The 41996-nt window shown below is 71.0% G+C and carries 41 protein-coding genes and 2 pseudogenes; 12 read left to right on the plus strand and 31 right to left on the minus strand.

Annotation, left to right across the window (positions count from 1 at the left end; genetic code table 11):
• The 5 genes from VH112_06965 to rpsO all read right to left on the minus strand — a co-directional run.
• Nucleotides 1-443: helix-turn-helix domain-containing protein (locus VH112_06965; GenBank protein ID HEX4539972.1), on the minus strand; the 443-nt coding region annotated here is incomplete at its 3' end.
• Nucleotides 444-501: 58 nt separating this feature from the next.
• Nucleotides 502-1305, minus strand: a complete 804-nt coding sequence (dapB, locus tag VH112_06970) for a 4-hydroxy-tetrahydrodipicolinate reductase (protein ID HEX4539973.1) — start codon at nt 1303-1305, stop codon at nt 502-504.
• A 10-nt stretch (nt 1306-1315) separates the two neighbouring features.
• Nucleotides 1316-2629, minus strand: a complete 1314-nt coding sequence (locus tag VH112_06975; protein ID HEX4539974.1) for a pitrilysin family protein — start codon at nt 2627-2629, stop codon at nt 1316-1318.
• Nucleotides 2568-5105 (minus strand): polyribonucleotide nucleotidyltransferase, encoded by a 2538-nt coding sequence (locus VH112_06980; protein HEX4539975.1) that lies wholly within the window; start codon nt 5103-5105, stop codon nt 2568-2570. The genes VH112_06975 and VH112_06980 overlap by 62 nt, the downstream gene beginning before the upstream one ends.
• A 203-nt stretch (nt 5106-5308) precedes the next feature.
• On the minus strand, nt 5309-5566 hold the full coding sequence (rpsO, locus tag VH112_06985; GenBank protein ID HEX4539976.1) for a 30S ribosomal protein S15: 258 nt from the start codon (nt 5564-5566) through the stop codon (nt 5309-5311).
• Between the two features lie 106 nt (nt 5567-5672).
• Here rpsO and arfB point away from each other — a divergent pair, with 106 nt between their 5' ends.
• Nucleotides 5673-6089, plus strand: a complete 417-nt coding sequence (arfB, locus tag VH112_06990; GenBank protein HEX4539977.1) for an alternative ribosome rescue aminoacyl-tRNA hydrolase ArfB — start codon at nt 5673-5675, stop codon at nt 6087-6089.
• On the opposite strand, the gene VH112_06995 is transcribed toward arfB, so the two are convergent.
• The 5 genes from VH112_06995 to infB are packed head-to-tail and all read right to left on the minus strand — an operon-like array spanning nt 6052 to nt 10520.
• Nucleotides 6052-7053 (minus strand): bifunctional riboflavin kinase/FAD synthetase, encoded by a 1002-nt coding sequence (locus tag VH112_06995; protein ID HEX4539978.1) that lies wholly within the window; start codon nt 7051-7053, stop codon nt 6052-6054. The two genes, arfB and VH112_06995, sit on opposite strands and share 38 nt — an antisense overlap.
• 11 nt (nt 7054-7064) lie before the next feature.
• On the minus strand, nt 7065-8009 hold the full coding sequence (truB, locus tag VH112_07000) for a tRNA pseudouridine(55) synthase TruB (GenBank protein HEX4539979.1): 945 nt from the start codon (nt 8007-8009) through the stop codon (nt 7065-7067).
• On the minus strand, nt 7996-8385 hold the full coding sequence (locus VH112_07005; GenBank protein HEX4539980.1) for a ribosome-binding factor A: 390 nt from the start codon (nt 8383-8385) through the stop codon (nt 7996-7998). The genes truB and VH112_07005 overlap by 14 nt, the downstream gene beginning before the upstream one ends.
• A 12-nt stretch (nt 8386-8397) precedes the next feature.
• Nucleotides 8398-8766, minus strand: coding sequence for a DUF503 domain-containing protein (locus VH112_07010; protein HEX4539981.1), 369 nt, complete (start codon nt 8764-8766; stop codon nt 8398-8400).
• On the minus strand, nt 8679-10520 hold the full coding sequence (gene infB, locus VH112_07015; protein HEX4539982.1) for a translation initiation factor IF-2: 1842 nt from the start codon (nt 10518-10520) through the stop codon (nt 8679-8681). Before infB ends, VH112_07010 begins: the two co-directional genes overlap by 88 nt.
• Before the next feature lie 227 nt (nt 10521-10747).
• Between infB and VH112_07020 the strand changes: the two genes are divergently transcribed.
• The gene (locus tag VH112_07020; protein ID HEX4539983.1) at nt 10748-10873 is read left to right on the plus strand and encodes a hypothetical protein; all 126 of its coding nucleotides are present in this window, start codon (nt 10748-10750) and stop codon (nt 10871-10873) included.
• A 559-nt stretch (nt 10874-11432) separates the two neighbouring features.
• Here the strand turns inward: VH112_07020 and VH112_07025 are convergent.
• The 4 genes and pseudogenes from VH112_07025 to rimP form a co-directional block, all read right to left on the minus strand.
• A pseudogene (locus tag VH112_07025) lies at nt 11433-11735 on the minus strand (translation initiation factor IF-2 N-terminal domain-containing protein).
• Nucleotides 11668-11946 carry a YlxR family protein gene (locus VH112_07030; GenBank protein HEX4539984.1) on the minus strand — a complete coding sequence of 93 codons (279 nt, stop codon included), beginning with the start codon at nt 11944-11946 and terminating at the stop codon, nt 11668-11670. The pseudogene VH112_07025 and the gene VH112_07030 overlap by 68 nt, the downstream one beginning before the upstream one ends.
• Nucleotides 11943-13220: a transcription termination factor NusA gene (nusA, locus tag VH112_07035; protein ID HEX4539985.1), complete on the minus strand. Its 1278-nt coding sequence runs from the start codon at nt 13218-13220 to the stop codon at nt 11943-11945. The genes VH112_07030 and nusA overlap by 4 nt, the downstream gene beginning before the upstream one ends.
• Complete coding sequence (rimP, locus tag VH112_07040; GenBank protein HEX4539986.1) at nt 13217-13762, minus strand: ribosome maturation factor RimP; 546 nt, start codon at nt 13760-13762, stop codon at nt 13217-13219. The genes nusA and rimP overlap by 4 nt, the downstream gene beginning before the upstream one ends.
• A gap of 268 nt (nt 13763-14030) precedes the next feature.
• On the opposite strand from rimP, the gene proS reads away from it, so the two are divergent.
• Nucleotides 14031-15407 (plus strand): proline--tRNA ligase, encoded by a 1377-nt coding sequence (proS, locus tag VH112_07045; GenBank protein HEX4539987.1) that lies wholly within the window; start codon nt 14031-14033, stop codon nt 15405-15407.
• Between the two features lie 21 nt (nt 15408-15428).
• On the opposite strand, the gene VH112_07050 is transcribed toward proS, so the two are convergent.
• The 11 genes and pseudogenes from VH112_07050 to VH112_07100 all read right to left on the minus strand — a co-directional run bounded on the left by VH112_07050 (nt 15429) and on the right by VH112_07100 (nt 26537).
• A complete protein-coding gene (locus VH112_07050) occupies nt 15429-16655 on the minus strand; it encodes a GNAT family N-acetyltransferase (GenBank protein ID HEX4539988.1) in 1227 nt (408 codons plus the stop codon).
• A gap of 9 nt (nt 16656-16664) precedes the next feature.
• A complete protein-coding gene (gene ispG / locus VH112_07055) occupies nt 16665-17909 on the minus strand; it encodes a flavodoxin-dependent (E)-4-hydroxy-3-methylbut-2-enyl-diphosphate synthase (GenBank protein HEX4539989.1) in 1245 nt (414 codons plus the stop codon).
• Between the two features lie 7 nt (nt 17910-17916).
• Nucleotides 17917-19194, minus strand: a complete 1278-nt coding sequence (locus tag VH112_07060) for a M50 family metallopeptidase (protein ID HEX4539990.1) — start codon at nt 19192-19194, stop codon at nt 17917-17919.
• A gap of 110 nt (nt 19195-19304) precedes the next feature.
• On the minus strand, nt 19305-20468 hold the full coding sequence (dxr, locus tag VH112_07065) for a 1-deoxy-D-xylulose-5-phosphate reductoisomerase (GenBank protein ID HEX4539991.1): 1164 nt from the start codon (nt 20466-20468) through the stop codon (nt 19305-19307).
• Between the two features lie 7 nt (nt 20469-20475).
• A complete protein-coding gene (locus tag VH112_07070; protein HEX4539992.1) occupies nt 20476-21675 on the minus strand; it encodes a phosphatidate cytidylyltransferase in 1200 nt (399 codons plus the stop codon).
• Nucleotides 21676-21743: 68 nt separating this feature from the next.
• Complete coding sequence (frr, locus tag VH112_07075) at nt 21744-22313, minus strand: ribosome recycling factor (protein HEX4539993.1); 570 nt, start codon at nt 22311-22313, stop codon at nt 21744-21746.
• Entirely contained in the window at nt 22313-23014 is a 702-nt protein-coding gene (gene pyrH, locus VH112_07080; protein HEX4539994.1) for a UMP kinase, read from the minus strand. The genes frr and pyrH overlap by 1 nt, the downstream gene beginning before the upstream one ends.
• A 45-nt stretch (nt 23015-23059) precedes the next feature.
• Nucleotides 23060-23851, minus strand: a complete 792-nt coding sequence (gene tsf / locus VH112_07085; GenBank protein ID HEX4539995.1) for a translation elongation factor Ts — start codon at nt 23849-23851, stop codon at nt 23060-23062.
• A gap of 2 nt (nt 23852-23853) precedes the next feature.
• A complete protein-coding gene (gene rpsB / locus VH112_07090) occupies nt 23854-24873 on the minus strand; it encodes a 30S ribosomal protein S2 (protein ID HEX4539996.1) in 1020 nt (339 codons plus the stop codon).
• 168 nt (nt 24874-25041) lie between these two features.
• Nucleotides 25042-25872, minus strand: a pseudogene (locus tag VH112_07095) (tyrosine-type recombinase/integrase).
• 137 nt (nt 25873-26009) lie between these two features.
• Entirely contained in the window at nt 26010-26537 is a 528-nt protein-coding gene (locus tag VH112_07100; GenBank protein ID HEX4539997.1) for a DUF2505 family protein, read from the minus strand.
• A gap of 75 nt (nt 26538-26612) precedes the next feature.
• Here VH112_07100 and VH112_07105 point away from each other — a divergent pair, with 75 nt between their 5' ends.
• From VH112_07105 to VH112_07115, 3 genes are read left to right on the plus strand one after another with little or no spacing between them, the layout of a single operon-like run.
• Nucleotides 26613-27389 carry a VC0807 family protein gene (locus VH112_07105; protein HEX4539998.1) on the plus strand — a complete coding sequence of 259 codons (777 nt, stop codon included), beginning with the start codon at nt 26613-26615 and terminating at the stop codon, nt 27387-27389.
• Between the two features lie 53 nt (nt 27390-27442).
• Complete coding sequence (locus tag VH112_07110) at nt 27443-28063, plus strand: glycerol-3-phosphate acyltransferase (protein HEX4539999.1); 621 nt, start codon at nt 27443-27445, stop codon at nt 28061-28063.
• Nucleotides 28064-28123: 60 nt separating this feature from the next.
• Nucleotides 28124-28945 carry a DegV family protein gene (locus tag VH112_07115; protein ID HEX4540000.1) on the plus strand — a complete coding sequence of 274 codons (822 nt, stop codon included), beginning with the start codon at nt 28124-28126 and terminating at the stop codon, nt 28943-28945.
• A 25-nt stretch (nt 28946-28970) separates the two neighbouring features.
• Here VH112_07115 and VH112_07120 read toward each other — a convergent pair whose 3' ends face one another.
• Both VH112_07120 and VH112_07125 read right to left on the minus strand, forming a co-directional pair.
• A complete protein-coding gene (locus tag VH112_07120) occupies nt 28971-29888 on the minus strand; it encodes an alpha/beta fold hydrolase (GenBank protein HEX4540001.1) in 918 nt (305 codons plus the stop codon).
• A gap of 62 nt (nt 29889-29950) precedes the next feature.
• On the minus strand, nt 29951-31339 hold the full coding sequence (locus VH112_07125; protein ID HEX4540002.1) for an MFS transporter: 1389 nt from the start codon (nt 31337-31339) through the stop codon (nt 29951-29953).
• 199 nt (nt 31340-31538) lie between these two features.
• Here VH112_07125 and VH112_07130 point away from each other — a divergent pair, with 199 nt between their 5' ends.
• Complete coding sequence (locus VH112_07130; protein ID HEX4540003.1) at nt 31539-33275, plus strand: hypothetical protein; 1737 nt, start codon at nt 31539-31541, stop codon at nt 33273-33275.
• A gap of 81 nt (nt 33276-33356) precedes the next feature.
• Here the strand turns inward: VH112_07130 and VH112_07135 are convergent, their stop codons facing one another.
• Both VH112_07135 and VH112_07140 read right to left on the minus strand, forming a co-directional pair.
• On the minus strand, nt 33357-33848 hold the full coding sequence (locus VH112_07135; GenBank protein HEX4540004.1) for a TIGR00725 family protein: 492 nt from the start codon (nt 33846-33848) through the stop codon (nt 33357-33359).
• A gap of 1 nt (nt 33849) precedes the next feature.
• The gene (locus VH112_07140) at nt 33850-35091 is read right to left on the minus strand and encodes a cytochrome P450 (protein ID HEX4540005.1); all 1242 of its coding nucleotides are present in this window, start codon (nt 35089-35091) and stop codon (nt 33850-33852) included.
• Nucleotides 35092-35140: 49 nt separating this feature from the next.
• Between VH112_07140 and VH112_07145 the strand changes: the two genes are divergently transcribed.
• The gene (locus VH112_07145; protein ID HEX4540006.1) at nt 35141-35932 is read left to right on the plus strand and encodes an MBL fold metallo-hydrolase; all 792 of its coding nucleotides are present in this window, start codon (nt 35141-35143) and stop codon (nt 35930-35932) included.
• 36 nt (nt 35933-35968) lie between these two features.
• Here VH112_07145 and VH112_07150 read toward each other — a convergent pair whose 3' ends face one another.
• Entirely contained in the window at nt 35969-37588 is a 1620-nt protein-coding gene (locus tag VH112_07150; protein HEX4540007.1) for an NAD(P)/FAD-dependent oxidoreductase, read from the minus strand.
• A gap of 157 nt (nt 37589-37745) precedes the next feature.
• On the opposite strand from VH112_07150, the gene VH112_07155 reads away from it, so the two are divergent.
• The 4 genes from VH112_07155 to VH112_07170 are packed head-to-tail and all read left to right on the plus strand — an operon-like array spanning nt 37746 to nt 41660.
• Nucleotides 37746-39290: an MFS transporter gene (locus VH112_07155; protein HEX4540008.1), complete on the plus strand. Its 1545-nt coding sequence runs from the start codon at nt 37746-37748 to the stop codon at nt 39288-39290.
• Nucleotides 39291-39292: 2 nt separating this feature from the next.
• On the plus strand, nt 39293-39919 hold the full coding sequence (locus VH112_07160) for a TetR/AcrR family transcriptional regulator (GenBank protein HEX4540009.1): 627 nt from the start codon (nt 39293-39295) through the stop codon (nt 39917-39919).
• The gene (locus tag VH112_07165; GenBank protein HEX4540010.1) at nt 39916-40833 is read left to right on the plus strand and encodes an alpha/beta hydrolase; all 918 of its coding nucleotides are present in this window, start codon (nt 39916-39918) and stop codon (nt 40831-40833) included. The genes VH112_07160 and VH112_07165 overlap by 4 nt, the downstream gene beginning before the upstream one ends.
• Nucleotides 40830-41660, plus strand: coding sequence for an aminotransferase class IV (locus tag VH112_07170; protein HEX4540011.1), 831 nt, complete (start codon nt 40830-40832; stop codon nt 41658-41660). Before VH112_07165 ends, VH112_07170 begins: the two co-directional genes overlap by 4 nt.
• Here the strand turns inward: VH112_07170 and VH112_07175 are convergent.
• Nucleotides 41661-41996 (minus strand): XdhC family protein (locus tag VH112_07175; GenBank protein ID HEX4540012.1); only part of this gene is annotated, 336 nt, incomplete at its 5' end.

A 41996-nucleotide genomic window follows, 5' to 3' on the forward strand; every position in this document is an offset into this window, starting at 1 on the left:
GCTGTCTCCTCCGGGTCGAGCCCGGCCGCCCGGGACTGCTCCTCCATGTGCGGCATGAGAAAGGCCCGGATGTAGGCGAGGATCCGGGTGCTCTCGACGGTCAGCTGGGGCAGGAGGCGGTCGGGCTCGGTCTGGAGGATCTTCTGGAGGACCTCGTGCTCCTCGACGGCCCGATGGGCGAAGAACAGCGCCTCCTCGAGCAGCTCGTCAAGCCCCTCGGTAGTGCCCACTGCGGCGGCCAGCCGGTCGAAGAACCGTGCCGCCTCCCAGGCGATCACCTCGGCCACGAGCTGATCCCGCCCGCCGGGGAAGTAGCGGTAGATCGTCGCTCGCGCCAGGCCCGAGGCCCGGGCCGCGTCCTCCACGGTGGTCTTGGCCAGCCCGTACCGGGCCACGCAGGCGTAGGTCGCCTCCAGGATCCGCAGACGCGCATCGCCGGCCACGACAAACCCTATCGGGGGGCATCTGGCGCCGACGGCTCCCGACCCCGAGTCAGCGCTCTCAGAGGCCGAGCAGTGAATCGAGGCCGAGCGTCAGGCCGGGCCGCTCGGCCACCGACTTGACGGCCAGCAGCACGCCCGGCATGAACGAGGTGCGGTCGTAGGAGTCGTGGCGGATCGTGAGGGTCTGGCCCGCCGTGCCCAGGATGACCGCGTGGTGGGCGACGAGCCCGCGCAGGCGAACCGAGTGCATGCGGATGCCGCCGGGACCCGTCGCGCCCCGGCTGCCCTTCACCACCTCGGTCCTGGTCGGGTCCTCGCCCCAGCCGCCAGCGCCGGACGCGTCCCGCGACTTCGACATCCCTTCCGCGATACGCAGCGACGTCCCGGAGGGGGCGTCCAGCTTGGCGTCGTGGTGCAGCTCCACGATCTCGGCCGTCTCGACGTAGGGGGCGGCCAGCTCGGCGAAGCGGATCATCAGGGCAGCGCCGATGGCGAAGTTGGCCGACAGCACACAGTTGGACGAGCCCGAGAACAGACGGTCGAGCTCGGCCATGTCGTCGGCGGTGAAACCCGTCGTCCCCACGACGGCGTGCACCCCCTTGGCTGCGCACCAGTGGAGGTTCTCGCGGGCCGCGCCGACCTCGGTGAAGTCCACCGCCACCTGCGTCTCGGCCCGAACGAGCGCCTCGGCGTCGCCTTCCACCTGCACGTCGGAACCCTCGACCCCGGTCACCTGATAGATGTCGATGCCCGCCAGGCGGGGGTCGACGGCTGCGACCAGCTCGAGGTCCGGATCGTCGGCGACCGCCCGGCACACCGTCGAGCCCATGCGTCCCCCAGCGCCGAACACGCCGACTCGCATGCCCTGCACCCTAACCAACCGCGCCAGCGAGGTCCGCCGCACCGAAAGGGCCGAGCACGACCACCGTGCGTGGTGCACCGAGCACCCGGCGAGCAGCGGCGGCGACCTGATCGACGGTGACGGCGTCGATCCGGGCCAGGAGCTCGTCCACCGTCAGGACCTCGTGATGGAGGAGCAGGCTGCGCCCGATCCGGCTCATGCGGGCGGCGGAGTCCTCGAGCGCCAGCAGGGTCTCGGCCCGGAGGTGGCCTCGGGCGAGGTCCAGCTCGTGGGCGGTGATCCCGTCCGCCACCAGTCGATCGAGCTCCCCGTTGACCAGCTCGAGCACGTCGCGGGCCCGGCTCGGCGTGGTACCCACGTACACCGCGAGCGACCCCGTGTCCTCGTAGGAGACGCGATCGGAGTACACGGAGTAGGCGAGCCCGCGCCGCTCCCGGATCTCCTGGAACAGGCGGCTCGACGCGCCGCCGCCGAGTGCATGATCGAGGGCGGCCAGCGCCCAGCGGTCGGGGTCGTGGCGGTCGGGCGCCCGCGCCCCGACGACCAGGTGCGCCTGCTCGGTCGACCGGGGAACGACGACCGACGGCTCGCGCTGCCCGTTTGGTGGCGTCCGTCGCGGTGGAGTGCCGCCGGCGACGCCCGCGAAGCGCGCCTCGATGCCTGCCGCCACCTGGTCGTGGTCGAGGGCCCCGGCGGCGGCTACGACCATGTTGGCCGGCCGGTAGTGCTCGTCGAAGAACCGCCGGACGTCTCCAGTCGCCATACCCTCGATGCTCTCCTGGCTCCCGAGCACCTCCCGCCCCAGCGGATGGTCCGGGAACAGGGCGGCCGCGAAGCGGTCGTAGACCAGGTCGGCCGGCTCGTCGCCGTGCATCAGGATCTCCTCGAGGATCACCTGGCGCTCGGCCTCGAGCTCGTCAGGGCGCAGCGCTGGTGACCACATGATGTCGCACAGCACGTCGAGACCCAGATCGAGGTGCTCGGCCAGCAGGCGCACGTAGAACGCCGTGTACTCCTTGGTCGTGAAGGCGTTCATGTCGCCACCCACGGCGTCCACCGCCTCGGCGATGGCGCGCGCCGTCCGCGTGGGTGTGCCCTTGAACAGCAGATGCTCCAGGAAATGGGACGCCCCGACCTGGCCCGGGCGCTCGTCGCGCGAGCCTGTCCCGACCCAGAAGCCGGTGGTCACCGAGCGGACATCGGGCATGGCCTCGGTGACGAGACGCAGCCCGCAGGCGAGCTGGCTGGTGCGGATCAACCGGTCAGCGCCGACCGCCGCGGCGCCGCCGAGGGCCCCCACCGCCGCCGCCGCCGCCACTGCCACCACCGCGGCCGCCCTCGGGGCGACGTGACCCACCACCGGAGCCGCTGCCCTCCGGGCCGAGCTGGCCCATCTCGGACTCGAGCTCGCGCTCGAAGGCGTCCTCGTCGAAGGAGACGTAGCTGCCGCGGCTGTCGGCCGTCGCCACACCGCTGGCGGGGCTGTCGGCGGTGGCGCCCCGGTCACCGGGGCGCCCCCGACCACCCGAGGTGTCATCCCTCCGGCGCCGCCCCTCAGGGGCGTCGCCCGAAGCCGCGCCGCCTCGGGTGTCGACGTTCCCGCCGGAGCGCTGGCCGTCGCCCTCTCCGGGCCCGTTACCCGCCAGCGAGAGCGAGATCTTGCCCTGCGGGTCGATGTCGTCGACCCGCACGTCGAGGGACTGGCCGAGCTCGACCACGTCCTCGACCCGCTCGACCCGACGACCCTGACCCAGCTTGGAGATGTGCACCAGTCCGTCTCGTCCGGGGAGGATGTTGACGAAGGCGCCGAACTTGGTGATGTTGACGACCTTCCCGGGGTACACGGCACCGACCTCGGCCTTCGGTGGATCGAGGATCAGCCCCAACCGCTTGCGGGCCTCCTCGACAGCTCGGCCGTCCTTGGCCCCGATGGTGACCGTGCCGACCGTGCCGTCGTCGTCCACGTTGATGTCGGCACCCGTCTCTTGCTGGATGGCGTTGATGACCTTGCCCTTGGGCCCGATGACCTCGCCGATCTTGTCGAGGGGGATCTCGATGCTCACGATCTTGGGCGCGTGCTCGTTCACACTCGCCCGCGGCTGGGAGATGGCTTCCGCCATCACCTCGAGGATCGTCAGCCTGGCCTCGTGCGCCTGTTGCAGAGCCTCGGCGAGCACGTCGGCCGGCAGCCCGTCGATCTTGGTGTCGAGCTGGAGGGCAGTGACCGCGTCGGCCGAGCCCGCCACCTTGAAGTCCATGTCGCCGAAGGCGTCCTCGGCTCCGAGGATGTCGGTCAGGGTGGTGTAGCGCCCCTCCGCGTGCACCAGGCCCATGGCGATCCCGGCCACGGGCGCCTTGATGGGCACGCCGGCGTCCATTAGGGAGAGCGTCGAGCCACAGACCGAGGCCATCGAGGTCGACCCGTTCGAGCTCAGCACCTCGGACACCAGCCGCAACGTGTACGGGAACTCCTCGGCCGAAGGGACGACCGGGAGCAGGGCCCGCTCGGCCAGGAGGCCGTGGCCGATCTCCCGACGCTTGGGACCCCGCATGAAGCCCGTCTCGCCCGTCGAGTAGGGCGGGAAGTTGTAGTGGTGCATGTAGCGCTTCGACTCGTCGATCCCGATGGTGTCGAGCAGCTGGTTCATCCGGGGCATGCCCAGGGTGGTCACGTTGAGCACCTGGGTCTCGCCCCGCTGGAACAACCCCGAGCCATGAGCGGTCGGTAGCACGCCGACCTCGGCACTGAGGGGCCGGATGTCGCTGGGGCCCCGTCCGTCGATGCGCACGCCGTCCTCCACGATGCGCCGACGAACGAGCTGCTTGGTCAGCGCCCGGACCGCGGCCTTCACCTCACGCTCACGCCCGCTGAGCTCCTCCTCGAGCGCGGCGGCGATCGATGCCCCCGCCTCGTCGAGCGCGGCGTTGCGCTCGGCCTTGCTGACGATCGTCGTGGCCCCGGTGAGGCTCTCGGATCCCACGTCGAGGACCCGCGTCCAGACGTCGTCGCCGTAGTCGAGCTGAGGCTGGTAGGGGATGGTCGGCTTCCTCCCCGCCTCGGCGACGAGCCGGCGCTGGAGCTGGATCGACTCCCGGATCCAGGTCTTGGCCGACTCCAGGCCGGCGGCGATGACCTCCTCGGTGACCTTCGGAGCCCCGGCCTCGTAGTAGCTCCACGCCTTCTCGGTGCCCCCGGCCTCGACCATCATGATGGCGACGTCGCTGTCGGGCTCGTCGCCGAGGGCCCGCCCCGCCACGACCAGCTCGAAGGTCGAGGCGTCACCCTCCTGGTAGGTGGCGTGCGGGATCCAGCTCCCGTCCTGGGACCAGGCGATACGGACGGCCCCGATGGGGCCGTCGAAGGGGATGCCGGACACCATCAACGCGGCCGAGGCGGCGTTGATGGCCAGCACGTCGTGGGGGTTCTCCTGGTCGGCACCGAGGATCGTGCCCACCACGTGGACCTCGTTCCGGAAGCCGGCGGGGAACGACGGCCGCAGGGGCCGGTCGATGAGCCGGCCGGTAAGGATGGCCTGGTCGGTGGCCCGGCCTTCGCGCCGGAAGAACGAGCCGGGGATCTTGCCAGCGGCGTACATGCGTTCTTCGATGTCGACGGTCAGGGGAAAGAAATCGATGCCCTCGCGCACCGTCCTGGCCGCGGTGGCGGTGACCAGCACCACCGTGTCGCCGAGTCGGGCGACCACGGCTCCGTCGGCCTGACCGGCCAGCTTGCCGGTCTCGAGGGTGAGAGTTCGATCGGTCCCGCTGATGGGAGCCGATACTGAGATGGCGTCCGCCATGACACTCCTTGTCTGTCAGGCGGCGGCCGGGCCAGTTCCCAGTGGTCGGGCACCTGACCTTTTCTCCCTGCCGGGTGGCCGGCCACTGGCAGCTGACAGCCGGCGCCGCCTGCTGCGTGTTGTCGGGCGGGCTCTTCCCGCCACGTTGTTTGGTATGTGCGTCGGGCGGCCCTACGGCCGCCCGGTGTTGTCGTATCCGGTGCTCAGCGACGTAGCCCGAGCCGGGCGATGATCCCCCGGTACCGTTCGACGTCATTGGCCATGACGTAATCGAGCAGCCGACGACGGCGGCCGATGAGCTTCATCAGCCCCCGCCGAGTGTGGTGGTCACCCTTGTGCACCCTGAGGTGGCCGGTGAGGTGGTTGATGCGCTCGGTGAGGAGCGCGATCTGCACCTCGGGTGACCCGGTGTCGGTGTCGTGGAGTCGGTGCTCGGTGATCGTGGCCGACTTGTCGGGCATGCTTCGAAGATCCTCGGATGTCGCAAAGAGCCGCCAGGGCGCGAATGCCCCGGCCAGACCGACTGTAGCAGGGCTCCACCCCTTGGGCCGGTTAGGGTCAGGGCCGGTGGAGGAGGGCTACCTCCGGGTCACTCGCTCCTGCTCGATCCCGCTCGGCGAGCTCGAGTGGCGCTTCAGTGGTGCCGGCGGCCCCGGTGGCCAGCACGCCAACACCGCCAACACCAGGGCGGAGGTCCGGTTCGACGTCGCCTCTTCGCCGTCGCTGGGCCCGCGACAGCGGGCCCGCCTGCTCGAGCGCCTGGGCCCCGTCGTGCGCGTGGTTGCCTCCGACGAGCGCTCGCAGGCCCGCAACCGCCAGCTGGCCCTGGAGCGCCTGGCCACACGGTTGGCGGCGGCCCTCCGGGTCGAGCGCCGGCGTGTGCCCACGGCGCCGAGCTCGGCCTCCAAGCGACGACGGCTCGATCACAAGCGCCGCCGGGGCGAGCTCAAGCGCCAGCGCCGCCCTCCGCCCCCAGAGAGCTGAGCGTCCAGCCTGCGAGCGCGGCGCGGGTGGCCTCGACGTCCTTGGCCATCTGGGCGGCCAACGCCTCGGGCGAGTCGAAGCGCTCCTCGCCCCGGAGGCGGGTCACGAAGCGCACCTTCACCCGCTCCTCGTACAGATCGTCCGAGAACTCCAGCAGGTACGCCTCGAGGAGCGACGAGTCGGCGTGCTCGTAGAACGTGGGACGCCGCCCCAAGGAGATGGCCGCGGCATGAACGGAGCCGTCGGCGCGCTCGACGTGCCCGGCGTAGATCCCGTCGGCGGGCAACAGGATCTCCTGGGGCACGGCGACGTTGGCGGTCGGATAGCCGAGCACCGCCCCGCCTCGCCCGTCACCGTGCCGCACCACGCCGCGAACCTCGTGGGGCCGGCCGAGGAGGCGGGCCGCGTCCGTCACCCGGCCCTCGCGCAACAGGCTGCGGATACGGGTCGACGACACGGGCTCTCCGGGGCCCGATGAGCCGTCGCCGGTCTCGTCGACCAGTCTGAGACCGATCACCTCGAAGCCCCGCTCCGCCCCCATCTGGGAAAGGAGCGCCACGTTGCCCCGCCGCCCGTAGCCGAAATGGAAGTCCTGGCCGACGACGATGACCCGCGTCCGCAGGCATCCCACCAACACCTCCTCGACGAAGTCCTCGGCGGACTCGCGTGACCGCTTCTCGTCGAAGGTGATCACGACCACGTGGTCGACGCCGGTGTCGGCCAGCAGCTCGATCTTCTGGTCAAGGTCGGTGAGCACCTTCGGGGCGGAGTCGGGACGCACGACCGACGCCGGGTGCCGGTCGAAGGTCACCACTGCGGTGGACAGGCCCAGACGCTGGGCCCGCTCTCGCACCTCGGCGATCACCCGCCGATGTCCGAGGTGGACCCCGTCGTAGGCGCCGATGGTGACGGCGCTGCCCTGCTCCGGGCGCGGACACTGCCCCAGGTCGGCGATGACCTCCATCGGCCTCGAGGCTACTGGCTCGTAACCAGCACGACGGCGGGCTTCAACCGGGCGTCGTCCCCCTGCTCGTAGACGGCCAGCAGTCGCCCGCCCTCGTCCACGACGGCCCACGGCCCCTCGCCCACGGGGCCCACGTCGGCCCGCTCCATCCGGACGCCGTGCCCCACGGCCTCGGCCACTGCGTCGTCGACCCGCAGCCGCGGGTAGTCCCGCATTGCCTCCGCGGGGCTGAGCACCGAGGCGACCGCGGAGTCGGGCGAGAGCTCGTCAAGACGACCAGCCTCGGACAGGGTGAAAGAGCCGATGGCCTGCCGCCGCAGCCGTCGGAGGTGGGCGCCGCCACCCAGAGCGGACCCGAGGTCGGCGGCCAGCGCCCGCACGTAGGTGCCCGACGAGCAGTCCACCTCGATGGCGAAGACACCGGGCTCGTCGGTGGGCTCGACGTCGAAGCGGGAGACCGTTACCGGTCGAGCGGTGCGTTCGACCTCGATGCCCTCGCGGGCCAGCTGGTAGAGCCGCCGTCCCGCCACCTTGCGGGCCGACACCATCGGAGGCGTCTGCATGATCTCTCCCGTCAGGTGTCGCGCCGCCTCCCGGGCCTGGCCGACGGTGACGCCGCGCATGTCGTACCGCTCCACGACGTCTCCCTGGTCGTCGAGGGTGGTCGTCGCCGAGCCCAGGACGACCTCTCCGGTGTAGGACTTGGACAGCGCGCCCAGGAAACGCGTCAGGCGGGTGACGCGGCCGAGCGCCACCAGCAGGATGCCGGTGGCGGCGGGGTCGAGGGTCCCGGCGTGGCCGACGCGACGCTGACCGACGATCCGCCGACAGCGGGCCACGACGTCATGGGAGGTCCAGCCCGGATCCTTGTCGACCACGAGCAGGCCGTCAGCCGGCCCGGGAGGCCGGCTCGGGGTGGCAGCCGGCCCGGGAGCCTGCTGGTCAGCCTCCGGCATCGGCTCCCGCGCCGGGCCGGTCCAGGCGGCGGAGGATCTCCTCCACCCGCTCGCCCTCGGCCACCCCGGGGTCGGCACTGAAGGTCAGCTGGGGTGTGCGCTTGAGCCTGACCTGGCGGCCGATGGCCGCCTGGAGCCGGAACCGCTGCTGCTCGAGACCCTCGCGGGCCGTATCGCCGAGCGAGCTCAGGAACACGGTGGCGTGGCGCAGGTCGGGCTCGCTGACCACTGCGGTGACCGTGACGAGCAACAGCCGCTCGTCGTGGTCGGACAGGCGCTCGATCTCGCCCGCCACCACCTCCCGCAGGACCTCGTTCACCCTGGCCGTCCGGGGATATCGCGGACGGTTCCGCTTGCTGCCTCTACGATCGACCACCCTCACCACCTCCTATCCCCGGTCCAACCAGTGGCGCTCGGCACCCAGCACCTCGACGTCGGGGTTGGACCAGATGAAGCGCTCCACCTGGTCGAGCACATCGCTCACGTGGCCGACACTCCCTGCCACCGCCGCCAGGCCCAGCACCGTCCGCTGCCAACGGTCCTGATGGGCCACCTCCGCCGCGGCCACCGAGTACCGCTGGCGGGCACCCTCGAGGATCGGCTTGACGACAGCCCGCTTGGTCTTGAGCGAGCGGCTGTAGGGCAGGTGGAGGTCGACCTCCAGAACGCCTACGTGCGTGGAATCTCCCGCTCTTCGAACGTCTCGATGATGTCGCCCTCCTTCAGGTCCTGGAAGTCGGACAGGCCGATGCCGCACTCGAAGCCCGCCTGGACTTCTCGGACATCGTCCTTGAAGCGCCGCAGCGACGAGATCGCGCCCTTCCAGATGACAACGCCCTCGCGCAGGAACCGAACCTTGGAACCGCGGGTGATGACGCCGTTGCGGACGTAACAGCCGGCCACGGCACCCACACGCGGTACCCGGAAGACCGCCCGCACCTCGGCGTCTCCGGTGACGACCTCCTCGAACTCGGGAGCCAGCATCCCGACGATGGCGGCCTCGATCTCCTCCAACACCTTGTAGATGATCTCGTAGGTGCGGATCTCGACGTTCTGAGTCTCGGCCATCTCCCTGGCCCGACGATCGGGTCGCACGTTGAAGCCGATGATCGTGGCGTTCGACGCCGCTCCCAATTGGACGTCGTTCTCGGTGATGCCGCCGACGGCGCGGTGCACGAAGCTCAGCCTGACCTCGTCGCGCTCCAGCTTCCGCAAGCTCTCGGTCAGCGCCTCCAGCGAGCCCTGGACATCCGCCTTGAGAATGAGGTTGAGCGTCGCCGTCTCGCCCCGCTGGATCTGCTCGAAGACGTCCTCGAGCTTGGCTCCCGGCGACGCCGAGGGCGTGGGCGTGTACCCGGCGAAACGGATGCGCTGCTCGCGGGCCTCGCCGATGGTGCGGGCGGTGCCCTGGTCGGACGTCACCCGCAGGTCGTCGCCAGCGTTGGGCACCTCGGAGAAACCGAGGACCTCGACGGGGGTTGAGGGGGTGGCCTCCTTGATGTTGTCCCCGCGGTCGTCCACCAGCGCCTTCACCCGTCCCCAGGCGGCGCCCGCGACCATGGGATCGCCGACCCGCAGAGTGCCCTTCTGGACGACGGCCGTGGCCACCGGGCCCCGACCGACATCGAGATTGGCCTCCAGGACCACCCCGCGCGCCCGCCCCTCCGGGTTCGCCGTGAGCTCCTGGACCTCGGCCAGGACAAGGAGCTGCTCGAGCAGCTCGTCGATGCCGACGTTCTGCAGGGCGGACAGCTCGACCATGATCGTGTCGCCACCCCAGCGCTCGGGCACCAAGCCCTGGTCCGACAACTGCTGCATGACCCGGTTGGGATCGGCGTCCTCACGGTCGATCTTGTTGATGGCGACCATGATGGGCACCTCGGCGGCCCGAGCGTGGCTGAGCGCCTCGATCGTCTGCGGCATCACGCCGTCGTCGGCCGCGACGACCAGGACCACGATGTCGGTGACCTCGGCCCCGCGGGCTCGCATGGCCGTGAACGCCTCGTGGCCCGGCGTGTCGATGAAGGTGATGAGGCGCCCGTCCTTGTCTGCCTGGTAGGCGCCGATGTGCTGGGTGATGCCGCCGGCCTCGCCGGCCACCACGTTGGTCTCACGGATGCGGTCCAGGAGCTTGGTCTTGCCGTGGTCGACGTGGCCCATCACGGTGATGACCGGTGGCCGCTGACGCTGGAGCGCAGGATCTTCTTCCTCGTCGGCCTCGAAGTACTTGGCCTGGAGGGCGGCCTCCTGCTCCTCGCCGGCGTCGACGAGGCGCACGGTGGCGCCAATCTCGGCCGCGAACAGCTCGATCATGTCGTCGCTCAGCGACTGCGTGGCCGTGACCATCTCCCCCTGCAGCAGAAGGAAGCGCACGACGTCGCCGGCCGAGCGGTTGACCTTGGGCCCGATGTCCTGAGCGGTGGAGCCCCGCTCGACGACCACCTCGTCCTCGGGCACGGGAGCGTTGGACGGCGTGTAGGTCGTCAGCTGGGTCGGCTCCAGCTCCTCCATGTTGCGCCGGCGACGACGAGGCCGCCGCTGCGGGGGCCGGCCACGTCCGCCCGGACCACCTCGTCCGGCGGGGGGCGGCGGCATCCCCGGGCCGCGCCCCAATCCACCACCTGGGCGACCTCCGCCGTAGCCGCCGCCTCCGGGACGGGGGCCTCCGTATCCGCCGGGGCGCCCCGTGCCGGTCCCGGCAGGGCGGCTGCCCCCTCCGGGACGGCCGGCGCCAGCCGGTGGCCGAGGTCCGGCGGGCGCGCCTCGTCCGCCCACGCCTGGCGGGGGCGGGATCGGGCGGCCGGTGGACGATCGAGGAGGCCCTCCGGGCGGCGGAGGGATGGGACGACCGGTGCTGGGGCTGACCGGCGGACGACCGCCTCCCGCCGTCGGCGGAGCCGGTCGGCCGCCTGGGCCGCCTGGAGACCGGCGTGGCGCGGGCTCGCCCGAGGGCGGTGCCGAGGGCGGACGGCTGGCGCCCCCCCGGGCACTCGGCCCAGGCTCGCTCTGACGAGGTCGCCCGGCCGAGGGCGCGTCGAGGGAGGGTCCGGTGGGTCGGCGGTCCGTCGGTCCTCTCGGGATGTCCCGGTCCGGCGCTCCGGCCGCCTCGGTCGGGCCCGTGCCGGCCTCGGCGGCCCCCGCTGGGGCGCTCGCCGCTGGCTCGCGGGTCTCGCTCGGCGGCCTCGGGGCCGGCGCGGCGGCGGCCGGGACGCCGACATCGGGGACTCCGGCAGCAGGCGGACGAACGGGCTCGGCGGGCTCGGGTCGGGGCCGCGGGGGCGTGACTCGGGCCGGGCGACCGACGGCGTCCTCGGACCGCGTGGAGCGGCTGCCGGGCCCGGCGGTCGGCGGGGCGGCCCGCGGCGGCGCGGGCGCCTCCTCGGGGGCCACGGCCCGCCGGAGGCCCTCGCGGTCGGCCTTGCGCCGGACGCGGTCAGCCTGGGCATCCTCGATGCTCGAGGAATGGCTCTTGACCCCGATCCCCAGCGACTCGCAGAGGTCGAGCGCCTCCTTGTTCGTCAAGCCGAGCTCTCGAGCGAGCTCGTAGACTCGGATTTTCTTCGCCAACTGCTGGTTCAGTCCTCTCTTGACTCGTAACTGCCCGAGGGTGCTTATCCTCCCACACGCCCCGGCTATCCCGGGTCTCTCCCCCGGCTGACTAGTCCTCCACCCCGTCCGTTCCGCTGGGAGCGGCGGCCAACGCCTGTTGCAACCGCTCCACCGCAAGCCGCTGGACCGGCGCCCGCAGGGCCCGCGAGAACCCGTCCCGACGCTGGGCCAGATCCACGCACCGGCTCGTCTCGGCGCACACCCACGCTCCCCGACCCGGCAGGTGCCGACCTATGGCCAGCTCCCCCGCACCGGTGCGAACGACCCGTACCAGTGCCTCTGGAGACGCTGTCCGGCGGCACCCGACACAGGTCCTGCGGGGCGTTATGCGGGAGCCTCCTCTTCGTCGACCGCCTTGCGGGCGGCCACCTCACCCCCCTTGACCTCCTCTCCGGCTGGGGCTGCCCCGGGCGGGGCAGGATCCGCAGGGGCGGACTCGCTCGACTCGGCCGACGGGGCCGAGTCGGTGGGGTCGGCGGCGGGAGGGGACTCCCCGAGGGACCACGCCTCGGCCGAGACCGCCTCGCCGCCCTCGGCGGGCTGCCAGACCAGTTCGCCTGCCTCGTTCTGCACCCACTCGCCCTCGGCCCACTCCTCGCCGCCGTAGCCAGCCTCCTCCTCCGCCAGCTGGGTCTCGCTCTTGATGTCGACCCGCCAACCGGTCAGGCGGGCCGCGAGGCGGGCGTTCTGGCCCTCCTTGCCGATGGCCAGGGAGAGCTGGAAGTCGTGGACGATCACCGTCGCCGTGCCCGTCTGGTCGTCGAGGCGAACCTCCTTCACCTTCGCCGGCTGGAGCGCCCGCAGCACGAACTCGGCCGGATCCTCGGAGAAGGGCACGATGTCGACCTTCTCGCCTCGCAGCTCGTTGGTCACCATCCGCACGCGGGCGCCGCGGGCCCCGACGCAGGCCCCCACCGGGTCGACGTTGGCGTCGTTCGACCACACGGCGATCTTGGTGCGGTGCCCCGGCTCGCGGGCCGCCGCCTTGATCTCCACGACCCCGCTGCTGATCTCGGGGACCTCCAGCTCGAAGAGGCGCTTGATGAGACCCGGGTGGGTGCGGCTCACCACGATCTGCGGGCCCTTCGTCGTCTTGCGTACCTCGACGATGTAGGCCTTGAGGCGGGCGCCGTGGTCGTAGCGCTCGTACGGCACCTGCTCGGCCTGTGGCAGCAGGGCCTCCACCTTCCCCAGGTCGAGGAGGGTGTAGCGATTGTCGCTCTGCTGGATGATGCCGGTGACGATGTCGCCCTCGCGCCCCGCGTACTCCTCGTACTTGAGGTCCCGCTCCGCCTCCCGGATCCGCTGGAGGATCACCTGCTTGGCCGTTTGGGCCGCGATGCGCCCAAAGTCGTCGGGTGTGTCGTCCCACTCCCGCAGGACGTTGCCGTCCTCGTCCAGCTCCTGACCGTAGACCCGGATCTCGCCCGACTGCGGGTCGACGGTCACCACGGCCTCCTCGGCCGCGCCGGGCATGCGCTTGTACGCCGAGACGAGCGCGTTGGCCAGGGCGTCGAGCAACGTGTCGACACCTATGCCCTTGTCGCGGGCGATCTGCTGGAGTGCCTCCAGGAACTCGAAGTTGCTCGTGCTCTTGCTCATGACGTCGTGGCCTTCTTGGTCTTGGGTGGCGAGGGGCGATGCGGGCCCCGACGGGCACCACGCCCGCCGCCACGGCCCTGATCGGTCGGTCCCCACTGGAAGGTGGTCCGGGCCCGCTCGATGTCGGCGTAGGCGAGCCGGCGTCCGTCGTCGGGAAGGCCGGCGCCCGTGATCACCACGCCGGAGCCGTCGGCGTGGGCCAGCCGGCCGGCGACTCGTCGCTCCCCGTCGGTCCCGGGTCTCGTCTTCACGCTCACCTCGGTCCCGACGAAACGCAGGAACTGCTCGGGCGTGCGTAGCGGCCGCTCGACCCCCGGGCTGGTGACCTCGAGGGTGTAGCGCCCCCCGGGAACTGGATCATCGCGGTCGAGCGCGACCGAAAGGGCCCGGTTGATCTCGCTCAGGGCTTCAAGGTCGATGCCACCCGGTCGGTCCACCGTCACCCGGACGAGCCCGGCACCGACCTGGATGTCCACGAGCTCGAGGCCCGAGGTGGACAGAACCGACTCGATCAGCTCGTGAGCTCGTCTTGCCTGACCCATCTCGTACCTCCTCTCGTCTCGTCACGACCGCCCTTGCTGATGCAAGAGGCGTGGGCACCGCCCACGCCTCCCTGCTCGACCTGTACAACTGAACAGCTGCCTTGCTGAACGGCTTTCCTCGAACTGAACGGCTATCCGAGTAGTATAGCAATGCCGGCCGATTTCGGACCTGGTCGATCGCGTCCAATTGCCGCCCCCGAAGCCTCGAACTGGCCGCTGCGGCGCAGGCGTCTCCAATAGCCGCAGGCGTCTCCAATAGCATCGCCTGGTGGCCCGTGCCCCCATTCTCACGCCTCGAGCGGACGACTTCCCCCGGTGGTACCAGGACGTCGTCGCCAAGGCCGAGCTCGCCGACAACGGCCCCGTGCGGGGCACCATGGTCATCCGGCCCTACGGCTACGCCATCTGGGAGCGCATGCAGGAGGAGCTCGACACCCGGATAAAGGCGGCCGGCGCCAAAAACGTCTACTTCCCGCTGCTCATTCCCGAGTCCTTCGTGCACCGGGAGGCCGAGCACGTCGAGGGGTTCAGCCCCGAGCTGGCCGTCGTCACCCACGGGGGCGGCAGGAAGCTGGAGGAGCCGGCGGTCATCCGTCCGTCGAGCGAGACGATCATCGCCGGCTACTTCGCCAAGTGGCTCCAGAGCTATCGGGATCTCCCGCTCCTCGTGAACCAGTGGGCCAACGTGGTGCGTTGGGAGCTGCGGCCCCGGCTGTTCCTGCGCACCACGGAGTTCCTGTGGCAGGAGGGCCACACCGTGCACGAGACCGAGGACGAGGCCCGACGCTACGCACTGCGGATCCTGGACGATGTCTACCGCGACGTCATGGTCCGGGTCCTGGCCATCCCCGTGCTGACCGGTCGCAAGACCGACCGGGAGCGCTTCGCGGGCGCCACCACCACCTGGACCTGCGAGGCCATGATGACCGACGGGAAGGCGCTGCAGATGGGCACCAGCCACGAGCTCGGACAGAACTTCTCGCGTGCGTTCGGGATCGAGTTCCAGTCGCGGACCGGAGAGTCGACGTACGGCTGGCAGACGTCGTGGGGCGTCTCGACGCGCATGGTCGGCGGCCTGGTCATGGCCCACGGCGACGACAACGGCCTGCGCCTGCCGCCCCGCCTGGCCCCGATCCAGGTGGTCGTGGTGCTGGTCCGGGACGAGGACGGGACCGGGCCCGCGGCCGAGGCGCTGGCCGCCGAGCTGGCGGCTGCCGGACATCGCGTCGAGCTCGACGCTGCGACCGACACCTCCTACGGACGCCGCGTCACCGACTGGGAGCTGAAGGGCGTGCCCGTGCGCATCGAGGTCGGACCCCGGGAGCTGGCGGCCGGGAAGGTGTCCCTCATCCGCCGGGACAACGGTGATCGGACCGCCGTGGCCCTCGACCAGGCGGTGGCCTCGGTGGGCGAGGCCCTGGACGCCGCCCAGGGCGACCTGCTGGCCGAGGCCGAGTCCCGGCGCGACGACCGGACCGTAGAAGTCTCGACGGTCGCGGAGGCCAGGGAGGCGGCAAAGGACGGCTTCGCCCGGTTGCCCTGGCGCAACGTGGGAGTCGAAGGAGAAGCAGAGCTGGCCGGCGCCGGCGTGTCCGTCCGCTGCCTGCTGGCCGACGACGTGGCGGTCGTGGGCCGGGCGTACTGAGCGCCGGCCTGCCCTCCCCGGTCAGAACTCGGTCGCGCAGAAGGGAGGCGGGTCGCACCCGAAGATGGCGTCCGCCCGCGCCGCAGCGCCCGGCACCCGCTCCGCCACCCGGCCCGCCCGCGCCAGCTCGGAGAAGGTCAGCCCACCGAGCAGCGCGGATCCCAGCTCGCCGGCCCCGAGAAGGAGGTCCGCGCCGTCTCCGGTGACCGACCGCGCCTCGGCCCCCGAAGGACCCGCCTCCAGGCGCCACGCCCCGTCGTTCCACGGGCAGAAGGCGTCGTCGACCTCCAGGACGATCGAGCCCTCCACCGGGTAGCGCCGAGCTTCGAGCGACGCGGGCAGATCGACGAGGCGCACCCACAGGTGGTCCTGCATCCCGGCCAGGCGGAGGCGGCGAGAGTCCCGCAGCATCCAGCGCACCGGCTCGTCCAGCCGGCGACCACGGAGGTGGGCGCTACGGGTGAGGTCGATGTCGCACACGAACGCCCACAGGTCGGCGTAGGCCGCCCCGCCCGCCGCGCACAGCTCCTCCACCCGGACCGTCCCAGCATCGAGCTCCCCGCCCTCCCCGCGGCGGTCGAACCGGTACGACACATAGCCGTCGAGCTCGCCCCCCGGACCGGCACGAACGGCGTGGAACAGCGGCCCGGCACCGCTGCGACGGCCCTCGAGGTCGTGGAAGAAGCTGTCCCACCATGGCTGCGCCCGGCCGACCTCGCCCGGCTGTCGACGACGGACGTTGTCGTACATCGTCGGGAAGGCGCCGGCGGCGACTTCCCTCGAGACCAGCCGGATGGTGCCCTCGGGCCCTCGGGCCAGCCCGGTCGGCCGCTCGATCTCGTAGGCGGCAACGAACGTCGCCGGTCCGTACCCGAAGCGACCGTAGATGCCACCCTCGCTGGCCGTGAGCACAGCCAGGGCCTCGCCCCGATCGCGCACGTCGTCGAGCTGGCGGCGCATCATCGCCCGCAGGAGCCCGAGCCGCCGATGTGTCGGTTGGACGCCGACGTACGACACGCCTGCGGCGCCGGCGATGCCGAGACCCGGCATCGTCAGCTCGAAGCTGTGGGCACCGGCGGTGGCGACGATGTCGTCCCCGTCGAACACCGCCAGGCTCCGGTCCACCTCGATCGCCGCCGCCTCGATGTCGACCGCCTCGTCGTCCAGCTGGACGCCGAAAGCCCCCTCCGCGCACCGCAGGAAGGTCGGGATCTCCTCCTCGGTGACCGGCCGCAGGTCGAAGTCCACCGCCCCTGTCTAGTGCGCGTCCTCCTCGTGCGAGAGCTGTTTGCGGATGAGGTCCACCTTGGTCTCGCTGTGGTTGACGTCGGCGCCCCGGTCGTCCAGGAGGGCCCGGCGGTCGGCCTCGGCCTCCGCCTCGGCGCTGGCGTCGGCCGCCGCCAGCCGCGCCTCGATCCCCTCGGCCGCCAGGTGCTCGGCCTCGGCGACGAGCGCGGCGACCATCTCGTCCTCGGGCACGACGCGGACGATCTTGCCCTTGATGAACAGGTGGCCCCGTCGGCGGCCGGCGGCGATGCCGAGATCGGCCTCCCTGGCCTCGCCGGGTCCGTTGACGACGCAGCCCATCACCGCCACCTGGATCGGGAGGTTGCGGTCCACCATCGCATCCTGGACCGTCTTGGCCACACCGATCACGTCGATCTCGGCCCGGCCGCACGACGGACAGGCGATCAGGTCCAGGCCCTTGCGCTCCCTGAGCCCGAGCGCCTCTAGCAGCTGGCGACCGGCCCGAGCCTCCTCGACCGGATCAGCCGTCAGCGAGTACCGGATGGTGTCGCCGATCCCCTCGGCGAGGAGCGTGGCGATGCCGGCGGTGGCCTTCAGCAGGCCGGCAGGCGGGGGCCCCGCCTCCGTCACACCGAGGTGCAGCGGGTGGTCGACCGTGTCGGCCAGCTGACGGTAGGCCTCGATCATGAGGGGAACGTTCGACGCCTTGACGGAGATCTTCACGTCATGGAAGTCGACCTCGTCGAAGTACGCCAGCTCCATGAGGGCGGACTCGACCAGGGCCTCGGGCGTGGCGCCGCCGTGCTTCTTGTAGAGCTGGGGATGCAGCGACCCCGCGTTCACGCCGATGCGGATCGGCACGCCCCGGTCCTTGGCCTCGTTGGCCACCAGCTTGATCTCCTCCGGCTTGCGGAGGTTGCCCGGGTTGAGCCGGAGGCAGTGCACGCCCGCCTCCAGCGCCGCCAGGGCCATCTCGTAGTGGAAGTGGACGTCGGCCACGATCGGCACCGGCGAGCGGGGCACGATACGGGCCAACCCCTCGGCCGCCTCCGCCTCGTTGCACGTGCACCGCACGATGTCCGCCCCACCCCCCGCCAGGGCGTAGATCTGCGAGAGCGTGCCCTCCACATCGGCGGTCTTGGTGATCGTCATCGACTGCACGCTGATGGGTGCGCCGCCTCCGACGGCGACATCGCCCACCGTGATCCTGCGGGTGGGCCGGCGGGCGCCGGCGATGACAGCGGGTCGAGTCATCGGATCCTCACTGGAATGGGTTCGCGAGCGGATGGGTGACGTCCATGTACAGGGCCGTCACCCCGAGCACGACCAAGACGAGGAAGACCAGGTAGGTGGCAGGCAGAAGCTTGGCCACGTCCACGTGGTAGCGGCGTCCCCGCCGCGAGCGGGCCTGCTCGTACACGGCGATGGCGACGTGGCCGCCGTCCAGGGGCAGCATGGGGAAGAGGTTGAACAAACCGACGAACACGTTGATGCTGAAGAGCAGGGTCAGGACGTCGCGAAGGCCGGCGTGGGAGGCCTGCGACGCCAGGCGGACGATCCCGATCGGTGATTCCAGCCGCGGGCTGTTGGACGACGACGACGCCTGCTGGTTCTGGTTCCCCGTGGGACTTGTCACCTGGTGGGTGTAGTTGCTGATGCCGTGGGGGGAGAACACGCTCCCGAGCGCCTTGAGCGTCTCCCAGGAGAACGTGCCGACCTCGGTGGTCGACCGGCCCACGGCGACGATCGGGTTGACCGTCTGAACCGGCGAGCTCAGCTGGACACCGATGATCCCGTAGGGGGTGGAGGACGGTTGTGGCGCTGGCTGGCCCTGCACCTTGACGGTGCGCTCGTCGATCGGCGTCACCCTGATCGTCTGCGTCTCGCCGTGCCGCTTGACCACCACGGTCACGGGCTGGCCGGCGTGGGACTGGATGTACGACTGCAGCTGGTCGGGCGAGGAAAGAGCCTTGCCGTCGACGGAGACGAACACGTCGCCAGGCTGGAGGCCGGCCTGCTTGGCCGGGCTGCCGGTTCCTTCGATCGTGGTGAAACCGCCGACCGCGACCTTCTTGCCGTCAGGCACGCCCACGAACGAGAAGAGCACCCACAGGATGAGAAAGGCCAGGATGAAGTGCACAGCCGAGCCGGCCACGGCCACCGAGAGCCGCCGCCCGAAGGGCTGTTGGCGGTAGGTCCGGGGCTCGTCGGCGGGGTCGACCTCCTCGAGATTGCTCATCCCGATGATCTTCACGTAGCCACCCGCGGGAATGGCCTTGACCCCGTACTCCGTCTCGCCCCGGTGGATCGACCAGAGGCGGGGGCCGAAGCCGAGGAAGTACTCGGTCACCTTCATGTGGCCCCACTTGGCCGTGGCGAAATGGCCGAGCTCGTGGAGCATGATCATGATCACGATGGCGAGCACGACGGTGAGGGTGCCCGTGGTGCCGGTCAGCACCGCAGCCGCCACGCCCGCGCCCACCACGAGCAGTAGGCGCACCACCGCCCGGCGCTGCTCGGCTGGGTCGGTCAAGGGCACCGGGGGTCGACGCCGGTTCCCGGCCGGCCCGGACGGGGCCCCCGGGGGCGGTCCCGGAGGCGGCCCTGGCGGCGGTCCCGGCTCCGGGGATGGCGAGTCGAGGTCGTCGCTCACGCCGCGTGACACCTGCGCTGCACGGCGAGGGCCGCGGCCCGGCGCGCCTGTTGATCGACCTCGAGCACGTCGTCCACGTTATGCAGGTCCACCGGCGTATAGGCCTGCAGGGCGTCCTCCACCACCTCGGCGATGCCGAGCCATGACAACGTGCCCTCGAGGAACGCCGAGACCGCCACCTCGTTGGCGGCGTTCAGCCAAGCCGGCGCCGCCCCTCCCATCCGGCCGGCCTCGTAGGCGAGGCCCAGGCAGGCGAACGCGTCCACGTCGGGCTGCTCGAAGTCGAGCTTGTCGAGGCGGGTCCAGTCGATCACGCCGAAGGGCTCACGCAGTCGCGCCGGATAGTGAAGGGCGTAGCCGATCGGCAGCCGCATGTCCGGACGTGACAGCTGGGCGACCGTGGCCCCGTCACAGAACTCCACCATCGAGTGCACCACCGACTGCGGGTGCACGATCACCTCGATGCGCTCGTACCCGATGCCAAACAGCGCATGGGCCTCGATCACTTCCAGACCCTTGTTCATGAGAGTCGACGAGTCGACAGTGATCTTCGGTCCCATGCTCCAGGTCGGATGGGCGAGCGCCTCGTCGAGGGTCACCGAGGACAGATCGGCGCGCTTGCGACCCCGGAACGGTCCCCCGCTGGCGGTGAGCACGATCCGGGCGAGCTCGCTGACCGCGCCCGAGCCGGCTCGCAAGCACTGATGGAGCGCACAGTGCTCGGAGTCGACGGGCAGGATCTCGGCTCCGGGTGTTGCCCGGGCTCGCTCGACGACAGGGGCCGCGGCGATGAGCGACTCCTTGTTGGCCAGGGCGAGGCGTCGACCGGCCTCGAGCGCGGCGAGCGTCACCGGCAGCCCGGCGAACCCGACCACGCCGTTGACCACCACGTCGGCGGCGGCGGCGATAGCGGGCAGCGAATCCGGTCCGGCGAGCACCTCGGTGCCGGGGGGAACCAGCGCGCGCAATCGAGGGGCGGCGCTGGCGTCGGCCACCGCGACCTGCCGGGGCCGGAGCTGGCGGGCCTGGGCCGCGAGCTGGTCGACCGACCGGTTGGCACCGAGGGCGATGATCTCGAGGGCACCGGGATCGGCGTGGACGACGTCGATCGCCTGGGTGCCGATCGAGCCCGTTGAGCCGACGAGGCTGACGGTGGTCATGCGGTCGTTAACCGCCGAAGTTGATGAGGCGCACCAGATAGTACGTCGCGGGGACGACGAAGAGCAGGGCGTCCACCCGGTCCAGGACGCCCCCATGCCCGGGAAGGATCCAGCCCATGTCCTTGACCCCCATGTCGCGCTTGAGCAGCGACTCACACAGGTCGCCCAGCGGCGCCGCCACGGCCACGACCAGGCCGAGGGCGACGCCCCTCGCCGTGTTCCACGGGCTGATCTGGCTCACGACGACCGCGCCCACGAGCACGCTGGCGAGCGTGCCACCGATCAACCCTTCCCAGGTCTTGTTGGGGCTGATGGCGGGAGCGAGATGGTGGCGGCCGAACCGGCCACCCACGAGGAAGCTCCCCACGTCGTACCCGACGGTCACCACCGCGGCGCCGAGGAGCAGCGCCACACCGTGGCGGTTGGGGAACATCCTCGGGTCGAGGAGGAGTGCGGCGAACGACCCGAGGAACCCGACCCACATGAAGCCGAGGAGGGTCACGGCCACGTTGACCGTCGGCCGTTCTCTCACCACGCCCACGAGGTACCAGAGGAGGGTGAACACGACCACGAGCCCGAGGACCAGCGGGATGGCGGCCTCGCCCTTCATATAGGCGCCGATGAGTATCCCGACGGTCGCCACCAGTGCCACCAGGGTGGCGGGACGGTACCCGGCGCGGCGGAGGACGCCGAACAGCTCGGCCGCGGCAGCCGTGACGATGAGCAGGACGAGGACGAGCGACGTGAGCGAGCCCAGCCGGAACAGGATGACGGCGGCCAGCCCGATGCCCAGTCCGGTCAGGACCCGCGTCGTGAGATCGCCTCCCCGGGGCCGGCCCTGCCGGGGCGACACCGGCGTCGAGGGCGTCTGCCGGCCGGGCCTCGACGGTGGCGACTTCGGCGGCTGGCTCTGGAAGGGCCCGGTCTGCTCAGGGTCATCGAGATCGTCGAGCTCGAAGGTGCGGCCGCCTGCCTGCGCCCGCGGGCTCGCCCAATCGCTGAGGTCGTCGTCGGCACCCGCGCCGGGCCGCTCCCCCTGGCTTCCCTCACCGCCGGGGCCCCGATCGGCCGAGTCCACCGCCGACAGCAGCGGCCGGGTCAGGTCGACACTCGCTGTCGACCCCGCTTCCTCGGAGCCGATGATGCGGATGTCGTCCCCGTGACTCGGTCTCGGCGGCCGCCCTTGCGTGTCCTCGTGCTGGTCCATGGTGGCTCTCCTGTCGTCGGGCCGGCCCGTGGGCCGGTCTCGTGCTCCAGCGCCCTGTGTCGCGACGGTCAGATGTCGAGGAGCTCCTGCTCCTTGTGTTGCAGGACGCGGTCGATCTCGGCCACGTAGTGATGCGTGATCTTCTCGAGCTCCTTCTCGGCCCGCTCGAGCTCGTCAGAGGAGATGTCCCCGTCGTGCTCCAGCGCCTCCAGGTCGTGGCGCGCTGCTCGTCGCAGGTTGCGGGTGGCGACCTTGCCGTCCTCGGCCTTGTGACGCACGACTTTCACCAGCTCCTTGCGCCGCTCCTCGGTAAGGGGCGGGAAGGCCAGACGGATCACCTGCCCGTCGCTCGACGGGGTGATCCCGAGATCGGAATGGAGGATGGCCTTCTCGATGGCCTTGAGAGAACCCTTGTCGTAGGGAGAGATGACCAGCAGCCGCGCGTCGGGCACGCTGAAGCCGGCCAACTGCTGGAGGGGCACCTCCGACCCGTAGTACTCGACCTTGAGCTTCTCCACCAGCGTTGGCGTCGCCCGCCCCGTCCGCACGCCTCCGAACTCGGCCTGAGTGTGGCTCACCGCCTTGCCCATCTTCTCGCGGGCCTCGGCCAGGGCGACACCGATGAGTGAGTCGTCCATCACGTGATAAGCGTACCGATCGGCTCCCCCGAAAGGGCGCGACCGATGTTCCCCTCGCTCATGAGGTCGAAGACGAGGATGGGAAGGCCGTTGTCCTTGCAGAAGGTCACAGCGGTGAGGTCCATGATCTTGAGGTCGCGAGAGACGACCTCCATGAACGAGATCTGGTCGAATCGGACCGCGTCCGGGTCGATCTTGGGATCGGCGCTGTAGACCCCGTCGACCCCGGAGTGGGTGCCCTTGAGGATGGCCTCCGCCTCGATCTCCGCCGCCCTGAGGGCCGCCGGGGTGTCGGTGGTGAAGTACGGGTTGCCCATCCCGGCGGCGAAGATGACGACCCGTCCCTTCTCCAGGTGCCGGATGGCCCGCCGGCGGATGTAGGGCTCGGCGACCTCGGCCATCTCGATGGCCGAGAGGACCCTCGTCGGCTGGCCCTGGCGTTCGATGGCGTCCTGAAGGGCCAGGGCGTTGATCACCGTGGCCAGCATTCCCATGTAGTCGGAGGTGGCCCGGTCCATCCCCGTGCCGGCGCCGGTCGTCCCCCGCCAGATGTTGCCGCCCCCGATCACCACCGCCAGCTCGACCTGGAGGTCGGACCGGGCGGCGGCGATCTCGGCTGCCATGCGCTCGACGACGACCCCGTCGATCGTCTCGTCGGACGCCGAGCTGGCAAGCGCCTCCCCCGAGATCTTCAGGACCACACGTCGCCAGCGCGGAGAGCCGGGCTGCTGGCGGGCGTGGAGCACTCAGACCCCGACCTCCACCTGGGCGAAGCGGGTCACCCTCGCCTCGCCGACCAGCTGGGCGACCGTCTGCTTCTCGTCCCGTGCGTACGGCTGCTCGAGCAGGCACCGCTCCTTGAACCAGCCTGTGAGCCGGCCTTCCACGATCTTGGGCAAGGCCGCCTCGGGCTTTCCCTCCTTGCGGCTGATGCTCTCGATGGTCGCCCGCTCGGTCTCGACCTCGCTCGCAGGGACGTCCTCCCGGGACAGGTACGTAGGTCGGGCGAAGGCGATGTGGACCGCCACCTCGTGGGCGAGCTCCTTGGAGCCCCCCACCATCTCGACCAGGACGGCGTTCACGCCCCTCCCGTTCTGGATGTGGAGGTAGCTGTCCAGGATCGCCCCGTCGGCCGGGAGAAAGCGGACGACCCGGCCGACCCCGATGTTCTCCTTGAGCGTCACCTTCAGCTCGTCGACGTCTCCCTGTCGCTCGGCCACAGCCTCCTCGCCCTTGGCAGCCACCAGCTGAGTGAGCTCTTCGACCAGGCGCACGAACTCGGCCGACTTGGCCACGAAGTCGGTCTCGCACCGCAGCTCGACGATCGCGCCGGGGCCGTCGACGACGACCGACACCGCGCCCTGGGAGCTGGGTCGGTCGCTGCGGCGACTGGAGCTGGCCAGCCCCTGCTCCCGCAGCCAGCGCCTGGCACCCTCGACATCCCCGTCGGTCTCCTGCAGGGCTCGCCGGGCATCGAGCATCCCGGCACCGGTCGCCCGGCGTAGGGCTTGAACGTCCTTGGCTGTGAACTCGGGCATCGCTAGTGCTCCTGGGCCTCGGCGGGGGCGCCAGCCGGCTCGGTTGCGGTGGACGGGTTCGCGGTGGACTGGTTCGCGGTGGACTGGGCCGGCGCCTTCGACGACTCGCCATCGGGCGCCGGTGCCGGGTTGGCCGGTGCCGGGTTGGCCGGTGCCGAGCTCGCCGGGGGTGGGCTCGCCGGGCGATTGCGGGCCTGCTGGGCCAGCCGCATCTCTCGCTCCTGGGCCTGGACCGCCGCCTGGCGACGCGCCTCGACCTGCTCGCGAGCCCGCCGTTCCTCCGCCGCTGGGTCCGGCGCGGAAGGAGGTCCGCCCGCCGCCGCGCCGCCGGTCCGGGAGGCGATGAAGCTGCCCTCCTTGACGGCGTCGGACACGATGCGGCACATGAGCGTGCCCGCCCTGATGGCGTCGTCGTTGCCGGGGATGACGTACTGGATGATGTCGGGGTCGCAGTTGGTGTCGACGACCGCCAGGATCGGCAGGCCGAGCTTGTTGGCCTCGGTGACGGCGATGTGCTCCTTCTTCGTGTCGATCACGAAGATGGCGTCGGGGAGCCGGCTCATGGTGCGGATTCCACCCAGGTTGCGCTGGAGCTTGTCGAGCTCCCGGGAGAGGATGAGGGCCTCTTTCTTCGGCATGGCGTCGAAGTCACCCGCCGCCTTCATGCGCTCGTACTCCTGCATCTTCTTCACCCGACCGCTGATGGTCGCGAAGTTGGTGAGCATGCCCCCGAGCCATCGCTCGTTGATGTACGGCATGCCGGACTCGTTGGCATAGGACGAGATGGCGTCCTGGGTCTGCTTCTTGGTGCCGACGAACAGCACCGTCCCACCGCCGGCCACGAGGTCCCGGACGAAGGAGTAGGCGACCTCGATGCGCTTCAGCGTCTGATTGAGGTCGATGATGTAGATACCGTTGCGCTCCCCGAAGATGAAACGGCGCATCTTCGGGTTCCAGCGCCGGGTCTGGTGGCCGAAGTGCACCCCGGCCTCCAGCAACTGCTTCATGGTCACGACGGCCACTGCTGGCTCCTTCCCATCGGTTGTCCGACCCCGCGCGCAGCGCCCCGAAGGGCGACCGTGGGCACGCACGGGTGATGGTCTCGCCGGCCGGAGGACCGGCCCGACTGGTCGAGCTTACCGAACGGACGGGTGGCGCCCCGCTCAGGACTGGGGGGGCCACCGCCGCCGTCATGCTCGGGGGTGGGTCTTCTCGTAGACGGTGACCAGGTGATCCTTGCTGACGTGGGTGTACACCTGGGTGGTCTGCAGGCTGGCGTGGCCGAGCAGCTCCTGGACCACCCGAAGATCGGCGCCCCCGTCGAGCAGATGGGTGGCGAAGCTGTGCCGGAGGGCGTGGGGGTGGGTCGGAATCCTCGAACGACGGTCGAGGATGCGCCGGACGTCCCGCGGTCCCAGCCGGTTCCCCCTGGCGTTCAGGAAGATGGCACCGGCGGGAGAGCTCGGGCGGACCAACGACTCCCGGCCCTCGGCCAACCATGCCCGGAGGGCTTCGACGCAGGCGGCGTGCATGGGCACCCGCCGCTGCTTGGACCCCTTTCCCCAGACCACGACGATGCCCGAGGACAGATCGACGTCGCCGAGGTCGAGGCCCGTCAGCTCTGAGACCCGAAGCCCGCTGCCGTAGAGAAGCTCGAGCACGGCGTCGTCACGACGTCGCACGGCGTCAGGTACGGCGGCGGCCCGGGCTGCCGGTGTGTCGAGCATGGCCTCGACCTCGGTCCGGGTGAGCACCCGCGGGAGCCGGTCCTCACCCGCGGGCGCTGACAGCCGCCGGGCGGGATCCGACGGCAACGCGCCGCTCCGCCGGAGCCAGCCGAAATAGCGACGGAGGGCGGCGGCCTTGCGGGCGATGGTGTTGCGGGCGTACCCGCGGGTGGCGAGGTAGGCGAGGTACCGCCGCAGGAGGAGCCGATCGATCGCGTCCGGCCCGTGAAGGTCCCCCCGCTCGGCCCAGGCCACGAACGCCGCCACGTCCCGGCCATAGGCCTCGACCGTGCCAGGAGCGGCTCCGGTGAGAGAACGTGAGAACGAGTCGAGCTGCCAGGGCACCGATCAACGACGGTAGTGGTGACCCGCCGCCGCGCCGCGGATGCTGTCTCGGGCCGCGCGCCGTCCTGACGCGGCCCGTAGGCCCGCTAACCCTTGTCCCTGACGACCTGGCCGCTGTCTCGCAACCACCGCTCGAGGATCCGGGCCTCTTCACCGAGGTGCTGGCGCATCCCGACGATGATCGCCCGCTCGACGAGTCCACCCACGACGGGGTATCGGACCCGGAGATCGCCCCCCATCAGCTGGCGGGTGGCCTGCTCGCCATCCGGCTCGAACCGGTACCAACCCTCACACTGCAGACGATCCGCGTAATGATCGGGCACGATCTCGAAGTCGATGCGGTGCGCGCCCCGATCGAACGTCGAATGGTCGACCCACGTCAGACGATCGGGATCGAGCACGGCTCGGGCCGGTCCCGAAAGGTTCCCCGCAAAGGCGTACTGGACGCGGAGGTGGACGAGGTTGCCGTCAGGGCCTTCCACGCGCTGCTCCAGGACCTCCGGGGGGCGAATGGCGGAGAGCTCTCCGAGCGCAGCGTAGAACCCGGGGTCGAGGAAGGCGGCCTCCACCGCGTCGCGGGGCGCGGCGATCGACTGCTCGAGGGAGAAGCGCACGTAACAAAACCTAAACGCCCGAGCGCATGAGAGCCGCAGGTGTGGGTATGGATGCTGTCGAACCATCAGAGCCATATGGGTGTACGGTTGGCCACACGGACGGCGCCTACGGGTGATGGACCTGCCCGGCCAGCCTGGCGACCTGGCTCCTCGCATTCGGAAGAACATTCCTTGCCTCTCGCTGCGAACACCATTCACCTCCCTGCACCTCGAGCCTTCCTTCGGCACGCGTTGCCGAGCTTGGTGGAGAGCACCGTCGGTCCGGTGGTGCTGTTCTACGTGATGCTCTCGCTCCTCGGCCTGCGTGGCGCCCTGCTCGCCACGGTGGGCTTCTCTTATGTGGCGGTGGCTCGCCGCGTGGTGACGGGCCGGCCAGTACCGGGGATGCTGGTGCTGGCCTGTGCGCTGCTCACCGTGCGCACGGCGCTGGCCATGGCCACCGGCAGCGCCTTCGTCTACTTCCTCCAGCCGACCCTGGGGACGTTCCTCGTCGCCGGCGCCTTCCTCGTCTCGGTCCCGGCGGGACGCCCGCTGGCTGAGCGCCTGGCCCAGGACTTCTGTCCGCTCGACCCCGCATTGCTGCGCCAGCCCTTCGTCCGCAAGTTCTTCCTGCGGGTGTCGCTCCTGTGGACGTTCGTCTTCCTCAGCAACGCCAGCCTCACGCTCTGGCTGCTGCTCACGTACTCGGTGAAGTCATTCGTCCTGCTGAAGACGGCAGCCTCCCTCTTCGCCATCGGGTCGGCCATCGTGGTGTCGGCCATGTGGTTCCGGCGGGCGCTGCACGGCGAGGGGTTCAGCCTCCACTGGTCGTCGCGGGCCAAGCCGGCGACGGTGACCCAGCAGCCCTCCTGAGCCTGCGGCCGGGCGGCTTGTTTGTCGCCGCCAAGGTCGGGAATGCTGACGGGGTGCATCGGGACGACTCCCCCCCGTGGTCCGTGCTGGCCGCGGCCTTCCTCGCCGGGTCGATCCCGTTCTCGAATCTGGCCGCCCGACGGCTCCGGGGCGTCGACCTGCGCACGACGGGTTCGGGCACTGTCTCGGGCACCTCGCTCTACCGCGTGGCCGGCTTCGGCCCGCTCGCCGTGGTCGGTTGCCTCGAGCTGGCCAAGGGCGCCCTCGGGCCGATCCTGGCCGGGCGACGCCGGCCCGAGTTGGGCGCCGGGGCTGCCGGGCTCGGCGTGGTGGGCCACAACTGGTCGCCCTTCCTGGCCGGCGCCGGCGGACGGGGCATCTCCCCGGCGCTGGGCGGCCTCCTGGTGCTGGCGCCCGAGGGCACGGCCGTGCTGGCGGTCGGGCTGGCGGGCGGTAGGCTCAGCGGCCACACGGCGCTGGGAAGTTTCCTGGCGATGCTGGGGCTGGCCCCGGCGTTGGCCGCGACTCGGGGTCGGAGGGGAGCCTGGACTGGTGCAGCGATAGTCGTCCCACTCCTGGCCAAGCGCCTCCTCGGCAACGGGCCGCCGGAGGGCCGTTCGCGACTGGATACGTACCTCTGTCGCCTGGTTCTTGACCGGGACGTACTGAGGTGATCTCCTAGCCGCTCACATGCCAGCGCCCCCGTCCGCGCTCATCGCACGAACCGAGAGGTCATGGCCGTAGCCGTCATCACCGACAGTGCCGCTTCCCTTGACAAGGGCCTGACCGAGCGGCTCGACATCACCGTGGTGCCGATGCGGTTGACCATCGGGGGCACGACGTACTCGGACGATCAGGTCACTCTCGAGGAGGTCGTGCGCCGGATCGACGAGGGTGTCCACACCGCCGGACCGGCCCCGGGAGCATTCGGCGAGGCCATCGAGGCGCGCCAGTCAGGGGACGGCGTGGTGGTGCTCACAGTCTCCGAGCGCATGAGCAGCACCCACAAGGCCGCCCTGCTCGCGGCCGAGTCCTTGGACGGGCAGGTGCAGGTCGTCGACACCTCCACGGCCGCCGGGGCCGAGGGCCTGGTCGTGCTGGCGGCGGCGGAGGCCGCCCAGAACGGCGCCCCCCTCGACGAGGTGGTGGCCAGAGCCCGCCTCGTGAGCAGCCGGGTCCGCCTCGTCGCCGCCGTGGACACGCTCAAGTACCTGGTTCGCAGCGGTCGCCTCCCCGACATCGCAGGGAGAGCCGGCACCTATCTCGGCCTGCGCCCCCTCTTCGAGTTCCACCAGGGCGGCATCCGCCCCCTGCGCCCCTCGCTCAGCCGCGACGCCGCTCTCGAGCAGCTCTTGAGCCACTGGCGGCGATCCAAGGTCCGAGGTGCGCCGCTGCACGTCGCCGCCCTCCATGCCGCCGACCCCGAGTCCGCCCAGCGCATGATCGACGTGGTGCGCTCCGAGGTGGAGCCGGCGACGGCCTTCGTCGCTTCCTTCGGGCCCGTGATGATCGTCCACACCGGCCCGCTCACCGGATTGGCGTGGTGGTGGGGATAGCCGGCGCCGACCCTCCTCGCCAGCGCTAGCCGTTGGCGGCGGGAACCTCGCCGCTCGGGACGTCCATCACCCAGTCGATCGCCTCGACCACGGCCCCGCGCGCCGCGTCGTCGATCCCGTGCCCCATGCGGGCGACGACATCGAGGCGGCGCGGCTCTGCGGCCCCGTCGAACAACAGTCGCGCCTCGGCCGCCCGGATCAGACGATCGCGGCGGCCGTGGACCAGCGCCACCGGCACGCCCATATGACTGATGGCCGACAGCGGAGGGTCGGGAAGCACCCATCCGGTGTTGATGCGCACGCCGAGGCGGTGGAGCATGACCCAGCGCCCGAGCTTGGTCCTCGTCAGGGCGACGATGGCGAGCCCCACGAGGCTGGGCGACATCCGCCAGCGAGCCGGCGCGCTGACTGCGACGATCCCGGCGATCGGGGTCCCGCCCCCGCCTACCGGCGGCGACGCCGGCGACACCGGTGAGGCTGCCAGCGAGGCCGCCGGCGCTGGCCGGGCCTCATCGGCCATCGAGGCCACGTGGCAGAAGACGGCGATGGCGCCCATGGAGACGCCCACGAGCACCACCGGCTGGCCCCCCTCGGCGGCCAGGGCCGCGGCCGCAGCCACGTCCAGGCGCTCCTCGCCGCCCACGGTGCAGTTGCCCTCTGACGCGCCGTGGCCGCGCGCGTCGTAGGTCAGCACGTCGAAGCCGGCCCCATGGAGATCGGATGCGAGCGCCCGAATCCCGCCGTCCTCCTTGGACGCGCCGAAACCGTGCACCAGGACCACCGCTGCCCGCGCCCGCTCCGGGCGTCGCCACCAGCGGGCACTCAGGTGCAAGCCGTCGGCCGTCAGGAGCACAGCATCCTCGACCGAGCCGTCCAAGCGGATCGGCTCCAGCTCCGGCCTGATCAGCACGAGGCTACGCAGCGACGCTACCCGCTCGGACACGGCGCAAGAGTATCCCTGACGACAACGCACCGTTCGGCAGACCGAGGAGTTCTCTCCGTTGCTCAACCGCCGGGCGGCCGACGTGGCAACACGAACGGGCCCGGTTCGGAACGACCGTCGTCGGAGAGCGCTCGGGTGGGCCCGGGACCAGCGAGCGGATAATCCGGCAGGGACACGACAACGCCGGCGACGTCATCCCTAGGACCGATGGCGACGGGCTGCCGTCGCAACTTGAGCCAGGTGACAATGGCCGAGGCGACAACGAACAGGCCCGAGCACATCAGCACCACCCGGGCGGGAGGCAGCATGCCGAGGACGGGCCACCGCACCCCCTCGAGCTGATCGGCGGCCAACCCGGCACCGAGGGCAGCGAGGGTGAGACCCACTCGTATGACCACGTGGAAGGCGGCGAAGGCGAGGACCCGCTCCTCGCCGTCGAGGCGCTCCTGGAGCAGGCTCATTGCGCCGGCCAGGCAGGCCGCCGTGAACGCGCCGAAGGCCGTAGCGCCGAGATAGGTGAGCGGAACGCCCGGGGACAGGCTCATCCCGGCGATGACGACTCCCTGACCGGCGACGCACCAGAGCACCCCCGTCATGCCGTGGAAACGCAGTCGGCCAAGCACCACCAGGCCGATGGCCGCACCCACGCCGAACAGGGCGACGAGCACACCGAACTGGATGTCGGTCGCGTGCAGCACGCCCCGCACGAAGACGATCCCGAGAGAGAAGAGGGCCCCGATGCCCAAGGAGACGGACAGGGCGGCCGGCGCCACCGCCCGCACGAGGGGGATGCGAAAGGCCGAGAGGAACCCGCTCGGGTGCTCGCCCTGGTGCGGTGGAACGGCACGGGCCGGTGCCGCGGCGAGTCCCCGGATCCGGCTCAGCATGGCGAACGAGACCACGTAGGTAGCTGCGTCCACCCAGAACGTCGGCGCCACCCCTCGGGGCGAGGACGTGCTCACGCTGCCGGCCGCCAGCAACGACACGAGGGCAAACGCGGCTGCACCGAGCGGGATCGTCCCGTAGGACGACCCGAGGATCAGGCCATTGGCCTTGGGCAGGTCCTCGTCCGCGACGAGGTCCGGGATCGACGCATCCCGCGCCGGCAGGAACACCAGGCTGGCCGCCTCCACCACGAAGGCCCAGAGGTAGATCCACCACAGAGCGTGGACGAAGGGCACCAGTGCGATCGCACCCGCCCGCAGCGCGTCCATGGCGAGCATGGTGTTGCGGCGGTTCCACCGGCGCACGATCCGAGCGGCGAGCGGGCCTGCGATCGCCGCCGGCGCCAGGCGCAGGACGAGGATGCCGGCGACGGCGGCCGAGTCGCCCGTGAGCGCGAGGGCCAAGGCCATGAAGGCGATCGTGGCCATCCAGTCGCCCAGGGACGACACGCCCTGGCCAATGAGGAGCGTGCGAAAGCCGCCGCGCTTCAGCAGCCCCCCTCTCATGCCGGTTGCGACCCCGGACGGGCGGCGAACCGTCCGCGCCCACACGGGGAGCGCCCCTGGAATCCGCCACCCCTCTTCATCGGTTGTCTAACCATGATGAGCCCCTTGGAGAGAGGTTAGAAGGTGGGTGCAACAGGGCACGCCTGCGGGCCGGGTCGGCCGGGTCGGTACGCTTGGGCCCTCAGACGGGGAGCTTTCGATGCGACGTGAGGCGCCAGCACAACCTGGTCGTTCTTCTTCACGCTTCCTGTCCCGTTGGCGGCTTATCGCCCTATGCTCGGGCGCCGGCGCCCTAGAGGCCGCCCTGCTGACCCAGCTCGGCGTGCAGTCGGGCATGGGTCTCGCCCCCCAGGTGAACGCCCCGGTGCCGTTCGGAGCCTTCCACGACCTTCGGTGGCTGATCGTCTACCACAACTCCTGGCCCGGCTTTCTCGCCGAAGCGGCCGCCGTCCTGTTCGCCCGGGGCTTGCTCACCGCCCTCACCGTTCGTGAAGCGTGGCCCGACGACATCGCGCGGCCGGCGCCGCGCGTGCTGCTGACCCGGAGCATCGCCTTCACGTTCCTCGTCGCCCTGTTGTTGATGCCGTGGACGATCCTGCTGTTCGGCCTGGCCGTGGTCTCGGTGTCCTGGCTGTTCTTCGCCGCCGTGCCGACGGTGCTGCTGCTCGCCTTTCTCGTTCATCACGGGGCCATCACAAGCGGCTGGTGGAGACGGGCGCCGGCGCCGCGGGCGTTGGGCTGGATCGCCCTGACCTTCGCCGTCCTGACCGTTTCCGCGGGGCTGACGGCGGTGTCCCCGAGGGCGCTGTGGGTCCCGATCGCCGCCCTCACCGGCGTGTTCAACGCCTGGGCGTGGTTCGGCATGGTGCATGCCGTCACCGGCACGGCGCGCTCGCACCGGTTCCTCCCCCTGGCCCCAGCGGGCCTGGCCGTGCTGCTCGGGGTGGTCGTCGGGGGATCGGCCATCGGCTTCGCGACCGTCAGCCACCCCGCCAGCTCGCGCGCCGATGCTGCGGCCGCCGGCCCCGACCCGGGCAACCAGGGCGGGCCGGCGCAGGCGACGGGCAAGCCCGTGCTGGTGGCCAGCGGATTCTGGAGCAGCTGGAACGGCAAGACCGCTCCCCCGTTCTCGGGGCACTACGACGAACAGCGCTTCTCCTACCGGGGCCTTGACGCCGCTGGACGGCCATTGCCCTACCAGTCGGCCGATACCCAACAGCCCTTGCTCCAGCTCGAGCGGCTGATGTCCGATCAGGTCGACGCGCTCTACCACCAGACGGGCAAGCCGGTGAGCATCGTCGCGGAGAGCGAGGGCTCGCTGGTGGCCAAGACCTATCTCACCGCCTCCCCGCACGCTCCGGTCAGCACCTTGATCATGGTCAGCCCCCTGGTGCAGCCGGCACGCGTCTACTACCCACCGTCGGGCGTCGCCGGATGGGGAGTCGTCGGAGGCCTGGGCCTCCAGGGCCTGAGCGACACGGTGGGAGCGGAGACGACCGTCGACCTTGCGCCCAGCCAACCCTTCCTCCGGTCGATCGTCCAGGACGCGCCGGCCCTGCGCTCGGTCCTGTCGTGCCCGGTGGCGGGCGTGCGCCAGTACGCCGTGCTGCCGTTGGCGGACGCCGTCGCCTCCGGCAACGCCAAGCCCCTCGGCATCCCCACCGCCGTGGTGCCCGCGTTCCACGGCGGGCTTCTGGGTGATCCCAACGCGGACGCGATGATCCAGGACGTGCTCGGCGGCGGCTCGCCCTCCGACTCGAGCCTGTTGTCCGTGGCCGAGCGCATCATCGGGCCGGCCTCGTCGGCCTGGCAGGTCCCCGAGCTGCCCCTTTCCATCAACAGTGCGTGGTCACAACCGACGAGTCCCGACTCGGGCGGCGTTCCGAGCTGCTCCAGCATCAGGACCGAGCTCGCCAGCCAGCTGGCCGCCGGCTGACGGGACAAGACCACTGAAAGTGGGCACCGGGGCCCGGCGCGACGGCCCCACTTTCGACCAAAGGTGAAACACGACTACGCCTTAGGGGCGCAGGTGGCCGGTGAGCGCCAGGACGACGGCGACAGCAGCTTGCGGGTCCTCGGCGGGGACGATGCTCTCGTCGGCGGCGCCGTCGCCCCGGACCAGTCGCCAGGTCCTGAGGCCGACGACCGGCCGACCCAGCTTGAGACCGAACGCCACCTCCGACAGCGTGCCGTGCTCGCCGCCGACGGCGACGACGGCGTCGGCGCTCAACACGACGAGGGCGTTGCGGGTCTCGCCCATGCCCGTGGGAATGGCCACGTCCACCCAGCGGTTGGCGTCCGCCCGCCGGCGGCCCGGCAGGACACCGATGGTGAGCCCTCCCGCCGACTTCGCCCCTCTGCAGGCCGCCTCCATCACGCCTCCGAGGCCCCCACACACGACGGCCGCGCCCGCCTGGGCCAGCCGGCGCCCCACCTCCTCGGCCGCCGCGGCCAGCTCCTCGTCGGCGTCGCCGGCACCGACGACGGCCACATGAAGCCGGCCCGCCACCTCAGGAGTCGAGCGACACGGGAAGTCGGTCGAGGCCCCGGAGCACGATCCTCCCGTTCCACGCCTCAGGCTCGTCCTCGAGCGCCGCCGACGGGAAGCGCCGGGCCAGCGTGTGCAACGCCACCTGCCCCTCGAGCCGGGCCAGGGCCGCGCCCAGGCAGTGGTGGATCCCGCTGCCGAACGACAGGTGCTGGGCCGCGCCCGTCCGGGCCAGCGAGAGGCGGTCGGCGTCCGCACCCCAGCGACCCGGATCGTGGTTGGCCGAGCCCAGGCACGTGAGCACGAAGCTTCCCGCCTCGATGAGCCGGTCGCCGATCTTGAGGTCCGAGAGGGTGATGCGCCGGGAGAACTGCACCGGGCTGTCGTAGCGAAGCAGCTCCTCGACGGCGTTGACGGCGAGGTCGGCGTCCGCACCCAGCTGCTCGAAGGCACCCCGGTCGCGCAGCAGGGCGAGCGTGCCGTTCCCGATCAGGTTGACAGTGGTCTCGTGCCCGGCAATGTAGAGCAGCACGACCTGGTCGAGGAGCTCGCCCTCCGACAGCCGGTCGCCCTCCTCCTCGGCCTCGACGAGGGCAGACAGGAGATCGTCGGCCGGGTGGGCGCGCTTCCACGCCACGACGTCGGTCACGTAGGCACGGATCAGATCGGAGGCCCGCATCGCCTCCTCGATCTGCTCGGCGGTCAGGATGGGGTCGAGCGTCCCGGCCAGCGTGTGCGACGCCTCCCGGAGCTGATCGCGCTCGCCCTCGGGCATCCCCAGGAGCTCGCAGATCACGGTGAACGGCAGCGGAAACGCCAGATCGGCGACCACGTCCATCCTGGCTGCCGGGGCCACACGATCGAGCGCCTCGTCGACGAGCTGCTGAACCCGTGGCCGCAGGGCCTCGACCCGTTTGGGGGTGAACGCCTTGGAGACCAGCCGGCGCAGCCGCGTGTGATCGGGAGGATCGAGGCTCAGGATGGACCGCGGCCGGCGAACGACGCGCTCGCCGGCCACCTCCTCGAATACCTGGGCCCGGAGCGTCGGCGCCGCGTTCTCGGGCTCGACGCTCAACGACGGGTCGCGCAGCAGACCGACGATGTCGTCGTAGCGGAAGAGCATCCACAGATCGAGGGGGCTGTGGTGCACCGGGTCATGCTCCCGGAGCGCCCGGTACCGCGAGTACGGGTCCGCGAAGAACCCACGCTCGAACGGATCGAACGCCGGCGCCTCGATCGGAGCACCTGTGCTGCTGTCATCCACGGCAAGCTCCCTCACCACACCCGCTCGGCATGGCATCAAGCTAGGCGCCATGCTGGCGACCATGCTGATCGGAGACGTCGAGGTCCTGCCGGTGCACGACGGCACCGCCTACTTCCCCCCCGGCGAGGCCTTCGCCGGCACGACAGCGGACCAGTGGGCGCCCCACCGGGAGCTCCTCACCGACGACGGCCTGCTTCCCCTGGAGCTGGGCGGGTTCCTGGTTCGGCACCGGGGCCGGGTCGCCGTGGTCGATGCCGGGGTCGGCTCGATCAAGGGACCCTTTGCCGGCGGAGCATTCCTCCAAAGCCTGGCCGCCCACGGGGTCACGCCGAGCGAAGTGACCGACGTCGTCTTCACCCACCTGCACTTCGACCACGTCGGCTGGGCCACGAGAAAGGGCGAGGTGGTGTTCCCCAACGCCACGTACCGCTGCGACCGACGGGACTGGACCCATTTCGTGGGACCGGACCCCGGGGCAACCAAGAAGCTGTCGCCGGTCGAGAGCAGGCTCGAGACGTGGGACGCGAGCGGGCCCCTGCTTCCCGGCATCGATGTCCTGGCCGCTCCTGGGCACACGCCCGGCAGCACGGTGGTCGTGCTCTCCTCGGGCGCCGATCGAGCGCTCGTGCTGGGAGACGTGGCCCACTGCCCGGTGCAGCTGGTGGACGACGAGTGGGCGATCCTCGGCGACGTCGATCCCGCGCTCGCCCGGCGGACCCGGACAGCGCTGGCCCGGGAGATCGAGGACACGGGCGTTCCGGTGGCAGGCGTGCACTTTCCCGACATGAGCTTCGGGCGCCTGCTTTCGGGCCGGGGCGGACGCCGTTGGGTGGTGCCGTAGGAGCGTCGGCGCCGTGAGCCCCGGTGAGAGTGGTGTCTAGCCGGGGTTGACAGGCGTCCTGCGTCGCCGAGCCAGGTCGGCGATCACGACCATGGCTGCATTGCGGCCGTTGGCCGCGATCACGCTGCCGCCCGGGTGCGTGGCCGCGCCGCACAGGTACAGGCCGGGAACCGGTGTGCGCGGCGTGAGCCGTCGGTCCCACATCTGGTCCGGGAGACATTCTCCCTGGAAGATGTGACCGCCGGTCAGTCCCGTCCGGGCCTCGATGTCCGGAGGACCCAGCACCTGGCGGTGCTCGACGACATCGAACACGTCCGGGGCGAAGCGGGCGATGCTGGCCAGGACGAGATCGCCGACCTCCTCGCGCCGGGTGGTCCAGTCACCCTCGGCCAGTCGGTAGGGGGCGTACTGGGCGAAGACGCTCATGGTGTGCTTGCCCCGCGGCGCGATGGTCGGGTCATACGCAGTCTGGAAGTACAGCTCGCACCATGCCGGCGTCGGTACGCCGCGACGGCTCGCGGCGCAGGCCGCCTGCGTGTCGTCGACGCCGGAGCTGATCGTCACCATGGAGCGAAAGGGCGTGTCGTCGGTGGCAGCCACGAAACGGGGCAACCGGGCCAGGCCGCAGTTCACCTTCACCACCGGGCTGTCGATCCGCCACTCCTCGAGGCGCCGGCGGTAGTGCCCGGGAACATCGCCCGAGCACAGGGCCAAGGTCCGCTTTGGATCGGCGTTCGACACCACGGCGTCGGCGCGGATGGTCTCGCCCCCTTCGAGCACGACGCCCACACCGGGTACGACGGCGGCCACAGGGACCCCGGTCGCCACGACCGCTCCGGCCGCCCGGGCTGCGTCTGCCAGTGCGAACGACACCCGACCCATCCCGCCGCGCACGTAACCCCAAGCCCCGCCCTTGCCGCCCAGCATCCCGGACGCGTGCATGGCGTGGACGGCTGCCGTCCCGGCGTCACGGGGACCGGCGTAGGTGCCGATGATCCCCTGACCATGGAGGGCGGTCCGCAGCCGCGAGTCCTTCACGTGCCGCTCGAGGACGTCGGCGATCGAGGCACCGAGCACCACGTCGACAGCCTCTCCATCATCTCCGAGGCGCGCCACCAGCTCCTCTTGTGTTGGCGCGTCGCCCAACCACGTGTCGCCGATCGGATCGGGGCCCCGCAGCGCCCGCCGCAGGCGTCCGAAGAGGTCCTCGTAGGCGAGGTACCCGTCGACGTCGGGGGGCGAGACGGCGGCCACCTCGGCCGCCGAGCGGACGGGGTCGTCCCAGAGCGTCAGGGCCGACCCGTCCTCCAGGGGACACCAGAGGTGCGGGTCGACGACCTCATAGCCGTAGCCGTACCGGGCCAGCTCCAGCTCCTCCACCACCAGCGGATGCAGCAGCCCGACGAGGTACGCGCACGGGCTGACGTGCCAGTCGGGGTCGTCGAAGGGCTGCTCCAGGGTGCAGGCCCCGCCCAGACGCTCCCGCCCTTCGACCACGAGCACCCGCCGACCAGCACGGGCGATGTAGGCGGCGGCGGCCAGGCCGTTGTGGCCGCCCCCGACGATCACCGCGTCCCACGGGAGCCGAGCCAGCTCCTGGACGGGGGCGGGCAGCCCGACCCGTCCCATCGACTCCTGCGCGCTCGGCTGGGCCACGACCGGACAACGCTATCGGCCTGGCCGCCGGCGCCTGCCTATCGGGCGCGGCAGGCCGCCGGGCGGGTGTGCACCGGCCGAGATTTGGATACGGTACGTTGCGTAGCTGATCGCGCGCTCAGGCGAGCGCCATGTCCGCACCCCGCCGGAGGATCCCATGGTCGATCGCAAGTGGTGGACGCTCACCGCGGTGTCCGTGGCCACGTTCATGTTGTTGCTCGACATCACGATCGTGAACATCGCCCTCCCCGACATCCAGCGGTCGCTGCACTCCACCTTCTCCGATCTTCAGTGGGTGGTCGACGCGTACGCCCTGACCCTGGCGGCGGTGCTGCTCGTGTCGGGGTCGGTGGCCGATCGCATCGGAAGGCGCCTGATCTTCGTGATAGGGCTCGTCGTCTTCTCGTCCGCGTCGCTGCTCTGCGGCCTGGCGGTCAATCCCCTGATGCTGACCGCCTCGCGCGCCCTCCAGGGCATCGGCGGGGCCATGATGTTCGCCACGTCGCTCGCCCTGATCGCCCAGGCCTTCCGGGGACCCGAGCGGGCGACCGCCTTTGGCATCATCGGGGCCGTCATCGGGGCCGCGGTAGCGGTCGGTCCCCTACTCGGAGGCGTACTGACGGACAGCCTCGGATGGCAGTCGATCTTCCTAGTCAACGTGCCGATCGGCGTCCTGGCCGTCGCCTTCACGCTGCGAAACGTGGCCGAGTCGCGCGACGTCAGTCCCGGCGGCATCGACTGGCCTGGAGCCATCACGTTCAGCGGGGCGCTCGCCCTGTTGGTCTACGCCCTCATACGCGGCAACAACGACGGCTGGACGAGCCCCCTGATCCTGGGCTTCCTCATCGGCGCCGGTGCTTCCATGGTGGCGTTCGTCACCATCGAGTCCCGCCGGAGGCATCCGATGCTCGACCTCAGCCTCTTTCGCAAGCCCGCCTTCGTCGGCGCCTCGACGACGGCGTTCCTCATCGCGGCGTCGATGTTCTCGATGTTCCTCTACATCTCGCTGTACCTGCAGAACGTCCTCGGCTACAGCCCCCTCAAGGCGGGCCTCGTCTACCTTCCCGTCACGGTGCTGGCGTTCGTCGTCGCCCCGATCGCCGGCAAGCTGTCCGCCCGGCTGGCGATCCGCATCTTCCTCGGCGGAGGCCTCGCCCTGGTGGGCATCGCGCTGGTCCTCATGGGAGGCCGGCAGTTGGGAGACACGTGGACCGGCCTGCTGCCCGGCTTCCTCCTCGCCGGTATCGGGATCGGGATGATCAATCCCCCGCTGGCCTCGGCGGCCGTCGGCGTGGTGGAGCCGGCCCGCAGCGGCATGGCCTCCGGCATCAACAACACGTTCCGCCAGGTGGGGTTCGCCACAGGGATCGCCTATCTCGGTGCCCTCTTCCAAAGCAGCGTTCAGAGCAAGCTGGGTGGGCTGCTGGCCGGCACGCCGGCTGCCGCGCACACGAGCCAGATCGCCCAGGGTGTCGCCGCCGGAGGCAGCCGCCAGGTCCTGGCCGCCGTGCCGCCGCAATTCCGCGGGACGGTCAGCCACGCGGCCAATCAGGCCTTCATCAGCAGCCTCAACGAGCTGTTCATCGTGGCCTCGGTGACCGCCTTCGTGGGCGCCGTGCTGGCGGCCGTGCTCGTCCGCCAACGAGACTTCGTGGTCACGTCGTACGAGCCCGACGCCCGGCCCGCCCCGGTGGCAGCGTAGCGGTGCCGTCCTCCGCCTCCGTCTCGGCGGCTCCCTCACGAGGCCGGCCGCGGGACGAACACACCGACGAGGCCATCCTGGCCGCCACGCTGCGGTTGCTGAGAGACGCCGGCTACCGGTCCCTGTCGGTCGAGGCGGTCGCCGGTGAGGCAGGCGTGGCCAAGACGACGGTCTACCGGCGCTACCGCAACAAGGCCGATCTGGCCACGGCGGCGCTTGCGACGATGATCCCTGTCGACGAGCTCGCTCACCCGTCGGACGACCCGCAACGCGATCTCGTGTCCTTCTTGGACGAGTTCGAGACGGCGCTCGAAGATGTCGGTGTCGACGTGATCGGATCGCTGTTGATCGACCGGGGCGACTCCGAGTTCGTCGAGCTGCATCGTGAGCGCATCATCGGTCCGCGCAAGCAGCGGAGCCGACAACTGCTGCGGCGAGCGCAGAAGCTCGGCCTGATCCGGCCCGATGCCGACCTGGACCTGGTCATGGAGATGCTCATCGGCTCCTTCTTCGCCCGCCATCTGGCCGGCAGGGAGCGCCCGCCGAGATGGGCGGAGAACGCGGTGGCGACACTCTGGAAGGGCCTCGAGATCAGGGATTCGGGCAGCCCCCGTAAGCTGGGAGAATGACCGCCCAGGCCTTCGACCCGCTCCCCGAACCGCGCCTCGTCCCCCCACCGAGCCCCGATCCGGCCGGGCCGAGCACTCCGCCCAGCGGGGCCCGGACGTTCCGCTACGAGGGAAGAGAGCTCGCGTACGAGGTGCACGGTGAGGGCGACCGCCTCCTCGTCTACCTTCACGGCCTGCTGCTCGATGCCAATCTCAACCGTGGGATAGCCGAGGCCCTGGCCCGCCGGGGCAACCGGGTCGTCCTGCTCGACCTGCTCGGCCATGGGCGCAGCGACAAGCCCGACCACGCCTCCGCGTACCGCATCGATCTCTACGCCCGCCAGGTCTTCGCCCTGCTCGACGAGCTCGGCGCCCAGCAGGCGGTCCTGGGCGGCGTCTCGCTCGGCGCCAACGTGAGCCTCCAGGCAGCCGTTCTGGCACCCGAGCGGGTTCGCGGACTGGTGCTCGAGATGCCGGCCCTGGAGTGGGCCGTGCCGGCGGCCGCCGTGCTGTTCGTGCCGCTCGTCCTGGCACTGCATTACGCCACCCCGGTGGCCGCCGTTGTCAGCAGGCTGGTGCGAAGCCTGCCCCGGACGCCCTTCGGCCCGTTGAACAGCATGCTGAACGCAGCGTCGCTTCCTCCCGAGCAGATGGCGGCCGTGCTCCACGGCATCCTCGTCGGTCCCACTGCGCCCGCGGTCGAGGAGCGGAGGACCATCACCGTGCCCACCCTGGTCCTGGGCCACCGCAACGACCTCATCCACCCGTTGAACGACGCCACCAACCTTGTGCGCGAGCTGCCCAACGGCCGCCTCGTGCGGGCCCGCTCCCCGCTGGAGCTGCGGCTGTGGCCGGACCGGCTCACGGGCGAGATGGCCGACTTCCTGGCCGAGGTATGGGCCACCGACGAGACCTCCGCCAACACTCGGCAATGAAGGTGTGGGTGAACGGGGAGCTGCTCGACAACGGCGACTCCCAGGTGGGCGCCTTCGACCGCGGCCTGACCGTGGGCGACGGTGTCTTCGAGACGATCGCCGTGCGCGCCGGCCGCCCGCTGGGCGTGACCCGGCACCTCGCCCGCCTCGTGCGCTCCGCGGGCGCCCTCGGCTTGCCTGCTCCTGACACCGGTGCTCTCCGAGCTGCCGTGGAGGAGGTGACCGCCGCCAGTGGGGCCAGCGACGCCGTCATCCGGGTCGTCTACACCAGCGGAACGGGGCCGCTCGGCTCCGACCGGGGCGACGGCACGCCCACGGCCGCCGTGCTGCTGGGCCCGGCACCGGAGCGTTCGCCAACAACCGACGTGGTCACGGTCCCCTGGCCCCGCAACGAGCGCGGCGCCCTGGTCGGCGTCAAGACCACCTCGTACGCCGAGAACGTGCTGGCCCTGGCCGAGGCCCGGCGGCAGCACGCGTCGGAGGCCATCTTCGCGAACACCGCCGGCAACCTCTGCGAGGGCAGCGGCACGAACGTCTTCCTGGTCCTCGACGGGCAGCTGCTGACCCCGCCGCTGTCAGCCGGCTGTCTGGCCGGGGTGACGAGGGGCCTGATCATCGAGCGCTGCGGGCTCGACGTCGTCGAGCGGGACGTGCCCATCACCGCCCTCGCAGGCGCCGAGGAGGCCTTCCTCACCTCGGCGACCCGCAACGTGCAAGCCATTGGCGCCGTCGATGGGCGGGCCCTCCCCAGTTGCCCGGGTCCCCGCACCCAGGCGGCGGCCGCGGCGTACTCCCGGCTCCAGGCGACCGACCCCGACCCCGCCTGACTACGCGAACCGCTCGAGGTCGGCCTCGAATCGTCGGCGGCACCCGCTCGAGCAGAAGAAGTACACCGCGTCGCCGTGCCGAGCGGTATCGGCGGTCGACGCCACGGTGACGGTCATGCCGCAGACCGGGTCGACCGCACGCCCGCTCTCGGCCGCCCGATGGCGCGTCATCCCCCGACTGGCGCGCTCTTGGACCAGCTCCGCCAGGATGGCCACGGCGATCTCCTCGTGGGCGATGGCGCCGAGGTCGAGCCCGGCCGGGCACCTGACCCTCGCCAGGCCCTCCTCGGAAACGCCTGTGGTCCGCAGCGTCGACAGCACCGCCTCGCCCCGGCG

It is taken from the genome of Acidimicrobiales bacterium (assembly GCA_036270875.1).
Taxonomy (GTDB): Bacteria; Actinomycetota; Acidimicrobiia; order Acidimicrobiales; family AC-9; genus AC-9.

Coding starts and splice junctions, on each gene's coding strand:
- VH112_07070 (HEX4539992.1), bottom strand. CDS start 21,675: ATGGACCAGCACGAGGACACGCAAGGGCGGCCGCCGAGACCGAGTCAC.
- infB (HEX4539982.1), bottom strand. CDS start 10,520: ATGGAGGAGCTGGAGCCGACCCAGCTGACGACCTACACGCCGTCCAAC.
- VH112_07145 (HEX4540006.1), top strand. CDS start 35,141: ATGCTGGCGACCATGCTGATCGGAGACGTCGAGGTCCTGCCGGTGCAC.
- VH112_06995 (HEX4539978.1), bottom strand. CDS start 7,053: ATGGAGGTCATCGCCGACCTGGGGCAGTGTCCGCGCCCGGAGCAGGGC.
- VH112_07115 (HEX4540000.1), top strand. CDS start 28,124: ATGGCCGTAGCCGTCATCACCGACAGTGCCGCTTCCCTTGACAAGGGC.
- rpsO (HEX4539976.1), bottom strand. CDS start 5,566: ATGCCCGACAAGTCGGCCACGATCACCGAGCACCGACTCCACGACACC.
- tsf (HEX4539995.1), bottom strand. CDS start 23,851: ATGCCCGAGTTCACAGCCAAGGACGTTCAAGCCCTACGCCGGGCGACC.
- rimP (HEX4539986.1), bottom strand. CDS start 13,762: ATGGGTCAGGCAAGACGAGCTCACGAGCTGATCGAGTCGGTTCTGTCC.
- dxr (HEX4539991.1), bottom strand. CDS start 20,468: ATGACCACCGTCAGCCTCGTCGGCTCAACGGGCTCGATCGGCACCCAG.
- dapB (HEX4539973.1), bottom strand. CDS start 1,305: ATGCGAGTCGGCGTGTTCGGCGCTGGGGGACGCATGGGCTCGACGGTG.
- frr (HEX4539993.1), bottom strand. CDS start 22,313: ATGGACGACTCACTCATCGGTGTCGCCCTGGCCGAGGCCCGCGAGAAG.
- nusA (HEX4539985.1), bottom strand. CDS start 13,220: ATGAGCAAGAGCACGAGCAACTTCGAGTTCCTGGAGGCACTCCAGCAG.
- VH112_07105 (HEX4539998.1), top strand. CDS start 26,613: ATGGGTGTACGGTTGGCCACACGGACGGCGCCTACGGGTGATGGACCT.
- VH112_07155 (HEX4540008.1), top strand. CDS start 37,746: ATGGTCGATCGCAAGTGGTGGACGCTCACCGCGGTGTCCGTGGCCACG.
- VH112_07170 (HEX4540011.1), top strand. CDS start 40,830: ATGAAGGTGTGGGTGAACGGGGAGCTGCTCGACAACGGCGACTCCCAG.
- ispG (HEX4539989.1), bottom strand. CDS start 17,909: ATGACTCGACCCGCTGTCATCGCCGGCGCCCGCCGGCCCACCCGCAGG.
- VH112_07165 (HEX4540010.1), top strand. CDS start 39,916: ATGACCGCCCAGGCCTTCGACCCGCTCCCCGAACCGCGCCTCGTCCCC.
- truB (HEX4539979.1), bottom strand. CDS start 8,009: ATGCCGGAGGCTGACCAGCAGGCTCCCGGGCCGGCTGCCACCCCGAGC.
- VH112_06980 (HEX4539975.1), bottom strand. CDS start 5,105: ATGGCGGACGCCATCTCAGTATCGGCTCCCATCAGCGGGACCGATCGA.
- VH112_07130 (HEX4540003.1), top strand. CDS start 31,539: ATGCGACGTGAGGCGCCAGCACAACCTGGTCGTTCTTCTTCACGCTTC.
- VH112_07125 (HEX4540002.1), bottom strand. CDS start 31,339: ATGAGAGGGGGGCTGCTGAAGCGCGGCGGCTTTCGCACGCTCCTCATT.